The organism is Lapillicoccus sp. (assembly GCF_046595215.1).
GTDB lineage: Bacteria > Actinomycetota > Actinomycetes > Actinomycetales > Dermatophilaceae > Lapillicoccus.
Genome location: NZ_JBKJPP010000010.1, coordinates 1 through 48,040, shown reverse-complemented (window position 1 = coordinate 48,040; position 48,040 = coordinate 1). Strand labels below are relative to the sequence as shown.

The 48,040-nt window shown below is 70.9% G+C and carries 53 protein-coding genes and 3 pseudogenes; 14 read left to right on the top strand and 42 right to left on the bottom strand.

The features are described 5' to 3' along the window. Nucleotides 1-709: pseudogene (locus tag ACLL9L_RS00915) on the bottom strand (L-erythro-3,5-diaminohexanoate dehydrogenase); the annotation flags it as partial. An 86-nt stretch (nt 710-795) separates the two neighbouring features. Between ACLL9L_RS00915 and ACLL9L_RS00910 the strand changes: the two are divergent. Further along, entirely contained in the window at nt 796-2,241 is a 1,446-nt protein-coding gene (locus ACLL9L_RS00910; protein ID WP_411282759.1) for a KamA family radical SAM protein, read from the top strand. Between the two features lie 17 nt (nt 2,242-2,258). Here the strand turns inward: ACLL9L_RS00910 and ACLL9L_RS00905 are convergent, their stop codons facing one another. After that, entirely contained in the window at nt 2,259-3,110 is an 852-nt protein-coding gene (locus ACLL9L_RS00905; protein ID WP_411282758.1) for an SDR family NAD(P)-dependent oxidoreductase, read from the bottom strand. A gap of 5 nt (nt 3,111-3,115) precedes the next feature. Then, the gene (locus ACLL9L_RS00900; RefSeq protein ID WP_411282757.1) at nt 3,116-4,621 is read right to left on the bottom strand and encodes a flavin-containing monooxygenase; all 1,506 of its coding nucleotides are present in this window, start codon (nt 4,619-4,621) and stop codon (nt 3,116-3,118) included. A gap of 161 nt (nt 4,622-4,782) precedes the next feature. Between ACLL9L_RS00900 and ACLL9L_RS00895 the strand changes: the two genes are divergently transcribed. Both ACLL9L_RS00895 and ACLL9L_RS00890 read left to right on the top strand, forming a co-directional pair. Further along, nucleotides 4,783-5,070, top strand: coding sequence for a hypothetical protein (locus tag ACLL9L_RS00895; RefSeq protein ID WP_411282756.1), 288 nt, complete (start codon nt 4,783-4,785; stop codon nt 5,068-5,070). Between the two features lie 43 nt (nt 5,071-5,113). Continuing rightward, nucleotides 5,114-5,623 (top strand): hypothetical protein, encoded by a 510-nt coding sequence (locus ACLL9L_RS00890; protein WP_411282755.1) that lies wholly within the window; start codon nt 5,114-5,116, stop codon nt 5,621-5,623. An 11-nt stretch (nt 5,624-5,634) separates the two neighbouring features. On the opposite strand, the gene ACLL9L_RS00885 is transcribed toward ACLL9L_RS00890, so the two are convergent. The 14 genes and pseudogenes from ACLL9L_RS00885 to ACLL9L_RS00820 all read right to left on the bottom strand — a co-directional run bounded on the left by ACLL9L_RS00885 (nt 5,635) and on the right by ACLL9L_RS00820 (nt 17,463). Beyond that, complete coding sequence (locus ACLL9L_RS00885; protein ID WP_411282754.1) at nt 5,635-6,111, bottom strand: Lrp/AsnC family transcriptional regulator; 477 nt, start codon at nt 6,109-6,111, stop codon at nt 5,635-5,637. A gap of 216 nt (nt 6,112-6,327) precedes the next feature. Next, nucleotides 6,328-6,504, bottom strand: a complete 177-nt coding sequence (locus tag ACLL9L_RS00880) for a hypothetical protein (RefSeq protein ID WP_411282753.1) — start codon at nt 6,502-6,504, stop codon at nt 6,328-6,330. 53 nt (nt 6,505-6,557) lie between these two features. Then, a pseudogene (locus tag ACLL9L_RS00875) lies at nt 6,558-7,327 on the bottom strand (ISL3 family transposase). Between the two features lie 71 nt (nt 7,328-7,398). Further along, on the bottom strand, nt 7,399-7,542 hold the full coding sequence (locus tag ACLL9L_RS00870; protein ID WP_411282752.1) for a 3-keto-5-aminohexanoate cleavage protein: 144 nt from the start codon (nt 7,540-7,542) through the stop codon (nt 7,399-7,401). A gap of 20 nt (nt 7,543-7,562) precedes the next feature. Next, nucleotides 7,563-7,967 (bottom strand): nuclear transport factor 2 family protein, encoded by a 405-nt coding sequence (locus ACLL9L_RS00865; protein WP_411282751.1) that lies wholly within the window; start codon nt 7,965-7,967, stop codon nt 7,563-7,565. Between the two features lie 5 nt (nt 7,968-7,972). Continuing rightward, complete coding sequence (locus ACLL9L_RS00860) at nt 7,973-8,719, bottom strand: hypothetical protein (RefSeq protein WP_411282750.1); 747 nt, start codon at nt 8,717-8,719, stop codon at nt 7,973-7,975. An 11-nt stretch (nt 8,720-8,730) separates the two neighbouring features. Continuing rightward, the gene (locus tag ACLL9L_RS00855; protein WP_411282749.1) at nt 8,731-9,414 is read right to left on the bottom strand and encodes a GntR family transcriptional regulator; all 684 of its coding nucleotides are present in this window, start codon (nt 9,412-9,414) and stop codon (nt 8,731-8,733) included. Between the two features lie 28 nt (nt 9,415-9,442). Then, nucleotides 9,443-10,456, bottom strand: coding sequence for a branched-chain amino acid ABC transporter permease (locus ACLL9L_RS00850; RefSeq protein WP_411282748.1), 1,014 nt, complete (start codon nt 10,454-10,456; stop codon nt 9,443-9,445). Next, a complete protein-coding gene (locus ACLL9L_RS00845) occupies nt 10,453-11,325 on the bottom strand; it encodes a branched-chain amino acid ABC transporter permease (protein ID WP_411282747.1) in 873 nt (290 codons plus the stop codon). Before ACLL9L_RS00845 ends, ACLL9L_RS00850 begins: the two co-directional genes overlap by 4 nt. Nucleotides 11,326-11,332: 7 nt before the next feature. Then, nucleotides 11,333-12,583 (bottom strand): ABC transporter substrate-binding protein, encoded by a 1,251-nt coding sequence (locus ACLL9L_RS00840; RefSeq protein ID WP_411282746.1) that lies wholly within the window; start codon nt 12,581-12,583, stop codon nt 11,333-11,335. 59 nt (nt 12,584-12,642) lie between these two features. Beyond that, the gene (locus ACLL9L_RS00835) at nt 12,643-14,100 is read right to left on the bottom strand and encodes an ATP-binding cassette domain-containing protein (protein WP_411282745.1); all 1,458 of its coding nucleotides are present in this window, start codon (nt 14,098-14,100) and stop codon (nt 12,643-12,645) included. Between the two features lie 2 nt (nt 14,101-14,102). After that, entirely contained in the window at nt 14,103-15,683 is a 1,581-nt protein-coding gene (locus ACLL9L_RS00830; protein WP_411282744.1) for a bifunctional 3-(3-hydroxy-phenyl)propionate/3-hydroxycinnamic acid hydroxylase, read from the bottom strand. 15 nt (nt 15,684-15,698) lie between these two features. Next, a complete protein-coding gene (locus tag ACLL9L_RS00825) occupies nt 15,699-16,616 on the bottom strand; it encodes a VOC family protein (protein WP_411282743.1) in 918 nt (305 codons plus the stop codon). 10 nt (nt 16,617-16,626) lie between these two features. Beyond that, nucleotides 16,627-17,463, bottom strand: a complete 837-nt coding sequence (locus tag ACLL9L_RS00820; protein WP_411282742.1) for a fumarylacetoacetate hydrolase family protein — start codon at nt 17,461-17,463, stop codon at nt 16,627-16,629. Nucleotides 17,464-17,593: 130 nt separating this feature from the next. Here ACLL9L_RS00820 and ACLL9L_RS00815 point away from each other — a divergent pair. From ACLL9L_RS00815 to ACLL9L_RS00800, 4 genes and pseudogenes are all read left to right on the top strand, one after another. Further along, a pseudogene (locus ACLL9L_RS00815) lies at nt 17,594-17,867 on the top strand (transposase); the annotation flags it as partial. Between the two features lie 363 nt (nt 17,868-18,230). Then, the gene (locus ACLL9L_RS00810) at nt 18,231-18,440 is read left to right on the top strand and encodes a hypothetical protein (RefSeq protein WP_411282741.1); all 210 of its coding nucleotides are present in this window, start codon (nt 18,231-18,233) and stop codon (nt 18,438-18,440) included. A gap of 9 nt (nt 18,441-18,449) precedes the next feature. Further along, on the top strand, nt 18,450-18,854 hold the full coding sequence (locus tag ACLL9L_RS00805) for a hypothetical protein (protein WP_411282740.1): 405 nt from the start codon (nt 18,450-18,452) through the stop codon (nt 18,852-18,854). Nucleotides 18,855-19,183: 329 nt separating this feature from the next. Beyond that, on the top strand, nt 19,184-19,327 hold the full coding sequence (locus tag ACLL9L_RS00800; protein WP_411282739.1) for a hypothetical protein: 144 nt from the start codon (nt 19,184-19,186) through the stop codon (nt 19,325-19,327). Nucleotides 19,328-19,336: 9 nt separating this feature from the next. Here ACLL9L_RS00800 and ACLL9L_RS00795 read toward each other — a convergent pair whose 3' ends face one another. Continuing rightward, nucleotides 19,337-19,795 (bottom strand): Lrp/AsnC family transcriptional regulator, encoded by a 459-nt coding sequence (locus tag ACLL9L_RS00795; RefSeq protein ID WP_411282738.1) that lies wholly within the window; start codon nt 19,793-19,795, stop codon nt 19,337-19,339. Between the two features lie 65 nt (nt 19,796-19,860). On the opposite strand from ACLL9L_RS00795, the gene ACLL9L_RS00790 reads away from it, so the two are divergent. Next, nucleotides 19,861-20,796 carry a 5'-3' exonuclease H3TH domain-containing protein gene (locus ACLL9L_RS00790; RefSeq protein ID WP_411282737.1) on the top strand — a complete coding sequence of 312 codons (936 nt, stop codon included), beginning with the start codon at nt 19,861-19,863 and terminating at the stop codon, nt 20,794-20,796. A 12-nt stretch (nt 20,797-20,808) separates the two neighbouring features. Here ACLL9L_RS00790 and ACLL9L_RS00785 read toward each other — a convergent pair whose 3' ends face one another. The 11 genes from ACLL9L_RS00785 to ACLL9L_RS00735 form a co-directional block, all read right to left on the bottom strand. Continuing rightward, nucleotides 20,809-21,933, bottom strand: coding sequence for an ABC transporter ATP-binding protein (locus ACLL9L_RS00785; RefSeq protein ID WP_411282736.1), 1,125 nt, complete (start codon nt 21,931-21,933; stop codon nt 20,809-20,811). Next, the gene (locus ACLL9L_RS00780) at nt 21,930-22,745 is read right to left on the bottom strand and encodes an ABC transporter permease (protein WP_411282735.1); all 816 of its coding nucleotides are present in this window, start codon (nt 22,743-22,745) and stop codon (nt 21,930-21,932) included. Before ACLL9L_RS00780 ends, ACLL9L_RS00785 begins: the two co-directional genes overlap by 4 nt. A gap of 13 nt (nt 22,746-22,758) precedes the next feature. Next, nucleotides 22,759-23,559 carry a molybdate ABC transporter substrate-binding protein gene (gene modA / locus ACLL9L_RS00775; RefSeq protein ID WP_411282734.1) on the bottom strand — a complete coding sequence of 267 codons (801 nt, stop codon included), beginning with the start codon at nt 23,557-23,559 and terminating at the stop codon, nt 22,759-22,761. Nucleotides 23,560-23,671: 112 nt separating this feature from the next. Then, the gene (locus ACLL9L_RS00770) at nt 23,672-24,082 is read right to left on the bottom strand and encodes a TOBE domain-containing protein (RefSeq protein WP_411282733.1); all 411 of its coding nucleotides are present in this window, start codon (nt 24,080-24,082) and stop codon (nt 23,672-23,674) included. A 170-nt stretch (nt 24,083-24,252) separates the two neighbouring features. Further along, entirely contained in the window at nt 24,253-27,123 is a 2,871-nt protein-coding gene (locus tag ACLL9L_RS00765; RefSeq protein ID WP_411282732.1) for a DEAD/DEAH box helicase, read from the bottom strand. A 9-nt stretch (nt 27,124-27,132) separates the two neighbouring features. Then, nucleotides 27,133-28,059 (bottom strand): diacylglycerol/lipid kinase family protein, encoded by a 927-nt coding sequence (locus tag ACLL9L_RS00760; protein WP_411282731.1) that lies wholly within the window; start codon nt 28,057-28,059, stop codon nt 27,133-27,135. A 9-nt stretch (nt 28,060-28,068) separates the two neighbouring features. Beyond that, nucleotides 28,069-28,845 carry a twin-arginine translocase subunit TatC gene (tatC, locus tag ACLL9L_RS00755; RefSeq protein ID WP_411282730.1) on the bottom strand — a complete coding sequence of 259 codons (777 nt, stop codon included), beginning with the start codon at nt 28,843-28,845 and terminating at the stop codon, nt 28,069-28,071. Nucleotides 28,846-28,944: 99 nt separating this feature from the next. Then, the gene (gene tatA / locus ACLL9L_RS00750) at nt 28,945-29,337 is read right to left on the bottom strand and encodes a Sec-independent protein translocase subunit TatA (RefSeq protein WP_411282729.1); all 393 of its coding nucleotides are present in this window, start codon (nt 29,335-29,337) and stop codon (nt 28,945-28,947) included. Between the two features lie 29 nt (nt 29,338-29,366). Continuing rightward, nucleotides 29,367-29,690: a hypothetical protein gene (locus ACLL9L_RS00745; protein WP_411282728.1), complete on the bottom strand. Its 324-nt coding sequence runs from the start codon at nt 29,688-29,690 to the stop codon at nt 29,367-29,369. A gap of 12 nt (nt 29,691-29,702) precedes the next feature. Continuing rightward, entirely contained in the window at nt 29,703-30,734 is a 1,032-nt protein-coding gene (locus tag ACLL9L_RS00740; protein WP_411282727.1) for a helix-turn-helix transcriptional regulator, read from the bottom strand. Next, nucleotides 30,731-31,744 carry a helix-turn-helix transcriptional regulator gene (locus tag ACLL9L_RS00735; RefSeq protein ID WP_411282726.1) on the bottom strand — a complete coding sequence of 338 codons (1,014 nt, stop codon included), beginning with the start codon at nt 31,742-31,744 and terminating at the stop codon, nt 30,731-30,733. Before ACLL9L_RS00735 ends, ACLL9L_RS00740 begins: the two co-directional genes overlap by 4 nt. 43 nt (nt 31,745-31,787) lie before the next feature. Between ACLL9L_RS00735 and ACLL9L_RS00730 the strand changes: the two genes are divergently transcribed. Further along, nucleotides 31,788-32,876: a DUF3866 family protein gene (locus tag ACLL9L_RS00730; RefSeq protein WP_411282725.1), complete on the top strand. Its 1,089-nt coding sequence runs from the start codon at nt 31,788-31,790 to the stop codon at nt 32,874-32,876. A gap of 71 nt (nt 32,877-32,947) precedes the next feature. On the opposite strand, the gene ACLL9L_RS00725 is transcribed toward ACLL9L_RS00730, so the two are convergent. From ACLL9L_RS00725 to pafA, 3 genes are all read right to left on the bottom strand, one after another. After that, on the bottom strand, nt 32,948-33,334 hold the full coding sequence (locus tag ACLL9L_RS00725) for an FKBP-type peptidyl-prolyl cis-trans isomerase (protein ID WP_411282724.1): 387 nt from the start codon (nt 33,332-33,334) through the stop codon (nt 32,948-32,950). A 55-nt stretch (nt 33,335-33,389) separates the two neighbouring features. After that, nucleotides 33,390-34,415, bottom strand: a complete 1,026-nt coding sequence (locus ACLL9L_RS00720; RefSeq protein ID WP_411282723.1) for an FKBP-type peptidyl-prolyl cis-trans isomerase — start codon at nt 34,413-34,415, stop codon at nt 33,390-33,392. Nucleotides 34,416-34,477: 62 nt separating this feature from the next. After that, a complete protein-coding gene (pafA, locus tag ACLL9L_RS00715) occupies nt 34,478-35,839 on the bottom strand; it encodes a Pup--protein ligase (protein WP_411282722.1) in 1,362 nt (453 codons plus the stop codon). 79 nt (nt 35,840-35,918) lie between these two features. Here pafA and ACLL9L_RS00710 point away from each other — a divergent pair, with 79 nt between their 5' ends. Next, nucleotides 35,919-36,935, top strand: a complete 1,017-nt coding sequence (locus ACLL9L_RS00710; RefSeq protein ID WP_411282721.1) for an NAD-dependent epimerase/dehydratase family protein — start codon at nt 35,919-35,921, stop codon at nt 36,933-36,935. Nucleotides 36,936-37,059: 124 nt separating this feature from the next. On the opposite strand, the gene ACLL9L_RS00705 is transcribed toward ACLL9L_RS00710, so the two are convergent. From ACLL9L_RS00705 to dop, 5 genes are read right to left on the bottom strand one after another with little or no spacing between them, the layout of a single operon-like run. Further along, on the bottom strand, nt 37,060-37,554 hold the full coding sequence (locus ACLL9L_RS00705; RefSeq protein WP_411282720.1) for a glutathione peroxidase: 495 nt from the start codon (nt 37,552-37,554) through the stop codon (nt 37,060-37,062). After that, nucleotides 37,551-38,420, bottom strand: a complete 870-nt coding sequence (gene prcA, locus ACLL9L_RS00700) for a proteasome subunit alpha (protein ID WP_411282719.1) — start codon at nt 38,418-38,420, stop codon at nt 37,551-37,553. Before prcA ends, ACLL9L_RS00705 begins: the two co-directional genes overlap by 4 nt. Then, entirely contained in the window at nt 38,417-39,244 is an 828-nt protein-coding gene (gene prcB / locus ACLL9L_RS00695; protein WP_411282718.1) for a proteasome subunit beta, read from the bottom strand. The genes prcA and prcB overlap by 4 nt, the downstream gene beginning before the upstream one ends. Next, nucleotides 39,241-39,447 carry a ubiquitin-like protein Pup gene (locus ACLL9L_RS00690; RefSeq protein WP_411282717.1) on the bottom strand — a complete coding sequence of 69 codons (207 nt, stop codon included), beginning with the start codon at nt 39,445-39,447 and terminating at the stop codon, nt 39,241-39,243. Before ACLL9L_RS00690 ends, prcB begins: the two co-directional genes overlap by 4 nt. A gap of 55 nt (nt 39,448-39,502) precedes the next feature. After that, nucleotides 39,503-41,029, bottom strand: a complete 1,527-nt coding sequence (gene dop / locus ACLL9L_RS00685; protein WP_411282716.1) for a depupylase/deamidase Dop — start codon at nt 41,027-41,029, stop codon at nt 39,503-39,505. Nucleotides 41,030-41,080: 51 nt separating this feature from the next. On the opposite strand from dop, the gene ACLL9L_RS00680 reads away from it, so the two are divergent. The 4 genes from ACLL9L_RS00680 to ACLL9L_RS00665 all read left to right on the top strand — a co-directional run bounded on the left by ACLL9L_RS00680 (nt 41,081) and on the right by ACLL9L_RS00665 (nt 44,263). After that, nucleotides 41,081-42,076, top strand: a complete 996-nt coding sequence (locus tag ACLL9L_RS00680; protein ID WP_411282715.1) for an alpha/beta hydrolase fold domain-containing protein — start codon at nt 41,081-41,083, stop codon at nt 42,074-42,076. 39 nt (nt 42,077-42,115) lie between these two features. Next, nucleotides 42,116-43,093 (top strand): ribose-phosphate diphosphokinase, encoded by a 978-nt coding sequence (locus tag ACLL9L_RS00675; RefSeq protein ID WP_411282714.1) that lies wholly within the window; start codon nt 42,116-42,118, stop codon nt 43,091-43,093. Beyond that, complete coding sequence (locus ACLL9L_RS00670) at nt 43,093-43,449, top strand: DUF3054 domain-containing protein (RefSeq protein WP_411282713.1); 357 nt, start codon at nt 43,093-43,095, stop codon at nt 43,447-43,449. The genes ACLL9L_RS00675 and ACLL9L_RS00670 overlap by 1 nt, the downstream gene beginning before the upstream one ends. A gap of 76 nt (nt 43,450-43,525) precedes the next feature. Further along, nucleotides 43,526-44,263: an SDR family NAD(P)-dependent oxidoreductase gene (locus ACLL9L_RS00665; RefSeq protein ID WP_411282712.1), complete on the top strand. Its 738-nt coding sequence runs from the start codon at nt 43,526-43,528 to the stop codon at nt 44,261-44,263. Between the two features lie 13 nt (nt 44,264-44,276). Here ACLL9L_RS00665 and ACLL9L_RS00660 read toward each other — a convergent pair whose 3' ends face one another. The 5 genes from ACLL9L_RS00660 to ACLL9L_RS00640 all read right to left on the bottom strand — a co-directional run. Then, complete coding sequence (locus ACLL9L_RS00660; RefSeq protein WP_411282711.1) at nt 44,277-45,845, bottom strand: NADH-ubiquinone oxidoreductase-F iron-sulfur binding region domain-containing protein; 1,569 nt, start codon at nt 45,843-45,845, stop codon at nt 44,277-44,279. Further along, the gene (locus tag ACLL9L_RS00655) at nt 45,842-46,441 is read right to left on the bottom strand and encodes a ferric reductase (RefSeq protein WP_411282710.1); all 600 of its coding nucleotides are present in this window, start codon (nt 46,439-46,441) and stop codon (nt 45,842-45,844) included. The genes ACLL9L_RS00660 and ACLL9L_RS00655 overlap by 4 nt, the downstream gene beginning before the upstream one ends. Beyond that, nucleotides 46,426-47,367, bottom strand: coding sequence for an FAD:protein FMN transferase (locus tag ACLL9L_RS00650; protein ID WP_411282709.1), 942 nt, complete (start codon nt 47,365-47,367; stop codon nt 46,426-46,428). Before ACLL9L_RS00650 ends, ACLL9L_RS00655 begins: the two co-directional genes overlap by 16 nt. Further along, the gene (locus ACLL9L_RS00645; protein WP_411282708.1) at nt 47,367-47,708 is read right to left on the bottom strand and encodes a hypothetical protein; all 342 of its coding nucleotides are present in this window, start codon (nt 47,706-47,708) and stop codon (nt 47,367-47,369) included. Before ACLL9L_RS00645 ends, ACLL9L_RS00650 begins: the two co-directional genes overlap by 1 nt. A 74-nt stretch (nt 47,709-47,782) precedes the next feature. Beyond that, nucleotides 47,783-48,040, bottom strand: a 258-nt coding sequence (locus ACLL9L_RS00640) for an AzlD domain-containing protein (RefSeq protein ID WP_411282707.1), incomplete at its 5' end; no start/stop codon positions are given.

Sequence of the window (48,040 nt, the reverse complement as noted above, 5' to 3'; positions counted from 1 at the left end):
CGCCCGCCTCGCGCTCGACCGGCACGACCGCGATCACCCGCCCGGCTCCGGCGTCCCGCGCCGCGGCCAGCGACAGCGACCCCGACTTGCCCGCGCCGCCGAGCACGCACACCGTCGGTGACAGCCCGGCATACTCCCGGACGACCCGGGCGACGAGGGCCGGCGCCCCGCAGACGTCCATGACCAGGAGCGCGAGCTGGGGGTCGAGGTCCTCGGGGAGCACCGCCGCGATGCTGCGGCCGAAGAGGATCGCATGGCCCGCGGCGGGGACCTGCTCGCTGAGGCCGTCCCACCGCCGCAGGCCGTCCGTGACGAGCAGCGGGGTGAGGGAGAGCGAGACGAGGGTCGCGACGCGGTCCCCGACAGCGAGGCCGAGCGGGCTGGCGGGGCCGACCTCGGCGACGGTGCCGATCAGCATCCCGCCCGAGCCGGTAACCGGGTTCTGCATTTTGCCCCGGGCGGCGATGATCGCGCGGACCTCGTCGCGCACCGCGCCGCCGTTGCTCACCCCGCCGCGGCGGTGCTTCTCCGTGAGCTGGCGGTAGGAGGCGGCGTCGAGGTTGAGCGTGTCGAGGTCGATGCGCACCTCGTCGGGCCACAGCTGCGCGCTCGCGTCGAGGCGCTGGGCGGCCTGCGGCAGGGTCACCCGCTCGCCCGACGGGTCGAGGACGCGGTGCAGACCGACGGGGGACGACGGGCTGTGGGGCACAGATTCTCCTTGTTTTTCGCGACACGAGCGCACATCTTGCGGACAACGACAAGGTTGACAGGACGTTCTCCACTATCCTGTCATGTATGAGCACCGCGATCGAGCAGCCGTACCCCTACCGTCAGCGCGAGCTGGTCGAGCCGGACTGGACCCGGCTGGCCGGCTGGACGGGCGTCACCACCACCGAATGGGACGACGTGCAGTGGCAGCGCGCGCACTGCGTCAAGACCGTCCGCCAGCTGCGCGAGGTGATGGGCGGCCTGCTCACCGATGCGTTCTACGCCGACCTCGAGCGGGACCAGGCCGAGCGCGCGACGATGTCGATGCTCGTGCCCCCGCAGATGATGAACACCATGGTCCCGGCCACGGACTCCGCCATGCCGACGGCGGGCGCCGAGTTCACCTCGGCCTTCCTGGCCGACCCGGTGCGCCGCTACATGCTCCCCGTCTTCTCCGACCGTCGCACCGACTGGCCGAGCCACCCCTACGCCACCCGCGACTCCCTCCACGAGCACGACATGTGGGTCACCGAGGGGATGACCCACCGCTACCCCACCAAGGTGCTCGCCGAGCTGCTGCCCACCTGCCCGCAGTACTGCGGTCACTGCACCCGGATGGACCTGGTCGGCAACTCCACACCGCAGTTCACCAAGCTCAAGCTCGCCGGCAAGCCCGTCGACCGGTATGCCGCGATGCTCGACTACCTCCGGCGCACGCCGACGGTGCGCGATGTCGTCGTGTCCGGGGGCGATGTCGCCAACATGCCCTGGAGGAACCTCGAGGGGTTCCTCGACAAGCTGCTGGAGATCGACACCGTGCGCGACATCCGGCTGGCGACCAAGGCGCTCATGGGCCTGCCGCAGCACTGGCTCGCCGACGACGTCGTCGAGGGCGTCGGCAGGGTCGCGCGCCGGGCCCGCTCCCGCGGGGTCTCCCTCGCGATCCACACGCATGTCAACAGCGCCCAGTCCGTGACACCGGCGGTGGCCCGGGCCGCCCGCGCGATGCTCGATGCCGGCGTACGCGACGTCCGCAACCAGGGCGTGCTCATGCGGGGCATCAACGACTCCCCCGAGCAGCTGCTCGACCTGTGCTTCGCGCTGCAGGACCACGCCTCGATCACGCCGTACTACTTCTACATGTGCGACATGATCCCGTTCAGCGAGCACTGGCGGGTCTCCCTCGCGCAGGCCCAGCGGCTGCAGCACTCGATCATGGGCTACCTGCCCGGCTTCGCCACGCCGCGGATCGTGTGTGACGTGCCCTTCGTCGGCAAGCGGTGGGTCCACCAGCAGGAGGAGTACGACACCGAGCGCGGGATCTCCTACTGGCGCAAGAACTACCGCACCTCCATCGAGGGCAGCGACGAGACGGCGCTGAGCCGTGACTACGTCTACTACGACCCGATCGACACCCTCCCCGAGGCGGGTCAGCGGTGGTGGCGCGCACAGGAGGATGCTCACGCGACCCACGAGGCCGCCACCGCCAGGGCAGCCGCGAGTCGCGAGCTCGCCTCGGCCCAGCTCGGCTGATCCTCACCGGCCGGGCCTCACCTGAGCAGGCGAGCGGCCTTCGGCAGCATCCGCCGAACGCCGCTCGCCTGCATCCGGACCAGACCCCGCGCGACCGGCGGCGCGTAGCGGTTGAGTCGCCACAGGACCTGCGCCGTCGAGCCGACGGCGATGATCGCGGTGTCGCGCTCCAGACCGCGGATGGCGCGCTCGGCCACGAGGTCCGCGCTCATCAGCCGGGGCTGGACCCGGCGGATCTGGCGGCGCATGCTGAAGACCAGGTCACCGTCCGGGCCGCCGGTGTGGATGTTGTCGAGCAGTGGGGTGTCGACGAACCCGGGGCAGAGGACGCTTACGTGGACGCCCACCGCGGCCGCCTCCGCGCGGAGCGCGGTCGAAAGACCGACCACCGCGTGCTTGGTCGTCGTGTAGGGCAGCATCGCTGGGGCCGGGACCAGCCCGGCGAGCGACGCGGTGTTGAGCAGGTGCCCGGCGCGCTGTGCACGCATGACCGGGTATGCCGCGTTGATGCCGTTGATGACCCCGCCGAGGTTGACCCGCAGCGCGAGATCCCACTGAGCCTGGTCGAGCTGCTCGTGCAGGCCCCCGACGGCGACGCCGGCGTTGTTGACCATCAGGTCGAGCCGGCCGTGACGGGCCACCGCCTCCTCGACGAGGTCACGGACCGCTGCTGCGTCGCCGACGTCGACGGTGGCTGCGGTGGCCAGCGTCCCGAGGTCCGCGGCCGCGCGCTGCGCCTTGTCGGCGTCGACGTCCGCGACGATGACGCGGCTGCCCCGGTCGACGAGACGACGGGCGATGGCCAGGCCGATGCCCGACGCGCCACCCGTGACGATGCTGACCTGGGGGCGAAAGGTGGTGCGGGACATGGTGATCAGGCCTCTCGTCGGTGGGGCGTCAGGGTCCGGTCCGGTGCTGGGACGACCTCGAAGTGCGTGTCGTCGACCCGACGCGTGCGCCACCAGTAGCTCACCGTCGAGCGCGGCCATACGCTCGCGTTGTGGCCGAACTGGTCGAGATACCAGCTGTGGCAACCGGAGGTCCACACGGTGCCCCGGCTCCGCGCTGCCATCTCGGACGTGAACGCCGACTGGGCAGCCTCGGTGGTCACCCGCGGCCCGGTCCGGGAGCGGTCGACGCAGGCGAGGACGTAGTCGGTGGCCCACTCGATCATGACGATGACCGACGTGTGGCCGAGCCCGGTGTTGGGGCCGAGGAGGAGGTAGAGCTCCGGGAACCCGGCCACGGTGATGCCGAGGTTGGTCCGCGTGCCTGCCTGCCAGGCCTCGGTCAGGGACCGGCCGTCGTGACCGGTGATGTCGATCCGGTCGATGCTGCCCCGCACCGAGAAGCCGGTGCCGAGGACGAGGGCGTCCACCTCGTGGCGTCGGCCGTCGGCCGTGATGAGAGCGCCCGGCTCGACCCGTTCGATGGGCTCCGTTACGAGGACGACGTCGTCGCGGGCGAAGGCGGGCCAGTAGTCGTTGCTGAGCAGGATCCGCTTGCAGCCGATGGTGTAGTCCGGGGTGAGCCGGCGTCGCGTCTCCGGGTCGGGGACGGCGCGCTCGAGGTGGCGCCGGGAGCTGCGCTCGAGCAGCCCCAGGGCCTTCGGGAAGCGGGTGAAGGCCAGGACTCGGGACTCCAGCTCGAGGTAGGTCCGCCAACGCACGAGCCGCTGCAGACCGGGGACGCGCGTGAACGCCCGCTGCCGGCGCGCCGTCCACAGCCGGTCGCTCTTCGGGATGACCCACGCCGGCGTGCGCTGGAAGACGCTGAGCGACGCGACCTGCCCGGCCAGCTCCGGGACGAGCTGCACCGAGGAGGCGCCCGTGCCCACGACGGCGACCCGCTTGCCGGTGAGGTCGACCTCGTCGGGCCAGGCTGCGGTGTGCATGACCGGTCCGGCGAAGGTGGCGATGCCCGGGATCTGCGGCACGACCGGCTCGTGGAGCGCCCCCACGCCGAGGACGAGTGCATCGGCGGTCCAGCGCCGACCGTCCGCCAGCTGGAGCGACCATCGGGCGCTCTCGTCGTCGTAGAGCGCTGAGCGCAGGTCGGCGCCGAACTCGATCCGGCGCCTCACGTCGTAGTGGTCGGCGCAGTCGACGAGGTATCGCCAGATCTCGTCGGCATCGGCGAAGTCGCGGGACCAGCGGGGGTTCTGCCGGTAGGAGAAGCTGTAGAGCCGCGACGGCACGTCGCAGGCGCACCCGGGGTAGCGGTTGTCGCGCCACGTCCCGCCGACCTCGGTGGCCTTCTCGAAGACGACGAAGTCCTGAGAGCCGTCGCCCCGACGCTCGCGCTCGGCGAGCCGGATGGCCATGCCGAGTCCGGAGAACCCGGTGCCGACGATGGCGACGCGGACATGAGGAGCGGTCACCATGGCAAATTATCACCGCCGCACGAGTGCGGGGTGGGGACCGCCGCGGTCGAGCACAGAGTGTCCGTCCGACAGCACTCGTCACCATGCTGTGATCTAGTGGGGCGATGAATACTCTCCGATCCAGTCACTCCGGGAACGCCCGTCACTCCGGGAACGCCATGACCGGCCGCGCACGTGCTGCCTCCGTGCTCGTGCTTGCGGCCCTGATCGTGCCGACGATCGGTGTGGCCGGGGCCGCGGCCGCGCCGCCGAGACCGGGGTGTGGCTACGGCGACACCAACCACGCCCACCAGGCTGCGCCGGGTCAGGACCCGTTGAACCTTCGGCCCGGCAATGGCGCGGGCGACGCGAATCACCCGCACACCACCCCGCCCGGTCAGGCCCCCGCGAACGGCGGCGACCAGAGTGGGCCCATGCGCGGCTGCAACCCCGACCCCCGGGCCTGACGGCTTTTCACGTCTCGACCCCTCGACCCCTCAAGGAGATCCCGTGCGCCGTGCCGGCCTGCTCGCCACTGTGACCATGACCGCCCTGTTGACCCTCCCAGCCAGTCCGGCGCTCGCGGCGAGCCCCGCGATCCCGGCCAGTCCGGCGACCACCGCCGCCGCCCGCAGCGTCCACAGCGTCCACGGCGCTGGGGTGAGCTCCCTGCCCGACGACACCCGCCGCCTGTCCGTGGAGGGCAGACTCGACGGTGACGGGGCGGCCAGGGGGAAGCTGTCGTTCACCCACCTGAGTCGATCCGGTCTGGCGCGCTTCACCGCGCAGGTGACCTGTGTGCAGTTCAAAGCGGAAGGCAGGGTCGAGGTCAGCGGCGTCGTCCTCAGGGGCCAGACCGCAGGCGGGACAGCGCTCGACGGTCAACCAGTGGCGTTCACCCTCGACACGGCCGGTGCACAGCACTTCTCGCTTCCCAAGTTCGGAGCCGGGGCGGCTGGCTGCGGCGGCGGGCGGCCGGAGACTGTGCCCGTCACCCAGGGCGGGTTCCGGGTCCGCTGACGGTCACGGGATCAGTCGTTCGCGACCTCGGGGCCCGGGGGATGCCGACCCTCCCACGGCGTCGAGAGCACGACGGTGGTGCGGGTCCCGACGTTGGCTGCGGCACGGATCCGCGCGAGCAGGTCCTCGAGGGCCCGCGGCGTGGGGACGCGCACCTTGAGGACGTAGCTCTCGTCGCCGGCGACCGAGTGGCACGCCTCGATCTCGGGGATGTGGCTCAGTCGCTCCGGCACGTCGTCCGGCGCCGCCGGGTCGAGCGGCGACACCGAGATCATGGCGGTCAACGGGAGGCCGATCGCCTCGGCGTCGACGATCGCTCGGTAGCCCCCGATGACACCCCGCCCCTCGAGTCGCCGGACCCGTTGGTGCACGGCCGATGTCGACAGTCCGGTGGCCTTGCCGAGGTCGGTGAAGCTCATCCGTCCATCGGACGCCAGCAGGTCAACGAGGTGACGACCCAGTTTTCTCCACAGGAGCAGGCTAGCCATCCTCACGGTCTTCGACCGGGATTCGCCGGGCTATCGCACGATGGGCGCCATGGCCGCACCCCCGGAACGCCTCATGCTTGTCGGCTCGGCCAGTCCTAATCGCCGCCCAGAGGACCACGCTGGCGCGGCCCGAGGGTTGGGGGGATCCCGCCTACCCCCACCCTCCCCCTCCGGTTCGGCATGGGGCAGCCACCGGTTGCGTAAGCCCCTTCGGTTCTAGCTCGTCCCACGATCGGCATCGCGGCGCGTCAACTTAAGTCTTGTGACCAAGGCTAGGTGCTGCGTGAGTTCGACGCCCACGGAGAACTCGCCGTTCGGGGACTCGATGTCGAATTCAAGAGTGCCGTCCTCGCGCTCTTCCTCCGAGCGGACAGTCAGCGTCTCGCGGGACAACGACGAGTCCTTGGCCAGGACCCTGAACTTTGGGCTCTCCCGGCGAGTGTGGGTCATTCGGGGTGGGGTTCGTGAGCAGGGGCAGGGTGATGGGCCCGCAGGAGAGCATCACCACGGCGAGGGCCGCTTGGGCGGAGTGGAATCCGTAAGGCGCGGCGGGTCATCAGGCGGACGTGGTTGTTCAGTCCTTCGGCTCTGGCGTTGTTCACTCCGAGGGTGGGCGGGAGCGGGCGGCCTTGGAGCACCACCGATCGAGCAGCGCTGCGGGGTCGTCGGTGTCCAGGTAGCCGGCGTAGATGGCGCGGAACGCCCCCTTGAGGCTGTAGGCCCGCCAAACCGCGCCGCCTCGGGCGGCGCAGCTGGCTCAGGGTCGCAGACTGGTCGTCGGTGAGGTTCTCGGGTCGCTTGAGCAGGACCCAGCGGGCGCCCTTGACCCTCTTGGCCGCGTCCTGGTCGGGCAGGCGGCGCAGTTCGTTCCACGCCGAGCGGCGCACCACGTCCAGGGCGTCGGTGAGCAGTTGGACGCCGTGGAAGGGGTCGGTGCAGATCACCGCCTGGTGAGCGTGCCCCGGGGCGCGCACGCTCTTGTTGAACGCGGCGCCCACGTCATGCTGACCGCCTCGATCTGTGCGGCGCGTTCGGATCCGAGGTCATCGAAGAAGGCGTCCAGGGTGGCAGTGTCCTTGCCTGGGGCTCCCCAGAAGATCTTCTTGCTCGTGCGGTCAGCGACCAGCGTCAGGTAGTTGTGGTGGCGCCGCCAGCTGACCTCGTCCACCCCGATAGTGACCAGCCCGTCCAGCCGTGCCGTCGGACCGTAAGGCATACCCAGCGTCCCAGCCGGCGGCGATCGCCGTGCCGCCGGTCAGGTTCGACACCCACACCGGAACACTGCTGTCAGCGGTCCCGGCGTTGGCCCTGAGCGCCATTGCCCTGTTCGATCATCTCGTCGGCTGTCACCGGGATGCCGACAGACATCGACGAGGTGTGGATCGAGCCCGTGAGGGCGCACGAGATGATGGTCTTGTTGGCTCGCTTCATGTGGTGAGTCCTGTCTTGGCTCAGAAGTCGCTGAGGATGGAGTGCCGTAGGACCCGCCAGCGCGACCCCTCCCGAACAACGGCCTGCTCCAGGCGACCGCTCGCGGCGACGCTCGGAACGTGGTCCCCAGGTTCGAGCCTGAAGTAGTAGGCGCGGGCCGCGGTGACGCCGTCGTCGTCCGGACCCTCGACGATTAGGTTCGTCACGTGGTGTTTGGTCACGCGGCGACCGTCGGCGAGAGGTGGCGGTTGCCGAGTTGCGTAGAAGTCGCGCAGCGCGAGCGGATCAGTTGTGGTGACTCCGCCTGACGTGACGGTGGCACCTTGGAGGATGTCCATGACGGTGTCGAGGTCGTAGCCGTCGCAGGCGGCGAAGTAGCGGGCGAAGTGCTCGAGGAGCGAGGCGTAGCGGGCTGAGTCGATCATCGGGGTCAGACCCCTGCCGTTGCGGCAGCTCGCTGGGCGATCGTGACTGCGCCGACGGCGACGATGTCGCCGTCGGCCGCGTCGTAGATCACGGACCAAATCTGTTGGGTGCGGGTATTGGGGCGGGCGAAGTCTCCCGCGGCCTCGACCTGGCGCAAGTGGGTCACGAGCGGGACCTCGTCGGGGGTACGCGTAATGACGCTTCGGGTCACATCCGTAAGCACGGTGTATGTGTCGACGGTGACGACCCGGTTACCTGATTCCGGTGGTTGCTCCAGTGCGACAATCGTCCCCCAGCGCTGCATTCCGTGCTTCGCCGCGCAGGAGTGGGCCATGCCGTGCACGTTCTTGTCCGCAGCGGGAGAGCTGGTGAGAACCAGGGTTGCTCGGATGCCGCGCTGATGAGAGGACCGCAGAAGGGCTTGGCTGAGCGCGGGACCTACTGTCGCGTTGAGCGGGGCGACGGTTGCGTACTCGTACGAGTCGAGGTCGCCAACCTTGCCGGGCGGGGTCGTCGGTGCCCGAGCGATGGAAGAAGGTCGCGTGCTCGGGTCGCTCGACGTCACGCGCAGCATCCCCTCTGTATACGCGGCTGGCCGCTGACGTGGGTGGCCGGGATCCGCCTGGGTCCAGTTGCCTGCCGACGGTCTCCGGCTGAAGGTGTGCGGCTCGTTGACTTCCGCAGGTGCCTGTTCGAGGAAGGCAGCACCGATGCCGCTGGAAGCCTCGGTGACGAACAGGGAGGTGGCCATGGTGCTCCAGGTCAGGTGGCGTGCTTGAGCAGCACGTTGGTGGTGTGCGAGATGTGCTTGTTGAGCTCCTCGACGGCGGTGTCGGCATCACCGGTCTGAACGGCGTGGAAGATGGCGCGATGCTCGCCCGCGATGTCGCGGTGGATGTCGCCACCGATGGGTGATGACCAGCGACGGTAGAGATCGGCGGAGTCGCGCAGGGACTGGGCGATCTCTAGCAGCCGGGCGCTGCCGCAGGCTGAGATCAGCTGCTCGTGGAATGCCTTGTGCGCTGTGGCCCAGTCCTCGTTCATGGTGGGCGGCCCGAGCGCGTCGTACTGCGCGGTGTGCTCGAGCAGGTAGTGGGCGGCGACGAGGCCGGAGCGCCATCCGACGTCCCCTCGTTCGACGGAGCGGCGCAGCGCCAGCGTCTCGATGTCGAGCCGTACTGAGGTCAGGTCGAGGAGGTCTTCGCGCGAGATCGGGGTCACCGTGAACCCCTGCTGCGGCTGCGAGACCGCGAGTCCCTGTTCGGCGAGGCGGGTCAAAGCCTCGCGGACCACGCTGAGGCTGACGCTGTACTTCTGGCTCAGGACCGACGGCCCGAGCTTCTCGCCAGGGCGCAGCCGTCCGCTGAGGATGTCGCTGCGGACCGAGGAGTAGACCTCGAGAACTCGCGTCTTCTCCTTGCGGACGACTGCCGACGTACCAGCCACATTGACCCCTTGAGCTGCGTGAGGAGTCTTAAGCATGCTGCACCGCCGCCTCGACCGTCGTGCCAGGCCGACTTGGACCGCGGGGCGTACGACGCCGTTCGTTCCGGTGCGTGGCCCACGACCAGCCCTGCCGGATCAGGCCCACGATCCCGCCGGGCGCCACCGAGATGACGGTGATGATGAGGACTCCGCTCAGCAGCGCCTGGAGAACGGGTTGCCCGTCGAGGGCGCGGTCGACGAGGTAGTAGATGACGAAGGCCCCGATGATCGGGCCCCACAGTGTGCCCATGCCGCCGACAATGACCATGACGAGCGCCGTGACGACCCAGGTGAGGCTGAACATGGAGTTCGGTTCGATCGAGACCTGGTTGAGGGCGACTGCGCCGCCCATGAGCCCGGTGAGCAGCGCGCTCAGGACGAGGGCTCGTTGCTTCACGTGGCGTGGCGAGACACCGAGGGCGCTGGCGGCCGACTCGTCGTCGCGTACGGCCATGAGCCGTAGGCCGAATGTCGATCGCAGGACGAGGAACACGACGATGCACGTGAGGATCGCGAGGGCGGCGACGACCTGGAACTTCAGGTTTCGCCCTGGTACGGCATCGAGCGGGATGTTGAGGCCTTGGCTTTGTCCGGTCCAGTCCCAGGTGACCATCCAGGCCAGGGTGGCGAGGGCGACAGCCGACGAGCCGATCGTGAAGTAGACGCCGGATAGGCGCAGCAGCGGGAAGGAGAGCGCGTAGGCGATGACTGCCGAGACGACGCCTGCCAGTACGAGCGCCAACGGCCAGCTCAGTCCTGCCTTGATGATCAGCATCGCGGCCGTGTAACCACCCGCACCGACGAAGACGGAGTTGCCGAGCGAGAGCTGCCCGCCGATTCCTCCGATGATGTTCCATGCCTGGGCGACGCCGACCCAGATGAGCAGGCTCAGGATGATCTCCTGTGTGCCTCGTGACATGTGGCCCGGCAGGTAGAGCAGGACGCCGAGCAGGACCAGCCACCCGACGATGCCGGTGACGGTTCCCTTGATGGAGCCAATCATGCGACCCTCCTGACCTTGATCCGGACCAGCAGCCCTTGTGGCCGCAGGATGAGGACGGCGACGAGCAGCAGGTTGACGGCGATCGGCGCGTAGACCGGGCCGATGACTCCGCCCACGACCGCCGCGACTACCCCGACGGTGACACCACCAACAAGGGTTCCCGGGACCGAGCCCACGCCGCCCATCACGACGACGGTGAAGCCGAGGACGAGCAGGGGAAGCCCCCCGCTGGGGTCGACCGAGAAGGCCGTTCCGTAGACGATCCCGGCCAGGGCGGCGATCGCGGCCGCGGCCCCGAAGGTGAGGGCGTGCATGAGGCTGATGTTGACGCCCAACGTGCTGGCCGTCGCCGGGTCGACGGCTGATGCTCGCAACGCCGTGCCGAAGCGCGTGCGGGTGAGCACCAGCTGGGTTGCGACGATGACGGCGGCGGCCAGCACGAAGGCGATCAGGTTCACCATCTGGACGGTCACACCCAGGATGGTGACTCCGCTCGAGCCCCACGGGGCACTGAGCGAGAGGGGGTTCGTGCCGAAGCCGTAGGTGAACAGCCCTTGACCGACCAGCAGGAGACCGAACGTGGCGACCAACGGTGCCTCGACCGAATGCCCGAGCAGCCGCTGGAGGAGGAGCCGTTGGGTGAGCGCGGCGATGATGAACACCACCGGTCCGACCACGAGGAAGGTGAGCAGCGGGTCGATCGGCACCATGCGGGTGATCACGATGGCGACGTACGCCCCCGCAAGCACGATGATGCCGTGCGCCAGGTTGACGACTCGCATGATGCCGAAGACCAGCGAGAGACCGAGCGCGACCAGGGCGTAGAGACCTCCGAGGAGTGCTCCGTTCAACAAGGCTTCGGCGGACATGGCGTGTCTACTTCGCCAGTCCGGGAATGGGTGCCTCGAGCTTGGCCGTGGACTGGGCCGCGGGCCAGACCGTGGCCTGGCTCTTGCCCTGCCACTGCACGGCGCTGACCGGGATGACGCCACGGTGGTCGGCACCGAGGGTGATCTTGGCGAGGACGGTCGCGAGGTCCTTGGTCCCACCGATCGCCTTGTTGATGGCATCGGGCTCGGTGCTACCGGCACGCGAGATGGCGTCGGCCAAGATCTGCACCATCGCGTAGGACGACACGACGGCCTGGCTGCCGAGCCCGTCGCCAAACTGTGTCTTGTTGGCGTCGTAGACCGCCTGACCACCGGTGTTGCCGTTGGTGGGCGTCCACCAGCCGAAGACCGAGGCCCCCTCGGAGAGCGGGCCGGCTGCGTCAGCGAAGCCGACTGTGCCGCCCTTTTCGGGCCATGCCGTCTTGGGCTGGTAGCCCAGGGCCTTCATCTGCTTCCAGAGCGCGACAGCGTCCGGGGGGATGACCTGGGCAATCATGACCTCGGCGCCGGAGTCCTTGGCCTTCTGCACGAACTGGCTGAAGTCCGTGGTGCCGACCGGGAACTGCGCGTGATAGGCGATCGTGTAGCCGAACTTGCCCGCCTGGGATTCCCAGAGGGCGCCCATGGCCTTGCCGTCCTCCTCGGTGTCGGTAAAGAGGGCGACCTTCTTGTTGTTCGACACGAGGTCCGACGCCTGGAAGTTCACCGCGGTCTGCTCGGTCTCGTCGATGAAGACATCGTAGGCGTACTTCCAGCCGTTCGCGCTGGCGCCCTTCCACGCGAGGGTCGGTGTGAGGCCGGAGATCGCGGGGATCTGCTCCTGGTCGGCGACGACGGAGAACGGGATCGTCAGCGGAGGCGTGACCGATCCGAGGAGCGCGACGGCGCTTGAGTCGTTGATCAGGGACTTGGTACTCGAGGTGACCACGGTCGGGTCGCTCTTGTTGTCGAGGACGACGAGCTTGAGCGGGCGCTTGGTCCCGCCCACATCCACGCCGCCCGCGCCGTTGATCGCCTTGACGGCCTGCTGGTAGCCGGCCTGGAGCGGCGCGCCGAACACCCCGAGGGGACCGGTCAGCGGCAGCGAGGCGCCGAGGACGATGGGGTCGCCGCTGGCAGAGCTGCCGGACGAGGCAGACGCGGACGGTGAGCTTGGGGACGACGACCCGCATGCAGCCAAGGTCATCACCAGGGCAGCGCCCGCAGACAAGGCGAACAGTGGCCTTCTTCGATTCATCGGGTGACCTTTCGTTGTGCCACGGGATGCTCCCGGCGCGGCGGAGGTGGACAGCAGAACTAGCGGGCTGCTCCGAAGTAGGCCTCGGACAGACGCTCAGCGTCGTCGAGGTCGTGAGCGGGTCCCTCGAACGTGACGCGGCCACGGTCGAGCACGTACGCGTGGTCGGCGATCGACAGGCTGCGGTGGGCGTTCTGCTCGATGAGCAGGACGGACAGCCCGGCGTCGCGGATGGACGCGATGGCGTCGTAGACGCTCTCGACGGCGACCGGGGACAGACCCAGGGACGCCTCGTCGAGGATGAGCAGTCGCGGGTTCGACATCAGCGCGCGCGCCATCGCGAGCAGCTGCTGCTGACCGCCGCTCATCGTGCCGGCGGATTGCGTGCGGCGCTGCGCGAGGATCGGGAACATGTCGCAGAGCTCATCGGCACGCGAGCTGCGGGACGACTTCTCCAGGGTGTAGCCACCGAGCAGCAGGTTCTCCTGCACGGAGAGCTCTCCGAAGATCTTGCGACCCTCGTGGCAGCAGGCGACACCGCGGGTCAGCCGACGATGCGGTGGCAGCGCGTTGACCACTTCGCCCGACATCCGCACCTCGCCGCAGGCGGCGGGCAGAAGCCCTGTGATGACACGCGTCATCGTCGTCTTGCCGGCGCCGTTGGCCCCGAGCACTGACACGACCTCACCGGGCTGGACCCGGAGCGTGATGTCCTCGAGAGCGACGGCCTTGCCGTAGCGGGCACTGACTCCGCAGAGCTCGAGCAGTGGAGCTTCGACGGATTCCTTGCGGTGCCGTTCCTCGGTGCGCACGCCCGAAGCGGCCTCGCCGAGGTAGATCGTGCGCACCTGCGGGTCGGCGGCGACCTCGTCGGGAGTTCCCACCGCAATGACCTTGCCCCAGTCGATCACGATGACCCGTGTCGCGAGCTCCCGGATGACAGTCTCGACGTGCTCCACGACAAGGAGGGCGACGCCTTCGGCGTGCACCTTCTTGACGATGTCGATCATCTGCTCGATCTCGTGTGCCACGAGACCGGCGCCGACCTCGTCGAGGAAGAGGACACGCGGGTGCAGCGAGAGAGCACGAGCCATCTCCAACCGCTTCAGGTCGAGCAGGCCGAGGCTGCCGGCCGGGCGCTTGGACTTGTCGGCCAGACCGCACAGCTCCAGCACGTCGACGTCGCGCAGCCGCTCGCCTCTGGCCAGGCTCCCGACGTGCACGTTCTGCTCGACGGAGAGCCGCATGAACGGGCGCGGCACCTGGTTGGCCAGTGCGACACCGGCACGGGCCACCTTGTACGTGGGCCAGCCGAGCACCGACTTCCCGTCGAGGAGGACGTCCCCAGAGTCGGGGCGGATCTCACCGAGCAGGGTCTTGAGCAAGGTGCTCTTTCCTGCCCCGTTGGGGCCCATGACACCCACGACGTCGCCGGCCTCGATGCTCAGATCGAGACCATCGAGGGCGGTGACGCCCCCGAAACGCTTGGTGAGGCTGCGCGCCTGGAGCAGCGGCATGCTCAGACCGCCGCGACCGACGTCGCGTGCAGCTTAATGCGCAGCTCGGTGACGGCCGTGTCCAGGCCGCTGAGGGCTCCCGCGTCGTAGATGTAGAAGTCCGGCCGCACGATGAGCGTGTCGGCGCCGAGCTTCTCGAGCCAGGTGGCGTACTTGCCGTCGACGTCGACGAGGTCGGGCCCCCCCGCCTGCCCGATGCTTGCCAGGATGAACCCGTTCGCGTGTGCCCAGGCGAGGTTCTCCGCACTGAGCGCCTCGCTCGGGGAACCTGCTCCGCTGATCACGACCCAGCCGTAGCCCTCCACGTGGTCGAAGAAGTCTGTGGTCGTCACTGCGCGCACCTGATACTGGTGCGACAGGTGGCCTGCCGAGGGGTGTGTCCCGATGACTCCGGCCGTGAGCGTCGGCGGCGGCGGGGGCGGCGGGGCCAGGTTGGGGTCCGCGACCGCGGCCTTCATCGCCGTGTCGCGGGCAGCGGCAGCGTCCGTGTCGAGCACGCAGATGACCGCCCCGAGGCCTACCGCGAAGTTGATCCAGTACTGCATGTTGTTGCTGCGCTCAGGTCCGTAGGAGTCGAGCAGGTCCGGTGAGGAACGGCCTGCGAGCACTGCGTCGAGCTTCCATGAGATGTTCTGGGCATCGCGGATCCCGGCGCACATGCCCTGGCCGGCGAACGGCGGTGTGAGGTGGGCCGCGTCGCCTGCGATGAGGACCCGTCCCTTGCGCCACTGCTCGGGCTGCGCCCACCTGGCGCGGAACGTGTAGACGGCGTGGCGCTCGAGCACGGAATTATCCGGTGTCAGACCCCAGACCGCCATCCGCTTCCAGGCGGACTCCACGGTGTTGAGCTGCTCGATCGTCTCGTCCGGGAGTCGCATGAACTCCCAGCGGCGACGTCCGGGGCCGCCGGGGACCACGGTCGTCGGCGCGGCGGGGTTGCACCACTGCCAGGCGGGCGGATCGAAGGTCATCGGCTCGTCGGGCACCATGTCGACGATGAGCCAGTCGAAGGCGAAGCCCAGATCGTGCATCTCGGCGTTCATCCAGCGACGCACGAGGCTGTTGGCCCCGTCACAGCCGACCACGTACTTGGCGCGGTAGGTCCGGGTCGACATTGCCCCGACGTCCTCAGGGCGCATGGACCGGGCCGTCACCGTCACGCCGTCGGCGTCCTCGGCGAGTTCCTGCACCTCCCAGCCGCGGGATACCTCGATGTAGGGGATCCGCTCGATGTAGGAGTCCAGTTCCTTCTCGAGCTGCGGCTGGGAGAAGAAGTTGGAGGTGTGCCATCCCGACGGGCCGGTGCCGGACCAGTCGACGTCGAGCAGGACCTCCTTGTCGGCGTTCACCCACCGGTACACGTTGTCGTACTGCTCGATGATCGGATTCGTGCGTGAGTCGAGCCCGACGGTCTTGAGCAGGCGGGCGATCTCGTGGTCGTAGTGCACCGCACGCGGCAGACCGTAGGGGACCGGCCACTTCTCGACACAGGCGACGGAGTAGCCGGCGTGGCCGAGCTTGAGCGCGAGGTACTGGCCTACCGGGCCGTAGCCGACGATGACGACGTCGTAGGTGTCGCTCATGGGACTGCCTCCTGCTCAGGTGTTCTGCGCGGCGATGAGGTCGGCGATGTCGCCCGGGGGCATGAAGTTCTCGGGCACCGGGCCCCACTTGTAGAAGCCGGCCTTGCCCTCGCAGACCTCGGGGGTCCACAGGTCGTCGTCGGTGATCTGGTCCATGTCGGCGTAGTACTCGCTGAAGGTTCCCGCCGGGTCCTTGAGGTACCAGAAGAAGTTCGAGCCGGCGTAGTGGCGACCGAAGCCCCACCCGCGACGGTCGGCGTTCGCGGTGAGCAGGTCCTCGGCACCGCGACCGATGTCGTCGATGTCGTCGACCTGCCAGGAGCTGTGGTGCGGGAAGGACACCGGTCCGCTGAAGACCGCGACGTTGTGGTGATCGGCCGAGCAGCGCATGAACGCACTGCTCTTGTCGCCGGCGAAGTCGCTGATCTTGAAACCGAGTCCGTCGGCGAAGAACGTGAGCGAGCTCTCCGACTCACCGGATACCAGGGCGACGTGACCAAGGCGGCGCGGCTTGACCTGGCCGTTGCGCAGGATGCCCGCGGCGCGGGAGTTGGTGCGCTCGACACGGCCCGGCGCGTTGAACGGCGCCCGCGCGGCCGCCGGCTGCGCGGTGCGCTGCTCAACGACGATCTCGACGCGCAACTTCATGATCGGTTCGGTGGTCACGAGGCGATCAGCCGCAACGGCCGAGTCGACGCCGAGCGCCGCGAGCGAGGACGCGATGCGGCCGAGGTCGTCAGGGTCGTCGGCCCCGAGCCGGATGGCGCTGATGCGTCGGTAGGGACCCTGCTCGACATAGAGCTGCGTGCCGCCGTCCACGGTGGCCAGCGAGCTGTCGCCGTTGTCGGTGAGACCGAACTCCGTGTAATAGGAGATGACCTCGGCGACGTTCGGGACCGAGTAGGTGAAGGAGCTGAGCCGGTGCAGTGTCATGCTGGTTCTCCTAGAAGCCGTTGACGAGGGTGACCGAGAGGTCGCCGAGGCCCTCGATGGTGCTGACGAGGGTCCCGGGGACGAGGAATCGCTTAGGGTCTCGCCCCATGCCGACACCCTGGGGAGTGCCGGTGAAGATCAGGTCCCCGGGGTAGAGCGTCAGCGACTGGGACAGCCGGCTCACGAGATCCGCGACCGGGAAGATGAGGTCGCTCGTGCGGCCGTCCTGCAACACCTCGCCGTTCAGCCGGCAGCCGATAGCGAGGTCGTCCTTGTCGGCGAGCTCGTCGGGGCTCACGACCACCGGACCGACAGGGCTGAAACCGGGGTAGGACTTCCCAACGGAGAACTGGGGAGCCGGCCCGCGGGTCTGGACTGCTCGCCACGAGAGGTCCTGGCCGACGGTGAGGCCCGCGACGTAGTCCCAGCCCTCTTCGACCGGGACGTCGTGGGCCTCGCGGCCGATCACGATGACGAGCTCGACCTCCCAGTCCACGCCATCGCTCGGCAGCTCGACGACCGCGTCGGGGCCGGTGATCGAGGACTGGAACTTCGCGAAGACGACCGGGTGCTCGGGGATCGCGAGGTTGCTCTCGATCGCGTGCTCGCGGTAGTTGAGCCCGATCGCGATGAGCTGGCGCGGCGCGGGCACGGGTGCACCCAGCCGGCCGGTCACCTGCGGAGCGTCGGCGGCCACGCCGTCCGCGGACCAGGAGACGAACTCGTCCCAGCGGCCGTAGATCGCCTGCGGATCGGAGGAGAACCGATCCCCGCTGGCCAGAGCCACATCGACCCATCCATCGCCGGATCCGAGGGCCAGCCGGCCGCCCACGTTCGCAACTCGCATGAAACATCTCCTTGCAATGGCCGTGTCTGTGATCGCCTCACTCAAGCAGGTCTAGATCGACTCGTCAAGAGATAATCGACTATTTCTCAGATATCGATTTTATTGAACTCTCGGCTCCTTCGGGTCGGCCAGCGGGCCGGCGCAGCGCAAGCCGCGGGTTGACGCTCGCCGGAAACAGATCAAGGACAAGGTGATGATCAGCGAGCGGCCGGCCGAGGTCGCCGACCGGGCCGTGCCCGGACACTGATGGCGACCCGGTCATCGGGTGGAACAGCGGCTCGGCCATCGGCACCCCGGTTCAGCGGACCACCCGGTTCACCATGCTGCTGCACCTACCCGACGATCACGGTGCCACCGCCGTGCGCGGCGCAATCGCGGCCACCATCGCTACCCTGCCCGAGCGGTGACGTCAGTCGATAACCGCGCTGCGCTCCTCTCGGCTGCCGTGCCGTCAACCGGTGTTGCTTACGACTGGATGAATCCGCCTGGGCTCACCCGCGCAGGGAGTGTTGCGAACTTCAGGAGAGGCGCGATGACGACGCTCGAGGACTCCGATGGGACAGTGCTCAAGGCGACGCACACGACGATCGACATCCCGCCAGTGCAGGTGAGGCTTCTGAACCGCGCCCTCGAGAAGGCTGCTTATGTTCGAGCGTCGGCCCTGCCGGACGGGGAGATCGCGCGCGCCCGGCGGATGGCGGACCCGGACGGCCGGCTCCGCGACCAAGTGTGGAGCACCCTCCAGCAGTTCGAAGTCGAGACTCCGCGTGACGATACCGGACCAGTCGGTGCTCGCCATCCTCTCGAGGGAGGAGCTGAAGACCTTCGTCGAGGCGCTTGTCGATTTGCGTTCCCGCGAACTCGACCGACCCGCCGCCCCGGAGCGCCTCGAGATGAGCTCGGCAGTGGTGGAGCGTGGCGAGCTGCTCGGGACGATCCCGCTCGTGCCGGGTGAGACGACGGCCGTCGAGCACTAGGAGTGGACGGTGACGAAGGAAGGGCTCTCGACGATCGTCACCGACTCCCTTGAGGAGTACACGGAGAAGGGCGTCACCGAGAAGTCTGAGCTCGCGCGGGCCACGACGCCGGAGTCCAAGCGGAGCCAACAGCTGGGCGTCGGCACGACATTGTCGGGCAGCTACGGCTTCGTGACGTTCTCGGCATCCACCGACTTCAGCACCGCGCTTGAGGCGACTGCGAGCACGAAGGCCAGCCGCACCCAGGCGGCCGAGGTGACGTCGAAGGCGTCGTCGCGCGTATGCCAGGAACGTGAGGTCACGATCCAGATGAAGACGTCGACGGGGAGCCAAGAGACCACCACCCGGGAGATCCGGAACGCGTCGACCACCGACGGCCTCCGGATCGACTTGTTCTCGATGATGCGGCGTTAACGGGTCCGACTGTTGCAGTATGGCCTGCGTCAGACGTATAACATCGCCATCCCTTCGCCGGGGGCAACCCTGCGCAAGTTGTTCCAGTCGATTGGGTGGCTGACCGCCCAGATCGATGGCGCGTTCACCTTCGATCTCACGGTGACTTACATCAACCGCTCCACCTACCGGGACCTCGCGCCCGCGTGGGGCGCCGCTGTATCGGAGCCGCCGAGCCCCCACTTTCGGGGTCCGGGTGGGGGGCCCTGTGCCCCGGCTGACCACAGCACGGGATGGCACTTCAACTCCGTCGACCTCGAGGTCCCCGAAACTACGAGGTCAACGCGGTCGTGCTCGATGCACCGCTCGGGAACGTCACCAACAACAACCCCGAACCGCGGGCCTTCCTCATCTTCGGCTGCGGGCGCCCGCGGCAGAACAGCGCCCGGGCCTTCACGGGGACCGGCCCCGTCGTCGCGGCGATCGCGAGGTAGGGCCGCGGGTCAATCGTTCTCGGGCGCCCCGGCCGGCGGATGGCGGCCCTCCCACGGCGTCGAGAGCACGACGGTGGTGCGGGTTCCGACGTTGGCTGCGGCACGGATCCGCGCGAGCAGGTCCTCGAGGGCCCGCGGCGTGGGGACGCGCACCTTGAGGACGTAGCTCTCGTCGCCGGCGACCGAGTAGCACGCCTCGATCTCGGGGATGTGGCTCAGTCGCTCCGGCACGTCGTCCGGTGCCGCCGGGTCGAGCGGCGACACCGAGATCATGGCGGTCAACGGGAGGCCGATCGCCTCGGCGTCGACGATCGCTCGGTAGCCCCCGATGACACCCCGCTCCTCGAGTCGCCGGACCCGTTGGTGCACGGCCGATGTCGACAGTCCGGTGGCCTTGCCGAGGTCGGTGTAGCTCATTCGTCCATCGGACGCCAGCAGGTCCACGAGGTGACGATCCAGTTTCTCCACAGGAGCAGGCTAGTCATCCTCACGGTCTCCGACCGGGATTCGCGGGCAATGACACGATGGGCGCCATGACCGCACCCCCGGAACGCCTCATGTTGCTCGACTCGGCCAGCATCTACTTCCGGGCGTTCTACGGCGTGCCCGACCAACGGTCGGCGAGCACCGAGCCACCCAACAACGCGGTCCGCGGCTTCCTCGACATGCTCGCGTCGCTCGTGGGCACCTACCGTCCGACCCACCTGGTCGCCTGCTGGGACAACGACTGGCGGCCGGCGTTCCGGGTCGCGGCGATCCCGTCCTACAAGGCGCACCGCGTCGCGGACACCACGACGATGGACGAGGACGTCCCCGACGAGCTCGCGCCGCAGGTGCCCGTCATCGTCGATGCGCTGGCAGCCTTCGGGATCCCCCGCATCGGGTCCGACGGCTACGAGGCCGACGACGTCATCGGCACGCTCGCGCACGCCTCCCGCGGGGTCCGCCCCGTAGACATCGTCACCGGCGACCGCGACCTCTTCCAGCTGGTTGACGACGCCGCGGGGATCCGGGTCGTCTACACCGCCCGTGGTGGCGTCCGCGACCCCGATCTCGTCGACGAGGCCTTCCTCCTCGACCGGTATGCCGTGTCGTCGGGACTCGCCTATGCCGACATGTCCGTCCTGCGCGGGGACACCAGCGACGGGCTGCCCGGTGTCGTGGGGATCGGCGAGAAGACGGCCGCGAAGCTCATTGCGGCGTATGGCGACCTGTCGTCCCTGCGCGCCGCGGTGGACGGGGGTGACCCGGCCATCAAGGGAGCCCAGCGCACCCGCCTGGAGGCTGCGGCGGCATACCTCGACGTCGCCCCGGGGGTGGTCCGCGTCGCGCTCGACGCGCCCGTGCCGCAGGTCGACGCATCCCTCCCCCGCGAGGTCGCCGACATCCGGCTGCTGAGCAAGGTGACGTCGGAGTTCGGGGTGACGAGCTCGGTCAACCGGGTGCTCGCCGCACTCGGCATCCACTGACTGCGGGAGCGCTCAGTCGGCGGCGGCGTCGGGATAGGCGTCGGTCTCGGTGGCCTTCGCCGAGAGCCAGACCTGCTGGCCGGTGTGCAGACCGAGTTCGGCCACGGCCGCCGGCGTGATGTCGACCAGGGCCGGGGGGACGCCGTCGACCTGCACCCGCACCCGATCGGCGAGCAGCTCCAGCCCGGCGACGGCGCCGGGCCAGACGTTGCGCGGGCTCGCGTGCTCGGGCCGCGCGGTGTGGATGGTGATCGCGGATGGCCGTAGGCCGACGAGTACCCTTGCGCCGGAACGTGTTTCGTCCTGCAGCGACACGGCGAGCGTGCCGCCGCTGTCGAGGGAGACAGTCGTCCGGTCGGGGTCGAGATCGCCCGCGTAGAGGTTGAGGCCGACGAGCCGGGCGACGTACTGCGTGGCTGGTCGGCGAGCCACCTCAGCCGGGGTGCCCTCCTGGACGACGCGCCCGTCCTCGATGACGAGCAGCCGGTCGGCGAGGACCATCGCCTCGAGGGGGTCGTGGGTGACGAGGAGCACCGGGCCGGCGAAGTCCTTGAGGTGGTGTCGCAGCCGGGTGCGGACCTCGAGGCGGGTGCGCGCATCGAGGGCGGAGAGGGGTTCGTCGAGCAGGAGCAGCCGGGGCTCGGCCGCGAGGGCCCGGGCCAGGGCGACGCGCTGGGCCTGACCCCCGGAGATCTCGTGCGGCCTGCGGGAGGCCAGGTCGACCAGGTCGAGGCGCTCGAGCCACGTCGTGGCGCGCCCACGTGCATCGCGTCGGGTGGCACCCCTGGAGCGGGGCGAGAAGGCGACGTTGTCGAGGACGTCGAGGTGGGGAAAGAGGCGGTAGTCCTGGAAGACGAGGCCAACGGGGCGGCGCTCGGCGGGGACGAAGGTGTCCGAATCGGCGTCGTCGAGCGTCTGGTCGCCGAGACGGATGCTGCCCGTGGTGATCGCGGTCAGGCCGCAGAGGGCTCGCAGCAGGGTCGTCTTGCCGGCGCCGTTGGGGCCGAGGACCCCGAGCACCTCGCCCGGCGCGACGTCGATGCTCACGTCGAGGATGAACCCCCCGCGACGCACCGTCGCGCCGACGCTGAGCGCCACCGGGGCCGCGGCGTCGCGAGGAGTCGGCGCGGGTCTCACAGGGTGCTTCCCGCACCCAGCCAGCGGTCCCGTAGGCCGGCCAGGACGAGGATCGACACGACGAGCATGACCAGGGACAGGCCGATGGCCGCGTCGGGGTCGCTCTCCAGGGCGAGGTAGACCGCCAGCGGCATGGTCTGGGTCCGACCGGGGAAGTTGCCGGCGAAGGTGATCGTCGCACCGAACTCCCCCAGCGCCCGGGCCCAGCACAGCACCCCCCCGGCGACGAGGGAGGGAGCCACGAGCGGCAGGGTGACCCGACGGAAGACCGTCAGCCGCGAGGCACCCAACGTCGCGGCGGCCTCCTCGAAGCCTCGGTCAGCGGCACGGAAGGCCCCCTCCACGGTGACGACGAGGAACGGCATGGCCACGAACGTCTCGGCCGCGATGACGCCGGCCGTCGTGAAGGGCAAGGTGATGCCGGTCAGCGCGTCGAGCGGGCGACCGAGCACGCCCTGCCGGCCGAAGGCGAGGAGCAGGGCCACTCCCCCGACGACGGGCGGCAGGACGAGCGGCAGCGTCACCAGGGCCCGGAGCAGACCGATGCCCCGCCACCGCGCTCTGGCCATGACCCAGGCGAGGGGGACGCCGAGGACGAGGGAGATGCCCATGGCTGCCGTCGCACAGACGAGCGAGAGGCGCAGGGCGTCGACGACCTGGCTGTCGGCGAGGATCCGGCCCAGGCCCGACCACGGCGCGCGGATGAGCAGCGCGGCCAGCGGCACGAGGAGGAAGAGCACCGCGATCGTCGCCGGCAGACCGAGGGACCACGGGACGGCGCCCCGCTCGTTGACGGTGCGGGCATCTCGCACGGCGCGCACCCGGTCAGGGCTTGGTGAAGCCGCCGGCGGCGAGCACGGTGGCTCCGTCGCTCGACAGCACGTAGTCGGTGAAGGCCTTCGCCCCGGCGGGGTTGGCAGCCTTCGTCAGGGCGGCGATCGGGTAGGCCGTCGACGCGTTGAGCTCCGCCGGGATCTCGATCCCCGTGACCCGGCCACCGGCAGACCTGACGTCGGTGACGTAGACGACGCCCGCATCGACCTCGCCCAGACCGACCTTGGTGAGCACGGCCTTGACATCGGCCTCCTGGCTGACGGGGGTGACCTCCAGCCTGGCGTTGGCGAACACCGTGGCGGCGACGGCGCCACAGGGCACGGCCGGCTGGCACAGGGCGACCTTCACGCCGGGCTTCGTGAGGTCGGCGACGCCGGTGATCCCCGCCGGGTTCGAGGGCGGGACGGCGATCTCCATGACGTTCCTGGCGAACGTCCTGGGGCCGGAGGCCTCCCCGGCCTTGACGACCTGGTCCATGGTCGAGGCGCTGGCGGAGGCGAAGACGTCAGCGGGCGCGCCCTGGGTGACCTGGGTCGCCAGGCCCGAGCTCGGTCCGAAGTTGAACACGACCTTCGAGCCGGGGTGGGCGGACTCGAACCGGGCCCCGAGCACCGTGAAGGCCTCCTTCAGCGACGCGGCCGCGAAGACGTTGACCGTGCCGGTCACTGTGCCCGAGGTGCCCGACGAGCCGCCCGCGGCTGCGCCGACTGGGCCGGCCGTCCCTGCCGGGGAAGCGCAGCCTGCGAGGAACAGTGCAGCGACCGACACGGTGGCCGTCATGGTGGCCCTCATGGTGATCGTTCGACACACGGGTGGCTCCTCATTCGGCGGGCTCTGCGGGACGGGTCGCTGTGGGACGGGTTGCTGTGGGACGGGTTGCTGTGGGACTGGTCGCGGCGGGGGGTCAACGGCGCTGAGGCACCTCGACGACCACGTTGGTGGACTTCACGGCCGCGATCGCGAGGACCCCGGGCTCCAGCTCGAGCTCGTCGGCGGCCTCGCGGCTCATCAGTGACACGATGCGGTGACCACCGGACTGGATCTCGACCTGGGCCATGACGGTGTCGCGCACCACCCGGGTGACCAGCCCGACGAAGCGGTTGCGTGCCGACTCGGAGTGGACCGGACCGGGTGACGGCCGGTCCGACGACGCCGCGAGCTCCTGGGCGAAGGCCGCCAGTGCGGCGCCCTCGATGGCCTGCCTCCCCGAGGCGTCGGTCTCAGCGCCCAGCCGCCCGGCGTCCACCCACCGGCGGACCGTGTCGTCGCTGACCCCCAGCAGCTCAGCGGCTTCGCGGACCCGGAACGTCGACATGACCACACTCTAGCCGCACCCGCGGGGTATCGATGCCACATCAGCAGCATATGCGGCACCAATCTGGGTGGCGTCGGCGTCCCCTCGGCCACCATCGATCTCGGAGGGTTGTGGTCCTCCCGGGGCTACAGGTCTCCGAGATGTCCAAGGGGAGGTGAGGGGGGAGGCTGTCAGTCGACCCGGTCGGCGGCCACGACCCCGCGCATCACGGCGTCGACGGCCCTGCGGGCGGTCGCCGAGAGCGCGGGCGTCGGCGCGGCCTCGGCGAGCTGGCCGAGCAGGTCGACGATCTGCTTGCACCGGCGGACGAAGTCGCCGGCGGCGATGTCGCTGTCGTGCAGGACGAGCTCGAGGCGCTGGCCGCTCGCCCAGCGGTGGACCATCCACGCGATCCCGCCGTCGGGATCGCCCGTGGCGGGCAGGGCGTGCTCACGTTCACGGTCCTCGAGCCGGCTCCACAGCTGGACCATCGAGCGCCACGCCTCGGCGACGTCGTCGGTGGGCATCCGCGGCGACAGCTCGGTCTCCTCACGTCGCGGCTCGTGGATCAGGGTCGAGACGACGGAGGCCAGGCCCGCCGGGTCCAGCCGCTGCCAGATCCCCTGGCGCAGGCACTCGGCCGCGAGGAGGTCCTTCTCGGTGTAGAGCCGGCGCAGCTGGTTGCCCTGGGCCGTCACGGAGTTGCCCTCGTCGCTGAGGTAGCCCATCTCACCGAGCAGGTCGCAGATCCGGTCGAAGGTCTTGGCGACCGAGTTGGTCCGGCCGTCGACCTTGCGCCGCAGTCCGTCGGTCTCGCGCTGGAGGCGCCACCACCGCTCGGCCCAGCGGGCGTGCTCCTCCCGGTCGGGACACGAGTGGCACGAGTGGTTGCGCATCTGACGGCGCAGCGCCGAGATCCTTTCCTCCTCCCCGGCTGCGCCAGGGACCGGCTCCCGCACGAGCGAGGCACCCGCGTTCCTCCTCGACGACGGCGGGTCGTGCGGCACCGCGATCCGCAGACTCGTCGCGAGGTCCCGACGGGACGTCGGACTCTTGGCGTTGAAGTTCTTCGGCAGCTTGAGGGTGGTGACCGGCTCGACCGGGGTCGGCACGTCCACGGTGGTCAGTCGGCGCAGCTGCCGGTCCTCGGTGACGACGGCCGGCGACGCCGCCTCACCCCGGCCGCCCCGGGTGGCCTGGATCACCACGGCATACCCTGCGCGCCGGCCGGTGGGGATGCGGATCACGTCACCGACACGCAGCCTCTCGAGGCTGAGCTCGGCCTCGGCCCGGACGCTCGCAGCCCGCTGCCTGACGGCGCCCTTCTCCAGGGTGCGGATCTCGTTGCGGATCGCGGCGTACTCGGGGAAGTCGCCGAGGTGACAGGACATCGACTCCGCGTATCCCGCGAGCGCCTCGTCGTTGCGTCGGATCGTCCGCACGAACCCGACGACGGCCCGATCGGCCTGGAACTGCGCGAACGAGGTCTCGAGGATCTCGCGGGCCCGGTCACGACCGAACTGCCCGACGAGGTTGACCGCCATGTTGTAGGTCGGCCGGAAGCTCGAGCGCAGCGGGTAGGTCCGGGTCGAGGCGAGCCCACCGACCGCGAGCGGGTCGAGGCCCCGGTGCCAGAGGACGACGGCGTGGCCCTCGATGTCGATGCCCCGACGACCGGCGCGCCCGGTCAGCTGGGTGTACTCCGCCGGGGTGATGTCGACATGGGCCTCGCCGTTGAACTTCACCAGCCTCTCGAGCACGACGGTCCGGGCCGGCATGTTGATGCCGAGCGCCAGCGTCTCGGTGGCGAAGACCGCCCTGATCCGGCCGGTGGTGAACAGCTCCTCGACGATCTCGCGGAAGGTCGGCAGCATCCCGGCGTGGTGCGCGGCATACCCTCGAGCCAGGCCGTCGGCGAAGTCCCAGTAGCCCAGCACGGTGAGGTCCTCGTCGGCCAGGCCCTGGACGCGTTCCTCGACCAGGCGCCGAATGCGCTCGCCCTCGGCCTCGGGGATGAGCCGGACGTTCTGCCCGAGCAGCTGGCTCACCGCGGCGTCGCAGCCGACCCGGCTGAAGATGAAGGTGATCGCCGGCAGCAGGCCCTCGCGTCCCAGCCGGTCGATGACCTCGCCACGGCTGGGTCCGCCACCGGGACGGCCACCCCGGGCGAGTCCTCGGCCACCGGTGCCGCCGCCCGGTCCGCCACCTCTCCCGCCCCTGCCTCCACGGTGACCTCCGTGACCGCCCTGGCCCCCGCGGTGGCCTCCGCCGGGCGCGCGGTCCTCCTGGAACGAGCGACGCGAGTCGTTGCCGATGGCCTGCAACAGCTCCGGACCAAGCCGTGCCGGGGACAGGTTGTCGCCGACGTCAGCCGGGTCGACCACCTCGTCGACGAACAGGTCGTAGAGGTTCTGTCCCACCATCATGTGCTGCCACAACGGGACCGGGCGGTGCTCGGACACGATGATGTCGACGCCGCCACGCACCTCGGCGAGCCACGCACCGAACTCCTCGGCGTTGGACACCGTCGCCGACAGCGAGACGACGAGCACCTCGGGCGGCAGGTGGATGATGACCTCCTCCCACACCGCCCCGCGGAGCCGGTCGGCGAGGTAGTGGACCTCGTCCATGACGACGTAGCCGAGCCCGCTCAAGGTGGACGACCCGGCATACATCATGTTGCGCAGCACCTCGGTCGTCATGACGACGATGGGGGCCTCGCCGTTGATCGAGGAGTCGCCCGTGAGCAGGCCGACGTTGCGGGCGCCGTGGACGCGCACGAGGTCCGCGTACTTCTGGTTGGACAGAGCCTTGATCGGCGTGGTGTAGAACGCCTTTCGGCCGTTGACGAGGGCGAGGTGCACGGCGAACTCGCCGACGATCGTCTTGCCCGCGCCGGTCGGTGCGGCGACCAGGACGCCCTGCCCACCCTCGAGGGCACGGCAGGCCGCGAGCTGGAAGTCGTCGAGCGGGAACTCGAGCCCAGCGGCGAACGCCCCGAGCTGGCTGGCCTCCTGCCGGGCCCGTTCCTTGGCAGCGGCGAACCGATCGGCAGCAGACATGGGCTCAGGCTACGTCAGCGTTCCGGTATGCCGGGGAGCCAACACCCGCAGCGCGCCGGGCACCACCTCGACGTCGATCGGGAGCAGCTCGAAGCGCTCGCCGTCGGCCTGCGTGACGATGCCCCGGGCCTCCAGACGCACCCGGCGGCCCCGCAGGATCTCCACCCGGGGGTGCCCGACGTGGGTGCCCCGGAAGACCTTCCGGAAGACCCGGAGGAACGCGACGGCCGAGATCTTGTGGAGGATGAGCACGTCGAGAAGGCCGTCGTCGTAGGACGCGTCCGGGCAGACCCTCATGCCCCCACCGAACGCGGGACCGTTGGCGACGGCGACGAGCATCGCCTCCGTCTCGTGCCGCACCCCGTCGAGGGTCACGGCATACGGGATGGCCGAGAAGGTGGGCAGCTCCCGGGCCACGGCGAGGCGGTAGCGCATCGGTCCGTCCGGCCAGGACCAGCGGGCTGCGCGCTCGTTGACCACCGAGTCGAACCCGCCACCGAGGACACCGAGCCACCAGCGATCGGTGCCGTCCGCGAGCCGGCACCGGCCGGCGTCCACCCGGCGGACGGCGCCCTCGGTGATGAGGGCGACGGCGGCCTCAGGGTCACGGACCGGCAGCCCGAGCTCGCGGGCGTTGTCGTTGCCGCTGCCGGCCGCGACGATGGCGAGGGGCACGTCCGACCCGGCGCACAGGTTGGCGCCGAGGTGGACCGTGCCGTCTCCCCCGACGACGCACAGGACGTCAACGGCGCCGGCGGCGATCGCGGACCCCGCGCGGGCGCGGGCGTCCGCAGCGTCGGTGCCCGACAGCTCGACGATCTCGTGCCCGTCAGCACGAAGGCGGGCCCGGGCGCGCGCGCCGAACACGGCGCCCCGACCGCGTCCCGCCGTGGGGTTGACGAGCACCCCGATCCGCAGTGCAGAGGTCGTGGGCACGTCCGAACGCTACAGCGGGGACGCCTGGTCGTCCGGCAGGTCCTGCCAGCTCGTCTTCGGCTCGCGCCTGGCCTTGCGACGGTCGAGCAGGAAGCTGATCCCGACGGCGAGGAAGTAGAGGCCGACCATGGGTATCGCGAGGACGATCATCGACCAGGGATCCGGTGACGGTGTCATCACCGCCGCGAAGAGGAAGATCAGGAAGACCGCCGGCCGCCAGGACTTGACCATGATCCGCGCGGGCAACACCCCGGCCGCGTTCAGGCCCACGAGGAAGACCGGCAGGAGGAAGGCCAGCCCGAAGGCGAGAATGAACTTCAGGACGAAGTTGAGGTAGTCGGCAGCCGGCAGGATGTTGGACGAGCCGTCAGGCGTGAACGACAGCAACGCGTCGACCGCCTTGGGCAACGTGATGTAGGCCAGCCAGCCGCCCGCGAGGAAGAGGGGCACGGCCGTCCCGATGAAGATCAGCGAGGTGCGCTTCTCGCGGCGGGTCAGCCCCGGGACGATGAAGGCCCAGACCTGGAAGAGCCAGACCGGTGAGGCGAGGACGAGCCCGACGAACAGGGCCACGGTGGTGTGGACCGCGAACGGGTCCGTGAGATTACCGAAGTTGAGCTTGGCGAAGTTTGCCCCTCGCTGCAGGTTCAGCTCGTCGACGGGTTGTGACAGCTTGTTGAGCAGGGGGTTGTAGACGAACCAGCCGGCGATCGCCCCGAGGAAGACCGCCGCACCGGCGATGAGGACGCGACGGCGCAGCTCTCGGAGGTGGTCGCCGAGGGACATCCGACCGTCGGGGTCACGTTGACGCCGAAACCTGCCGTTGGCCACGGGTCAGCGCCGCGTCACGTGGAGGTGTGTGCCGGTGGTAGGGGTACGCGGCGCTCAGAGCGCCGGGTTGTCGTGACGGGCGGCGTCCGCGCCGGAGTGCTGCTGCTGGACGACGGGCGACTGCTGGGGGACCATGGGCTGGGGGACCACCGGCTGCGGGACCACCGGCTGCGGGGCGGCCGGCTGCGCGCCGGCCGGCGGAGCGGCATACGGGGGGGTCTGTGATGTCGCGGCCGGCGGGACGGTGCCCGGGACGGTGTCGGTGGCGGCCGGGCTCGGCCTGGCCTCCTTGCCGTCGCTCTTCATCTCGGACATCTCCGACTTGAAGATCCGCATCGAGCGACCGACGCTGCGCGCGGCGTCCGGCAGCTTCTTCCAACCGAAGAGCACGACGATGATGACGGCCAGGATCAGCAGATGGCTGGGCTGGGCGAGGTCTCTCAACATGGTCTGACTGGCCTTCCGGGTCGGTGTCGCTATGAGTCTACGCGGCGTGCCCAGCCGGGCAGCTTCCCTGCTGCGCGCGCGCGCCGCTGCTGACCCAACGTCTGGCGCATGGCGTCCCGTTCCGCGCGCAGGGCGCCTACGTCACCGAAGACGGCGAGCTCCTGGGCGGCGTCACTGCCGTGCTGCAGCTGCTCGACCTGCTCGCGCACCTCGCCAAGCCGCCGCTCGGCGACCAGCAGCTCGGCGCCGAGCTGACGCGAGGACCGCCACGCGACCCGGACCTTGCGCCAGAGGTACCACGCGGCCCCGAGCACGAGCACGATCCAGATCAGGATCCACAGGAGAAGTCTCATCGCCCGCGGAGCCTAGCCGTCCGCGGCGGGGCGCGCCTCACCCGGGGCAGGTGTGGGTGGGGCCGCGTAGGCCGCCAGGGCCGCCTCGGCCCCGGACGTCACACTCGCGGCGAGATCGGCGGGCGCGACCACCCTGAGGTGGCCGCCCATCCGCCAGGCCAGCCGGCGCACCCATGACGGGTCGCTGACCCGCAGGGTGACCCGGCGCCGCCCGTCGCCGAGCTCCTCGACCGACTGGGTCGGGTAGTACTCCACGATCCACCCGGCGGACCGGTCCGTCTCGACGACGACCTCGAGGTCGTCCGCGTGGGGCGTGAAGGCGGCTCCGGCCAGGTCCCGCGGCTGGGCGTGCGGGGGCGGCGTGCCGTCCTGCTCGAGGATGTCGAGACCCTGGATCCGGTCCACCCTGAACAGCCTGACGTCCTCGGCCCGGTGGCACCAGCCCTCGAGATACCACCGGGCGTCGAGGCTGACGACCCGCATCGGGTCGACGTCACGCTCGCTGACCTCGTCGCGGCCCGGGACCAGGTAGCGCAGGTGGACGCGCCGGTGGTCCTGGACCGCGCGGCGCGCGCCGGTCAGCGTCGACTGCTGGGCGCCGTCGTCGATGGAGACCTGCATGCGGGCGCTGGCGGCGCCGACCGCCCCGGTCGCCTCCTCGAGCTTGGTCAGGGCACGCGACACCGCCTCGTGCTCGGCGATTCCGGGGGTCGAGGCGAGCGCCCGGAGGCCGACCATGAGGGTCAGCGCCTCGTCGACGGTGAGACGTAGCGGCCGGGCGATGTGGTCGGCGTTGCCGAGGTAGACCTTGCCGTCCTCCCAGTCGGCCTCGATGAGGTCGCCGGGCATCCCGCCGGGCGTCCCGCAGAGGAAGAGCAGCTCGAGGTCCGAGACGAGCTGGGCCCTGCTGACCCCGAACTCGGCGGCAGCCTCGTCGATGTCGACGCCCTGGTGGCTGAGCAGCCAGGGGACCATCGTCAGGAGCCGGGAGAGGCGCGTCGTGGCTGACTCCGGCGTCGGCTTGCGGGCCGCGGCCGCAGTCACGCGTTCACCCCGGTATGCGTGAGGTCGCCGTCCGCGGTCGGTCCGCGGGCGCCGGCCAGGCGCCGCACCACGGCGTGCCGCAGCTCCTTCGGCGAGGTCGCCACGACGTCGGGGCCGAAACCGGCCACCTCGTCGGCGAGCCGGTCGAGGTCCCGGAAGTCGACCTCGAGCACTGACCAGCCGTCCTGCTCGTCGCGGGTGTCGCGGGCCCGTCGTCGCAGCGTGTTGCCGGACCCGCCGCTGACCCTCAGCACCGCGCGCCCCGGTGGCTCGCGAGGCGTCTGGGTCTGCTCGACGAGCACCCGGGGCTCATGGTCCGAGGGCGGCGCGAAGGCGCCCGGTCGCCCGGTCGGCGTCACCCCCGCGTCGATCCGGCTGAGCCGGAAGACCCGCTCGGCGCCCCGCTCGACGTCGTGGCCCGTGACGTACCACCGTCCGTGCCACTGGGTCAGGCCCCAGGGCTGGAGGGTCCGCTGCGAGGTCTCCCCGTCGGACTTGCGGTAGCCGAAGGTGATGACCTGCCGGTTGACGAGCGCCTTACGGATCGGTTCGAAGGCGTCCTCGGTGGTGCGCACGACGGGCTCGATGCCGACGAGCGACGAGTCGTCGATCTCGACGCCCGCCGAGCGCAGCTTGCGCAGGGCGCCGGCCGCCGACCCGGCGAGGCTCGCCCGGGCCCACGCCCGACCCGCGAGGGTGAGCGCTGCGACCTCGTCGGGCTCGAAGGCGATCTCCGGCAGGGCGTACTCCCGCTTGTCGATCCGGTAGCCGAGCTCGTCGTCGAAGAGCGGGTCGATCACGGCCGTGGCGAGCGGGATCCCCAGCTCGCGCAGCTCGTCCTTGTCCCGCTCGAACATCCGGTCGAACGCCTCGTCTGACGCCGTCGACAGATATTGCGGGACCGCGCTGCGGATCCTGGCCTTGGACAGCGGCATCCGCGTCGACAGGAGCGCGATGACGAGGTTGAGCAGACGCTCGGTCTTCGCTGCCGCTGACGGTTGGACACTCATGACGCCGAACCTACCCGACCCCCGCGATCGCTAGTCTGCGCACGTGATCCGGATCCGCAGGGGCAGCATCCTCGCCGTGACGTCGCGGCGGCCGGGCGCCGTCGAGTGCACCCTCCGCCTGCACGAGGGAGGCGCCACGGTCACGGCGCTGGCCTACACCGACCTCGTCGGGTCCCCCGAGGCCGGCGACGAGGCGCTCGTCAACGTCACGGCCCTCGAGCGGGGCCTGGGCACCGGCGGCGTCGGTCTGGTGGTCGCCCTGCCGGACCGGCTCCCGCCCGAACCGCCCGACGGGCAGCCGGGCCACGTCGTCAAGGCGCGCTACACCCCCTTGCAGACGATGGTGCTCGGCGTGGACGAGCAGGACAGCCCCCACCACGGGGTGCTCGCGGACGCCGACACGCTCGACGGCCTCCCGGTCATCGTCGCCGACCTCCACTCGGCCCTCCCCGCGATCATCGCGGGCCTTCGCGAACGGGCGCCCGACGCGCGGGTCGCCTACCTCATGACGGACGGCGGCGCGCTCCCCCTGGCCTTCTCTCGCACCGTCGCGGCGCTGGGTGCCAGCGGCTGGGTGACCAGCACGATCAGCGTCGGGCAGGCCTTCGGGGGCGACGTCGAGGCGGTCACCGTCCACACCGGTCTGCTCGCCGCCGCCCTCGTCGCGCGCGCCGACGTGGCGGTCGTCGCCCAGGGGCCGGGCAACCTCGGCACCGGCACCCGCTGGGGCTTCTCCGGCGTGATGGCGGGCGAGGCGCTCAACGCCGCCGGGATCCTCGGTGGCCGCCCGATCGCGTCGTTGCGCGTCTCGGGAGCCGACCCGCGCGATCGCCACCGCGGCATCTCCCACCACAGCCTCACGGCATACGGACGGGTGGCGCTGGTGCCCGCCGACCTGCCGGTCCCCCTGCTGGACGGGCCGCTCGGCGAGCTCGTCCGTGGGCAGGCGGACGCCCTCGTCGCGGCCAGCAGCGGCCGGCTGCGGCGCCAGGACGTCGAGCTTGCCGGGCTCGAGGAGGCGTTGCATGCCTCGCCGGTCACGCTCGCCACGATGGGGCGCGGCTACCGCCAGGACCCGGCGAGCTTCCTCTCCGCTGCGGCCGCCGGCCGGTATGCCGCGTCGCTCCTGTGACGCCGCGAGGCCTCGAACGCCGCGAAGCCTGCGGTGCGCGCCGCGCGGACCGTCCTGACCAGCAGGGCGGCTCAGCGCACGTCAACGAGGTCGACGATGAAGATCAGCGTCTCGCCGGGCTTGATGGCGCCACCGGCGCCGCGGTCGCCGTAACCGAGGTGGGGCGGGATGGTCAGCTTGCGGCGGCCGCCCACCTTCATGCCGGCGATGCCCTGGTCCCAGCCCTGGATGACCCGACCGCCGCCCAGCGGGAAGTCCAGTGGCGCGCCGCGGTTCCACGACGAGTCGAACTCCTCGCCGCTGGAGAAGGCCCAGCCGGCGTAGTGGGCGCTGACCGTGTGCCCGGCCCTGGCCTCGTCCCCGGTGCCGTCGATGAGGTCCTCGACGACGAGCACGGTCGGGGCCTCGTCACCGGGGAAGTCGAGCTCGGGCTTGGAACGACTGGCGTCGAGTGCCATGGGTGGGTTCCTCTCGGGGGTTGGGGTGGTGGGTGCTGGTCGCGCAGCGGGTGGGTCAGCCGGCGTCGAGGATGTCGACGACGAAGACGAGCGTCGAGCTGGCCGGGATCTTGCCGTTGGCCTGGTCCTTGTAGCCGTCGGCCGGGGGGACGACGAGCAGGACGCGCGACCCGACCTTCTTGCCGACCAGACCCTTGTCCCAGCCGGGGATGACGCCGCCGGTGCCGAGCGTGAAGGTGAAGGGCGAGCCCTTGGTCCACGAGGAGTCGAACGTGGTGCCGTCGGCGTAGACGACGCCGGTGTAGTGCACGGTGATCGACTGGCCGCCCTTGACCTCGGCGCCCTTGCCGTCGACCAGGAGCTGGCTGACCAGCTCGGTCGGGGCCGGGGTCTTGGGCACGGTGATGGCCGGGCCGGTCTTGTCGTCGAACGTCACCGTGGGCTGCCCGGCGACCGGGGGGACGGCGGTGCCCTCGGCCTTGGCCAGCGGCGTCCCCACGGACAGGATGTCGGCGACGACGACGAGGTTGTCGATGGCGCCGATGCCCGCGGCGGTCTGGCCCGCGGCGCCGAAGGCGTCCACCGGCGGAATGGCGAAGAGGATGCGCGAGCCGGACTTGACCCCGGTCAGTGCGGTGTTGAGCCCCGGGATCGTCTGGCCGCTGCCGAGGACGAAGGACTGCGAACCGGCCTTCTCGTAGTCACTGTCGAGCTGCTTGCCGTCCTTGCCGAGGTAGAGCGCCGTGCGGACCGTGACCCGGCTCGCGGGGGTGCTCTCCTCGCCGGTGCCCTCCTTGAGGACCTTGACGGCCGTGGCGCTCACGCTCACCGGGAGGGCGGCGATCGCCACCGTCGGCGCCTTGGCCGGGTCGTCGCCCGAGACCGCGATCCCGTCGAGCACCTTGAGGTCCTCGGGCTTGTTCAGCGGCTTGTGGGCTCCGGTGGAGCCGGACGTCTGCGCACCAGCGGTGCCGCCCGGCGTGCTGCTGGCCGAGCCGGTGGGGCTCGAGGAGCTGCAGGCCGTGAGGAGGGAAAGGGACAGAGCTGCCGCAGCAACCACTGCCTTGGGGAAAGAGCGCACGCTGGAGCACCTTCGGTCGGGATCGGGAAGCGAGCCACTGTAACGCGGTCACCTGTGGGGTCTCACATGCTGTCGATCAGCCGCGCCACCCGGACGTCCTCGGCGGCGAAGGGGTCCTTGCACAGGACCGTGCGCTGCGCCTGGTCGTTGAGCTTGAGGTGCACCCAGTCGACGGTGAAGTCTCGTCGGTGCTCCTGCGCCGCCCGGATGAAGTCCCCCCGCAGCTTGGCGCGCGTCGTCTGCGGTGGCCGCACCTTGGCCTCGAAGGTCTCGATGTCCGTGCAGACCCGCGCCGCGAGACCGCGTTTCTGCAGGACGTAGAACAGCCCCCTGCGGCGGTTGATGTCGTGGTAGGCGAGGTCGAGCTGCAGGATCCGCGGGTGGGAGAGCGGCAGGTCGTGCTTCTGCGCATAGCGGCTGATCAGGCGGTACTTCATCACCCAGTCGATCTCCGTGTCGACGGCGCCGAGGTCTCCGGAGCCGACGGCCGCCAGGGTGCGGCCCCACAGGTCCAGCACCTGCTTCTGGATCGGTGAGGTCAGGCCCTCTCGCTCCACGAACGCCATCGCCCGCTCGTAGTACTCACCCTGGATCTGCAGCGCCGACAGCTCGCGGCCGTTCGCGAGCTTGACGGGCTTGCGCCCGCTCAGGTCATGGCTGATCTCGCGGATCGCCCGGATCGGGTTCTCCAGGGCCATGTCGCGCATGACGACGCTGGCCTCGATCATCCGCAGGACGAGGTCGGCGGAGCCGATCTTGAGCAGTGTCGTCGTCTCGGACATGTTCGAGTCGCCGACGATGACGTGCAGCCTGCGGTACTTCTCGGCGTCCGCGTGCGGTTCGTCCCGGGTGTTGATGATGGGTCGGCTGCGCGTCGTCGCCGACGAGACGCCCTCCCAGATGTGGTCGGCGCGCTGGCTCACGCAGAAGCGTGCGCCGGCGCTGCTCGTGACGACCTTGCCTGCGCCACAGGTGATCTGGCGGCTGACCAGGAACGGGATGAGCACGTCGGAGATCTTCTGGAACTCCCCCGAGCGCCCGACGAGGTAGTTCTCGTGGCAGCCGTAGGAGTTGCCTGCCGAGTCGGTGTTGTTCTTGAAGACATAGATCTCGCCGGCGATGCCCTCCTCCCGCAGCCGGATCTGGGCATCCTCGACCAGGCCCTCGACGATCCGCTCGCCGGCCTTGTCGTGGATGACGATCTCGCGCAGGTCGTCACACTCCGGGGTCGCATACTCCGGGTGCGACCCGACGTCGAGATAGAGCCGGGAACCGTTGCCGAGGAAGACGTTGCTGGAGCGTCCCCACGAGACGACCTTGCGGAAGAGGTAGCGCGCGACCTCGTCGGGCGTCAGGCGGCGCTGTCCGTCGAACGTGCACGTGACCCCGTACTCGTTCTCGATCCCGAAGATCCGCCGCTCCATCTCCTCACCTTAAGCCGCCGGACTTCGCCGAGAGCGAAAGGGCGTGACACCCGGGTCGCGTCGCTGACAGCGTGGCGCCATGGCGACGTCACCGAGCTCCGACCGGGTCCTGCTCCTCGGCGGGACCTCCTGGCTCGGCGGCGAGGTGGCCCGGGCGGCACTCGCCCTCGGTCACGAGGTCACCTGCCTCGCCCGGGGTGAGAGCGGGACGGTCCCCGCCGGCGCCCGGCTGGTGCGGGGCGACCGCAGCACCCCCACCGCGTATGCCGAGTTGCCGGCGGGGCAGCAATGGGACCTCGTCGTCGACCTCACCCGTCAGCCCGGGCAGGCACGAGGGGCGCTGGCGGCCCTCTCCGAGCACGCGACGCGGTGGGTCCTGGTGTCCTCCTGCTCGGTCTACGCCGACCACTCCGTCCCCGGCGCCGGGCTGGACACCCCCCTGCTCGCGGCCTTCGAGGGCGAGGAGTCCGGGCCCGAGCAGTACGGCGAGGCGAAGGTCGCGTGCGAGGCCGCGGTCACGGCATACCGTGGCGGCGACGCCCTCGTCGCGCGGTCCGGGCTGATCGCCGGGCGGGGCGACCTCAGCGACCGGTTCGGCTACTGGGCCGGGCGGTTCGCGCTCGCGCAGCAGGACGGTGGGCCGGTGCTCGTGCCCGAGACGATCGACCAGCCGGCACAGGTCGTCGACGTCGACGACCTGGCACCCTGGCTCGTCCGGGCCGGGCTCGGGGGCACCACGGGCGTGGTCGACGCCTGCGGGGCGCGGCGGACGCTGCGCGAGGTCGTTGACGCGGCGAGCCGGGCCTCACGGTTCACCGGTGAGGTGGTGCCGGTCCCGGACGAGGCGCTCGTGGCGGCCGGGGTCGAGGAGTTCATGGGGCCGCGGTCGCTGGCGCTGTGGATGCGCGACCCGCAGTGGCAGGGCTTCTCGGCCCGCGACCCGGTGTCGGCCCTCGAGGCGGGGCTGGTCAGTCGGGACCTTGTCGAAACCACCCGGTCGGCGCTGGGCTGGGAGCGCGAGCTCGGCCTGGACCGGACGGGGCGCCGGGCAGGTCTCGACCGGGCGGACGAGCTCGCGCTGCTGGCCAGCCGCTGATTGCCCGGCCCCTCGCCGTCGACCACGGACCGCCGCCGGCCGACTGCCAGCCGGATCTCGGAGTGTTGTCGCCCCCCTCGGGCCACAATGCTCCGGAGGAACGACACTGCTCCGAGGAACGGGGTCAGGGTCCGCCGGGCAGGACGCTCTCGATGGCGGCGACGACCTCGTCGGCCTCAGGCTCGGTGCGCGGACCGAAGCGGGTGACCGACGTGCCACCCGGTGCGATGACGAACTTCTCGAAGTTCCACGTGATGTCGCCGGCCCTGCCCTCGGCGTCGGCGACCTCGCTCAGCTCGGCATAGAGCGGGTGCCGGTCGGCGCCGTTCACGTCGACCTTGTCGAACATCGGGAAGGTCACCCCGTAGGTCGCGCTGCAGAACTCCTGGATCTCCTGCGCCGTGCCGGGCTCCTGGCCCCGGAACTGGTTGCACGGGAAGCCGAGGACGGAGAAGCCCCGGTCGGCGAAGCGTTCCTGGAGCCGCTCCAGACCGGCATACTGCGGAGTCAGGCCGCACCTGGAGGCGACGTTGACGACAAGCACCGCGGTGTCGGCGTACTCGTGCAGGTCCGCCGCGCCGCCACCGAGGGTGGTCACAAGGTGGTCGTAGATGCTCATTGGTGCGGCTCCTGGGGGTGGTCGTCGTCGTGGTGAGGGCCCCGCTGCTCGGGGTCGCGCCCTTCCGGGTTCGAGGGTCGGTCGGTGCCGGGCGTCTCGCGCCGCTCGCCCATCAGGACGTCGTGGTGCCCGGGGCGGTCGTCGTCGATCTCTGGGGCGTCCGAGATGTCGCTGTCACTGCTGAGCAGGTCCTCCAGGAGCTGCCCGCCGATCCTGCGGAACTTCCGCCGGGGCCGCTGCCGGTCGAGCACCGCGACCTCGAGCTGGTCGGCCGTCAGCGTGCGGGTCTCGCCGCCGTTGGGGTCCGCGGCCAGCGTGTCGACGGCGATGCCGAGCGCCTCGCCGAGGGACAGCCCGGGGCGCCAGCGTTCCTTGAGGGTCTCCTCGGCCTGGGTAATCGCGCCACCCATCACGACGAAGCCGTGTTGGTCGGACACCGAGCCGTCGTAGGTCAGCCGGTAGATCTGGTCGTGGTCCGCGTCGGTGCCGACCTCGGCCACGACGATTTCGATCTCGTAGGGCTTCGGCTCCTGGGTGAAGACCGTCCCCAGCGTCTGCGCGTAGGCGTTGGCCAGACCCCGCGCCGTGACGTCGCTGCGGTCGTAGGAGTAGCCCCGCAGGTCGGCATACCGGATGCCCGCGACGCGCAGGTTCTCGAACTCGTAGTACATCCCGACCGCCGCGAAGGCGATCCGGTCGTAGATCTCCGAGATCTTGCGCAGGCTCTGGGGGTTCTCCGCGACGAAGGCGATGCCCCGGTCGTAGCCGAGGACGACGACAGAGCGGCCGCGGGCGATGCCCTTGCGCGCGTAGTCCGCCTTGTCCTTCATCAGCTGCTCGGGCGAGACGTAGAACGGCATGCTCATCGGGCACCTCCCGGGTTGTCGCGACGCGCCTCGACCATCGTGGCCACCACGGAGGCGAGCGTCTCGTCGTCGAGGAAGCGCACCCCCTCGACGTCGACCACGGCCAACGTCGGCCAGATCCGCCGGCCCAGGTCGGGGCCCCCGGTCGCCGAGTCGTCGTCGGCCGCGTCGTAGAGAGCCTCGACGGCGATCCGGACGGCAGCGCTCTCGTCGAGCCCGGGCCGCCACAGCTTCTTCAGCGACCCGCGAGCGAACAGCGACCCCGACCCGATGCTGTGGTGGTCGTGCTCGCGGTAGCACCCCCCGGTCACGTCGTAGGAGTAGATCCGCCCCGCGCGGTCGTCGAGGTCGAACCCGGCGAACAGCGGCACGACCGCGAGGCCCTGCATCGCGTTGCCGAGGTTGCCACGGATCATGCTGGCGAGGCGGTTGGCCTTGCCCTCCACCGACATCAGGGCGCCCTCGATCTTCTCGTAGTGCTCGAGCTCGACCTGGTAGAGCTTGACCAGCTCGATCGCGAGCCCGGCCGTGCCGGCGATGCCCACGACGGCGTACTCGTCGGCCGAGAAGACCTTCTCCATGTCGCGGTTGGCGATGAGGTTGCCCATGGTGGCCCGTCGGTCGCCGGCCATCAGGACCCCGCCGGCGTACTCCACCGTGACGATCGTCGTCCCGTGCGGGGCGTCCACGGTGGCGCCGATCGGCAGTGCTCGGCTCCCGGGCAGCAGCTCGGGTGCCACCTGGCCGATGAACTCGGTGAAGGAGGAGGACCCGGGCACGCGGAAGGCGTCGGGGAGCCGGCCGGACGTCACGTCCCGGCTCACTGGCCGCCCTTTTGCACGAACCCGCGCACGAACTCCTCGGCATTGGACTCGAGGACACCGTCGATCTCGTCGAGCACGTTGTCGATGTCGTCGTCGAGGGCCTCCTTGCGGGCGGTGGTCTCGGGCGCGACGGGGGTCGGCTCGGGGCCCTCGTCGGGCGCGTCCTCGCGCCGCTGGGGCCGACTCTGCTCCTGGCTTGGCATGACTCTCCTCCACTCTCACCGCCGCTGTCGCGAGGGTGCTCCCGTTGGTCTGACCCTAGTCCGCGGCCGCGTCGAGTTCACGCAACAAGGTCACCACGTCGGGGCTGCGGTCGATGATCGCGCCGACGTGCGCCCTGGTGCCCCGCTGCGGCTCGAGCATCGGCACCCGCTGCAACGCCTGCCGGCCGGGGACGTCGAAGATCACCGAGTCCCAGGAGGCGGCCGCGACCTGGCCGGAGAACTTCTCCAGGCACTTGCCGCGGAACCACGCCCGGGTGTCCTCCGGAGGCTCGGTCATCGCCGCCTTGACCTCGACGGCGTCGACGAGGCTGGTGATCCGGCCCCGCTCGGCCAGCCGGTGGAACAGGCCCTTCTCGGGACGCACGTCGCTCCACTGGATGTCGATCGCGCTCAGGCGCGGGTCGCTCCACGCGAGCCCGTCCCGGTCGCGGTAGCCCTCCATCAGCTGCAGCTTGGCGACCCAGTCCACGTCGCGGGCGCACGACATGGTGTCGGTGCCGAGGCGGGTCATCACGTCCGCCCAGAGGCGCATCACCTCGGCGGTGTCGGGGTCGTCGTCACCGCCGAGTCCACGGGCGTCGAGGTATGCCGCCGCCGCCTCGTAGTACTCCCAGAGCAGCTCGAGCGCGGTGAGCCGCCGGCCGTCCCGCAGGGTCAGCCGGGTCCGCAGCGAGGGGTCGTGGGAGACGGCGTGCAGGGTGGCCACAGGCTTGGCGACGGTCAGGTCCCGGGTCAGCGCGCCGTCCTCGACCATCGCCAGGACGAGTGAGGTGGTCCCGACCTTGAGGAGGTTGGCGACGTCGCACTGGTTGGCGTCGCCGATGATGACGTGGAGGCGGCGGTAGAGGTCGGCGACGGCGTGCGGCTCGTCGCGGGTGTTGATGATCGGCCGCTTGAGGGTGGTCTCGAGTCCCACCTCGACCTCGAAGAAGTCGGCCCGCTGGCTCAGCTGGAAGCCCGGGGTGCGCGAGTCCTGCCCGATCCCGACCCGGCCCGACCCGACGATGACCTGGCGGGCGACGAAGAAGGGGATGAGGTGGCGCACGATATCCGTGAAGGGGGTCTCGCGCCGCATGAGGTAGTTCTCGTGGGTGCCGTAGGAGGCGCCCTTGCCGTCGGTGTTGTTCTTGTAGAGGTTGACCCCTGCCGTCCCCGGGACGGCGCTGAGCCGGCGGACCGCCTCGAGCATGATCAGCTCGCCCGCGCGGTCCCAGGCGACGACGTCGCGCGGTGTCATCACCTCGGGCGAGCTGTATTCCGGGTGGGCGTGGTCGACGTAGAGCCGGGCGCCGTTGGTCAGCACGACGTTGGCCAGCGTCGGGTCCTCGATGTCGGTCAGCTGGCTCGGGTCGGCGAGCGCCCGGTTGATCTCGAACCCCCGGGCGTCGCGCAACGGGGCCTCGTCGGCGTAGTCCCACGAGGCCCGCCCCGAGCGCACGCCGTGGGCGCTGGCATACGCGTTGACCACGTGTCCGGACAGCATCATCGGGTTGGCGGTCGGGTCGCCGGGCACGGAGATGCCGTACTCCGTCTCGATCCCCATCACGCGCCGCACCGTCATGCCGCTCACCCTATGTCGCCCCCGCGACACGTCGCGGGCAGACTGGGGCGCATGTCACGAATGCCGCTGCGAACCCGCCTCTTCACGGCCGTCCTCGACCGCCTCGGCCACGACACGGTCGAGAACCTCGACCTCGAGGAGATCCGCAGGCTGAGGGCCGCCGTCGCCCCGACCCGTGCGCCGTACACGTGGGTGACGGGGGCCGTGCCCCGAGGGGTCCGGATCGAGGAGGCGACCTTCGAGGCCCGGGACGGGCACGGCATACCGGTGCGGGTGTACCGCCCGGCCGCGCCCGGCCCCCACCCCGTCGTCGTCTTCCTCCACGGCGGGGGCTGGGTGCTCGGTGACCCCCGCGGCTACGACCCGCTCTCGGGGTTCATCGCGGACGCCGTACCGTCGGTGGTCCTCAGCATCGACTACCGGATGGCCCCCGAGCACCCCGCGCCCCAGGCGGCCCTCGACTGCGTCGACGCCGTGCGCTGGGCCGCCGGGGCAGCCGCCCGCTTCGGCGGGGACGCCGAGCGGACCGCGGTCTGCGGCGACAGCGCCGGCGGCAACCTCGCCGCCGTCGTCTGCCAGGTCGTCCGCGACGAGGGGGGCCCGCGGATCGCCCACCAGGCACTGCTCTACCCGGGGGTCGACGCCACCCAGAGCTTTCCGTCAGTGCGGCAGCTGGCCAACGCCCCCGTCCTCACGCTCTCGTCGATCAACGCCTTCCTCGAGCTCTACGTCGTGCGCAGCGGCCTCTCCCGCGAGGACCCCCTCGTCTCCCCCCTGTTCGCCGAGAGCCTCGAGGGCCTGCCTCCGGCGCTCGTCCAGACCGCCGACCTCGACCCCCTGCGGGACGAGGGCCAGGCGTATGCCGCGCAGCTCGCCGCCGCGGGGGTGTCGGTCCGGGCGACCACCTACCTCGGTGCGCCGCACGGGTTCATGAGCTTCCCGGGCGCGACGGTGTGCGGGCCCCAGGCCCGGCTGGAGCTCGCCACCGAGCTGAGCCGCCACCTGGGCACCGACCGGGCGGTTCCGCGCGCGACCGGGGGCCGTTAGTCTGATGGACAATCGCCGCCGTCCCCCGGAAGGGTGCCCGTGAACGACGTCGTCGTCTTCTCAGGATCTGCTCATCCCGTGCTCGCCGACCGGATCTGCGAGCACCTCGGCGTCACCCGCTCCCGCGTCGACATCAAGCGCTTCAGCAACGACTGCCTCCAGGCCCAGCTGCTCGAGAACTGCCGGCAGCGTGACGTCTACATCGTCCAGCCGCTCGTGCCCCCGACGCAGGAGCACCTCATGGAGCTGCTGCTGATGATCGATGCGGCCCGGGGGGCGTCGGCCGCGCAGATCACGGCAGTGATGCCGCACTACGCCTACGCCCGGTCCGACAAGAAGGACGCCTCCCGCATCTCGCTCGGCGGTCGCCTCGTCGCGGACATGCTCACCACCGCGGGCGCCAGCCGGGTGCTGACGATGGCGCTGCACGCCCCGCAGGTGCACGGGTTCTTCTCCGTGCCCGTCGACCACCTCACGGCCATCGGCGTGCTCGCCGACCACTACCGGGGCGCCGACCTCACGGACACCATCGTCGTCTCCCCCGACCTCGGCAACGCCAAGACGGCCACGCAGTTCGCCCGGCTGCTCGGGCTGCCGGTCGCGGCGGGGTCCAAGCAGCGGCTGGCCGACGACCGGGTGGTCATCGACGCGATCGTCGGTGACGTCGCCGGCAAGCGGGCCATCGTCCTGGACGACGAGATCGCGACGGGGGGCTCGATCGTCGAGCTGCTCGAGCGGCTCAAGGACGTCGGGTGCACCGAGGCGTCGGTGGCCTGCACCCACGGCCTCTTCGCCGGCCGGGCGGTCGAGCGGCTGCGCGACCACCCGATGATCAGTGAGGTCGTCACGACCGACACCGTGCCGCCGCCGCAGGGCTGGCCCGAGCTGCGGATCCGCTCCGTGGCCGAGCTCTTCGCCGAGGCCATCTCCCGGATCCACCAGGGCAAGTCGGTCTCGTCGCTGTTCGAGGGCGTCGACCCGACGCACGCCCCACCACAGCCCAGGCTCCCCTTCTGATGGCGCCGCGACCGTGGCAGGCCGCCGTGGCCGACGGCGCGCTCGTCACCGTCTTCGCCGCGATCGGCCGGGCCAGCCACGACGAGACGAATCCCGTTCTCGCAGCGGTGCTCACGGCGTGGCCGTTCCTCGTCGGTGCCGGCGTCGGCTGGGCGCTGGTGCGCCGGCGGTCCGGAGCGTGGCCGCTGACCCTCGGTCACGGCATACCCGTCTGGGCCTGCGCAGTCGTCGTCGGGATGCTCCTGAGGGCAGTGACCGGCCAGGGGACGGCCTTCTCGTTCATGGTCGTCACGACGATCGTCCTCGGCGCGTTCCTGCTCGGGTGGCGGGCGCTCGCCGCCCGGGTCCGGCGCTGATCTCGTGAGCGGGCCGGCGCCAGCACGTCCATCGGACTCTGCGGCCCGCGGGGACTCGTTCGTCGGGCGAGTGGCCGTGGTCACCGGCGGAGGCCGGGGGCTGGGGCTCTCGATGGCCAGGTCGCTGGCCGCCCGCGGGGCCGACATCGCCCTCTTCGACGTCCTGCCCCGACTCGAGTCCGTGGCCGCCGAGCTCGCGGCCCGGAGCGGGCGGCAGGTGGTCGGGCACCACGTCGACGTCACGGATGACGAATCCGTGCTCGCCGGACTGGACCTCGCCTCCGACGCCCTCGGGGTGGCCACCGTCCTGGTCAATGCGGCCGGGATCGCGATGGACAAGCCGGCGTTGGAGACGTCCACCGCCGAGTGGCGGCGGGTCATCGACGTCAACCTCACCGGCGCCTTCGTCGTCTGCCGCGAGTTCGCCCGCCGGGTCGTCGACGCCGGGCTGACGGCCAGCATCGTCAACATCGCGTCGATGTCCGGGATGGTCGTCAACGTGCCGCAGCAGCAGGCCGCCTACAACACCTCCAAGGCCGGCGTCTCGATGCTGACCAAGAGCCTCGCCGTGGAGTGGATCCCGCTGGGGATCAGGGTGAACGCGATCGCTCCCGGCTACTTCGCGTCCGACATGACCCGCGAGGTCGCCGCCCGCGAGCCGCAGATGCGCGACGAGTGGCTACGCCGGACCCCGGCCGGGCGGATGGGCGAGCCGGACGAGCTCGGCGACCTCGTCGCCTACCTCGCCGGGGACGGCTCTCGCTTCGTCGTCGGGGAGACGGTCGTCATCGACGGCGGCTACACCCTTTTGTGACAGGGGCGGGACCTCAGAGGTACTGTCCCGTGTTGGCGACGTTGTGGATGGACCGCCCCGGCTCGGTGCCGTCCTTGCCGTTGATGAGCGTGCGGATGTAGATGATCCGCTCGCCCTTCTTGCCGGAGATGCGCGCCCAGTCGTCCGGGTTGGTCGTGTTGGGCAGGTCCTCGTTCTCCTTGAACTCGTCGACGCAGGCCGCCAGGAGGTGCTCGACGCGGATGCCCTTCTGGGCGATGGTGAGGAAGTCCTTGATCGCCATCTTCTTGGCCCGGTCGACGATGTTCTGGATCATCGCACCGGAGTTGAAGTCCTTGAAGTAGAGGATCTCCTTGTCGCCGCCGGCGTAGGTCACCTCGAGGAAGCGGTTCTCCTCCTCCTCGGTGTAGATGCGCTCCACGGTCCGCTGGATCATCGCCGCCACGGTCTCCTCGCGGGAGCCGCGGTGCTCGGCCAGGTCGTCGGCGAAGACCCGCAACGCGGTCTGGACGAACCGCACGGCGCCGTCGGGGTGCCGGCAGGCCCCGCGGCCGGGGACGATCCGGAGCCAACGCTCGAGGTCGGAGTCCAGCGACGGCGTCCGGCGGCCGGCGGCCAGCTCGGTGACCGCGCCGGCGATGGCGGGGAGCCCGTTCACGCACGGTCCGCACTGACCGGCGCTCTGGGCGGCGAGGTAGGCCGCCACCCGGGCGGTCTCGGTCAGCCCGCAGGCAGACCGGGGCAGGGCCACCACGATGCCCGCGCCGAGTGCTCCGCCGGCCGCGCGCAGCGAGTGCTGGGTGAGGGTGAGGTGATGGGCCTCCTCGACGGTGAACCAGCTGCCGAAGTAGCCACCGACGAGCACCGCACCGCATCCGAGGAGCAGCCCGTGGTCGCGCAGCAGGTCCGTCACCGAGGTCCCCGTCGCGACCTCGACGACCCTGCGCGCCCCCGGACCGGAGACGGTCACCAGCATCGTGCCCGGCTCGGCCGGGTCCCCGACGGCCCGGAACCAGTCCGGTCCGTGCCGCGCGATCAGGGCGAGGTGGGCCAGCGTCTCGACGTTGTGCACCAGGGTCGGGCGCTTGTCGATGCCCCGTTCGTAGGGCCGCGGCGGGCTGGACGTCGGCAGCGACGACCCGGTGTTCACCAGGTTCACCAACGCCGACTCCTCGGAGGCGACGTAGCGCGGCGGGACCGCGTGCAGACGGACCGGCACCGCGTCCTGGCGGCGGGCCAGCGCCAGCACGAGGCCGTCGCGGGCGGGGCTGCCTGCGTGCAGGGCCAGGTGCGCCTCCCTGGCACCGACGGCGTGCGCGGCCACCTGCAGCCCGTCGAGCACCAGGTCCCGGAAGTCGCTCAGCAGCAGGGTGTCCTTGCCGCTGGCGGGTTCCCCGTCGCAGCCGTTGCCCAGCACGACCGGGCGCCGGGCGGCCCCGACCGTGCGCATCTTCCGCCCGGACGGGAACCCGGCCCCGCCGCGGCCGAGCAACCCGGAGGCCTCCACCGCCTCGAGCAGCACCCCGGGCGCGGGCAGCACGAGGGGCCCGTGCGCGGCCAGGTGCGCCTGTGCCCCACTGCCTTCGGCCAGCAGCAGCCTCATCGCAGGCTCGCCACGGGTCCGCGGGCCCCCTCGCGGGTGACCCAGCGGACGGCGGAGGCCGCCACCACCACCAGCAGCGACACCACCGCGATCCACAGGCCGACACCGCTCCAGCCGGCGTCGGTGCCGGTGGTGAGGAAGTGCACCCAGGCGAGCGGCCAGAGCCCGTACGCCGCCAGGTGCACGACCCGCCACAGCCGCTGCGGCAGCCGCGTCCGCCAGGCCGAGGTGACGAGGAGCACGAGCATGAGGTCGGAGGCCAGCGTGCCCAGCGACACCCCGAGGGTGCGGTACCGGGACGCGAGGGGAACGACCGCCGCCCACCAGCCGATCGGGGCGTAGCCGTCGACGACGGTGGTCACGACGTGCACGACGAGGAACGCCACCCCGAGCAGCGACAGGTTCCGGTGCAGGTGCTGGGTCGCGAACCGTGGCCAGCGAGGGGCGGCGACCGCCCGGTGCGTCGCGGCGACCCCGAACGCCATCGTCAGGGTCAGCAGCACGAACGCGACGACGCCGGTGCTGCGGGTCAGGTACCAGAACGGGGCCTGGCCCAGGGTCGGCGCGGAGGCGAGGACCGTCATGGCCGCGGCCACGCCCCGACCCGGGTCACCGTGCCGTCGTGGGCGACGAGCCGCGCGGCGTAGCCCCGCTCCCGGAGCCAGGCAGGCGCGGCTGCGCCGAGCACCACCGACGCGGTCGAGGCGACGTTTGCTCCGACGCAGGTGTCGGCCAGCACGCTGACGGTGCGCCACGGACCGTCCGCCGGCAGTGCGGTGCGGGGATCGATCAGGTGGTGCATGAGCCGACCGCCGCGGGTCCACCGGCGGGCCGCGGTGCCGCTGGTGGCCAGCCCCCCGACCAGGTCGACCACCTGCGCGCTCTCGGCGGCGGCTCCCACTTCCGGCTGCGGGTGGTCGGGGTCGGAGGTGTCGGTCACCAGCACCGGCCAGCTGCGGCTGCCTGCGGTGGCGAGGTCCCCGCCGAGTCCCACCAGCGCGTCGCCGACGAGCTCGCCGACCGCGGCGGCGCAGAGGTCTGCAGCCAGCCCCTTCGCGGTCGCTCCGAGGTCCAGCCCCGGGGGTGCGAGGACCCTCGTCCCCTCCACCCGCAACGACTCCCAACCGCCGGGGCTGCGGACCACCGTCAGCGCGGGACCGTCCGGCAGCACCGAGCGGAACGTGCGGTCGTAGCCCAGGTCGGAGAGCGTCAGCCCGACGGTCGGGTCGACCAGGCCGTCGGTGTCTGCGGCCGCGTCCCGGGCCACCGTGAGGCAGCGGGCCAGCAGCGGGGAGACCTCCGTCCACACTCCGGGGGTCAGCCGGGACAGCTCGGAGTCGGGCCGGAACCGGCTCGCGGCCGCGTCGACGCCGGCGAGGACCTCCTCGACCCGACGCCGCGCCGGCTCGATCCCGTCCGCGACGACCAGGCGGACGGACGTCCCCCAGACCCTCCAGCTGGACGACTGCAGGCCCAGGTCAGCGACGGCGAGATCCTGGACCGCGCCCCGGGTCGTCGACATCAGCTCGAGCCCGACGACGCCACCGCACGTCCGTAGCCGGAGCTGACGGCCGGGGCTTGGGCGGCGGCTCGGGCCGGGGCCGGGGCGGCCGGCGCTGGGGCGGCGGCGCGGGCCGGGGCTGCGGAAGCCGGGGCGCTGATCGGGGGGGTGGCGGTGACCGAGGGGCTCGGCCCGGCGGCAGCGCCGGCCTGGGCGGGACTGAGGGCAACGGCGAGCAGACCGGCGCCGACGACGGCGGCGGTCCCGGTGACGGCGGTCATCACGCTGACCGTGCGGCGGGCTCGATCGCGACGGGCGCGGTCCGCGAGGCGGTCCAGCGGGAAGGTCGGCGAGGTGTCCATGGGCGCCATCGTGCGCTCGACTTCTGGGTGCGTTCTGGGACCGCTCCGGAACGCGGCAGCAGACGCGGACAGGCTCACCCCAGGGCGCGGGCGGCAGCGGCCGTGGCGGCAGCCAGCAGCACGACGACGACGAACGGCGCCCGCAGCCGCAGCGCGAACGCGGCCACGGCCAGCGCGAGCAGCCGCGGGTCGAGCACCAGCCTGGGTCCCTGCGCGACCGCCGACACGGCGACGAGCGCCGCCAGCAGCCCGGCCGGCAGCAGCGCCACCACCCGGGCACCCAGCGGAGGCAGCTCGCGACCCCCGAGCAGCAGCGGCCCGGCGGCCTTGAG

Bases quoted from the DNA above. Each gene is read 5' to 3' on its own strand.
- ACLL9L_RS00910 (WP_411282759.1), top strand. From the start codon at position 796: ATGAGCACCGCGATCGAGCAGCCGTACCCCTACCGTCAGCGCGAGCTG.
- ACLL9L_RS00905 (WP_411282758.1), bottom strand. From the start codon at position 3,110: ATGTCCCGCACCACCTTTCGCCCCCAGGTCAGCATCGTCACGGGTGGC.
- ACLL9L_RS00895 (WP_411282756.1), top strand. From the start codon at position 4,783: ATGACCGGCCGCGCACGTGCTGCCTCCGTGCTCGTGCTTGCGGCCCTG.
- ACLL9L_RS00885 (WP_411282754.1), bottom strand. From the start codon at position 6,111: ATGGCTAGCCTGCTCCTGTGGAGAAAACTGGGTCGTCACCTCGTTGAC.
- ACLL9L_RS00870 (WP_411282752.1), bottom strand. From the start codon at position 7,542: ATGAAGCGAGCCAACAAGACCATCATCTCGTGCGCCCTCACGGGCTCG.
- ACLL9L_RS00865 (WP_411282751.1), bottom strand. From the start codon at position 7,967: ATGATCGACTCAGCCCGCTACGCCTCGCTCCTCGAGCACTTCGCCCGC.
- ACLL9L_RS00860 (WP_411282750.1), bottom strand. From the start codon at position 8,719: ATGGCCACCTCCCTGTTCGTCACCGAGGCTTCCAGCGGCATCGGTGCT.
- ACLL9L_RS00850 (WP_411282748.1), bottom strand. From the start codon at position 10,456: ATGATTGGCTCCATCAAGGGAACCGTCACCGGCATCGTCGGGTGGCTG.
- ACLL9L_RS00845 (WP_411282747.1), bottom strand. From the start codon at position 11,325: ATGTCCGCCGAAGCCTTGTTGAACGGAGCACTCCTCGGAGGTCTCTAC.
- ACLL9L_RS00840 (WP_411282746.1), bottom strand. From the start codon at position 12,583: ATGAATCGAAGAAGGCCACTGTTCGCCTTGTCTGCGGGCGCTGCCCTG.
- ACLL9L_RS00835 (WP_411282745.1), bottom strand. From the start codon at position 14,100: ATGCCGCTGCTCCAGGCGCGCAGCCTCACCAAGCGTTTCGGGGGCGTC.
- ACLL9L_RS00830 (WP_411282744.1), bottom strand. From the start codon at position 15,683: ATGAGCGACACCTACGACGTCGTCATCGTCGGCTACGGCCCGGTAGGC.
- ACLL9L_RS00825 (WP_411282743.1), bottom strand. From the start codon at position 16,616: ATGACACTGCACCGGCTCAGCTCCTTCACCTACTCGGTCCCGAACGTC.
- ACLL9L_RS00820 (WP_411282742.1), bottom strand. From the start codon at position 17,463: ATGCGAGTTGCGAACGTGGGCGGCCGGCTGGCCCTCGGATCCGGCGAT.
- ACLL9L_RS00790 (WP_411282737.1), top strand. From the start codon at position 19,861: ATGACCGCACCCCCGGAACGCCTCATGTTGCTCGACTCGGCCAGCATC.
- modA (WP_411282734.1), bottom strand. From the start codon at position 23,559: ATGAGGGCCACCATGACGGCCACCGTGTCGGTCGCTGCACTGTTCCTC.
- ACLL9L_RS00770 (WP_411282733.1), bottom strand. From the start codon at position 24,082: ATGTCGACGTTCCGGGTCCGCGAAGCCGCTGAGCTGCTGGGGGTCAGC.
- ACLL9L_RS00765 (WP_411282732.1), bottom strand. From the start codon at position 27,123: ATGTCTGCTGCCGATCGGTTCGCCGCTGCCAAGGAACGGGCCCGGCAG.
- tatC (WP_411282730.1), bottom strand. From the start codon at position 28,845: ATGTCCCTCGGCGACCACCTCCGAGAGCTGCGCCGTCGCGTCCTCATC.
- tatA (WP_411282729.1), bottom strand. From the start codon at position 29,337: ATGTTGAGAGACCTCGCCCAGCCCAGCCATCTGCTGATCCTGGCCGTC.
- ACLL9L_RS00745 (WP_411282728.1), bottom strand. From the start codon at position 29,690: ATGAGACTTCTCCTGTGGATCCTGATCTGGATCGTGCTCGTGCTCGGG.
- ACLL9L_RS00735 (WP_411282726.1), bottom strand. From the start codon at position 31,744: ATGAGTGTCCAACCGTCAGCGGCAGCGAAGACCGAGCGTCTGCTCAAC.
- ACLL9L_RS00725 (WP_411282724.1), bottom strand. From the start codon at position 33,334: ATGGCACTCGACGCCAGTCGTTCCAAGCCCGAGCTCGACTTCCCCGGT.
- pafA (WP_411282722.1), bottom strand. From the start codon at position 35,839: ATGGAGCGGCGGATCTTCGGGATCGAGAACGAGTACGGGGTCACGTGC.
- ACLL9L_RS00710 (WP_411282721.1), top strand. From the start codon at position 35,919: ATGGCGACGTCACCGAGCTCCGACCGGGTCCTGCTCCTCGGCGGGACC.
- ACLL9L_RS00705 (WP_411282720.1), bottom strand. From the start codon at position 37,554: ATGAGCATCTACGACCACCTTGTGACCACCCTCGGTGGCGGCGCGGCG.
- prcA (WP_411282719.1), bottom strand. From the start codon at position 38,420: ATGAGCATGCCGTTCTACGTCTCGCCCGAGCAGCTGATGAAGGACAAG.
- ACLL9L_RS00690 (WP_411282717.1), bottom strand. From the start codon at position 39,447: ATGCCAAGCCAGGAGCAGAGTCGGCCCCAGCGGCGCGAGGACGCGCCC.
- dop (WP_411282716.1), bottom strand. From the start codon at position 41,029: ATGACGGTGCGGCGCGTGATGGGGATCGAGACGGAGTACGGCATCTCC.
- ACLL9L_RS00680 (WP_411282715.1), top strand. From the start codon at position 41,081: ATGTCACGAATGCCGCTGCGAACCCGCCTCTTCACGGCCGTCCTCGAC.
- ACLL9L_RS00670 (WP_411282713.1), top strand. From the start codon at position 43,093: ATGGCGCCGCGACCGTGGCAGGCCGCCGTGGCCGACGGCGCGCTCGTC.
- ACLL9L_RS00660 (WP_411282711.1), bottom strand. From the start codon at position 45,845: ATGAGGCTGCTGCTGGCCGAAGGCAGTGGGGCACAGGCGCACCTGGCC.
- ACLL9L_RS00650 (WP_411282709.1), bottom strand. From the start codon at position 47,367: ATGTCGACGACCCGGGGCGCGGTCCAGGATCTCGCCGTCGCTGACCTG.
- ACLL9L_RS00645 (WP_411282708.1), bottom strand. From the start codon at position 47,708: ATGGACACCTCGCCGACCTTCCCGCTGGACCGCCTCGCGGACCGCGCC.